The following is a 57,418-nucleotide window of genomic DNA, read 5'->3' as shown; positions in this document are numbered from 1 at the left end:
CGGCTTCGACATTCTTGGTTCCATTATAACACGGTACCGGGATTTCCCGGTTGGCAGTGTGCTGGTCGGCCTCAACGGGCTAGTAATTCTTGCAGCGGCTTATTTTGACGACAACTGGAACCTGGCGCTTGCTTCGATGGTCTCCATTTACGTCACCGGCAAGGTAGTCGACCTGATTCATATCAGCCACATCAAAGTCACCGTGTATATTATCACCAACCGGACAGACGAGCTGCTGCAGCAATTGCTGGGTCTTCAGCGCGGAGTTACAAAATTTAAGACAGAAGGCGCTTATTCTCATGTAGAACGGGACATGCTAATGACAGTGACCACAAGGTATGAGCTGGCAGAGCTGAAGCGGATCATCAAAACAAGCGACCCGCAGGCTTTTGTAAATATTGTTGAGACAGTCGGAGTCATGGGCTCTTTCCGCAAACGGTAAATCATAAGAAATGATTATCCGTTCAAATTATGTTATATTATTACTACGCAGGACCTTAACAATTTCATGAAGATTGTGATTTACCCTCTTTTTTCCAGGCACTTCGTTTTTCCGGTTGGACCCTGAATTCTAGTTCAGTTCGATTCGAAAAAGGAAAGGGTGATTGTTGTGGAAATGGAAACGGTAAAACTGTCAGCAATCGTCATGAGGTGGTATCCGGATATGATACCGTTCCTGAAGCAGGACGAACTCAATTCAGTAATCGTACTGCGTGACGGTCTGAGTATTCTGGAACCGGCAGATGCCATGGATATCATCCATTACAGCATTTGCGAGCATCAGAATTCTGCGTATCTTCATTGAGCAAGCTGCCCTAAAGTGCAAGTTGTGATAGTTGCCGCCCTGGTCGTTGGCCTTCGTGCCAGTCCGGGGCGGCATTTACTTTTATAATCAGCGGTTTAAAATCTGTACATCCCGTTTATAAACAACAAGAGCGGATTTATGACATCAAAAAATTACGGGTATTGTTACAAGTCTGTTCTTTTTGGGTGCATCCGTTACCTTATACTTTATAAGGAATGTACATAAAGGGAGCGAATAAGAAATGAATATCACCTGGGCTTTACTGATGATGGCCCTCGGAGGCGTTGGTGTCCAGAATCAAGGACATGAAGCTGATGTGGCAGCAGTACTGCAGAGCGCCATGAATCCCCCCATCGTCGCAGAACACACAACCAATCCGGACGCAGCAGCTTCACCGAATGGAGGCGGCACAAGCACCTCCCCTTCACCAAGCGCATCGCCGGAGGCAGCACTCCATAGTGATCCACAGCCGGATGCTCCCAAAGTAAAAGGGGTCTACGTCACTGCTTACAGTGCCGGGGGCGCACGGATGGAAACTCTGCTTGCCCTGCTGGACAAGACAGAGCTGAATTCCATGGTCATCGATATTAAGGATGATGCCGGATACATCACGTACAAGACGGATAATGCTGAGCTTCAGCAAATGGGACATCCCCAGCCGTTCATTGGTGATATCAACAAGCTGATGACCCGCCTGAAGGAGCATGATGTCTACCCGATTGCACGGATCGTGGTATTTAAAGATTCGGTGCTCGCCAAAAAGAACAAGGAATTATCCTTCGTCAACAAAGACGGCTCTGTCTGGGCCAACAAAGGCGGAGACAGCTTCGTCAATCCTTATAATGAAGCGGTGTGGAAGTATAATGTAGACATTGCCAAGGAGGCCGTTAAGCTCGGGTTCAAGGAGATCCAGTTTGACTATGTACGTTTCCCTGAAGGCTTCGAGAAGCGTGCGGACAGCCTGAAATACACGAAGAGCGACAGACCGCGTGTGGAAATTATCGCCGACTTTGTGAAATACGCCAAAGCTGAGCTGGCACCGCTCGGAGTCCGAATCTCCGTTGATATCTTCGGCTATGCCGCCTCGGTACCTGCCGCAGAGGGCATTGGCCAGGATTTCGTGAAGATCTCCAAGAATGTCGATGTTATCAGCCCTATGGTCTATCCGAGCCATTATTCCACCGGCTGGTTCGATGTGAAGGACCCGGACAAAGACCCTTATGCAACGATCAAGGGCTCGATGGTCGATACTCACAAGAAGCTTAACCCGCTAGGCACTTACAAGCCTGTGATCCGCCCTTGGATTCAGGATTTCACCGCCAGCTGGCTGGGCAGCGGACATTATGTCAAATACGGCAAGAAGCAGGTTGAAGATCAGATCCGTGCCTTGAAGGACGAGAATATCGAAGAATTCCTGCTTTGGAATGCCAATAACCGCTATACCGCCGATGTGAAGTACGAACAATAAGTTTTCTGCAATTATAACTGCACGATATTCAGAGCCCGGCAGCTGCCGGGCTTTTTACTGGGATTATAAGTATTCAAAATACAAATTACGGGGCATTGATATCATGAAACAGACTTCCACCATTAAGCAAAAGGCCGGGCAATTCCTGCATATATTGCTTCCGATCCTGATTACTCAGATTGCATTGTCGGCCATCACCTTCTTTGATACTAATATGTCCGGCAAATTCGGCACGAATGATCTCGCCGGGGTTGCCATCGGCACAAGTCTATGGATTCCCATCCAGACAGGCCTCAGCGGTATTCTTATGGGGATCACGCCCATTGTGTCGCATCTCATCGGCAGCAAACGGGGTAAGGATGTGGCTCACCAGGTGATGCAGGGCATGTGGCTCTCCCTGATTGTCTCGGTACTCGTGCTGGTTCTTGGCGGCTTCGCCCTCTCACCGATTCTGAATTTCATGAATCTGGAGCCTGCGGTACACGACATCGCCTTCCGCTTCCTGAGTGCCATCTCCTTCGGCATTATCCCGCTGTTCGGCTACACGGTTGTCCGCAGCTGTATTGATGCTCTGGGTCAGACCCGTATCTCCATGTTCATTACCCTGATGGCCCTGCCGGTCAATGTCGGGCTTAACTATCTGCTGATCTTCGGTAACTTTGGATTCCCCCGCCTTGGCGGAGTAGGAGCAGGTGTAGCCTCTGCCATTACATACTGGGTCATCTTCCTGATTGCCCTAATCTTCGTCTACCGGGCCGAGCCTTTCCGCAATCTTCAGATTTTCCGCAAATTTCACGCGATGGCCCTGGCAAGCTTCAAGGAATTGCTGAAAATCGGTGTGCCCATCGGCTTTTCTATCTTTTTCGAGACGGCCGTATTCTCTGCAGTAACCCTGCTGATGAGCCGCTTCGATACCATCACAATCGCTGCCCATCAAGCTGCCATTAACTTCGCCTCCACCCTTTATATGATTCCGCTGAGCATCTGTATGAGCCTGACGATTCTCGTCGGCTTCGAGAGCGGCTCCGGCCGGCTGAAGGATGCGCGCCAGTATGGCATTATGGGCATATGCACGGCTGCTGCGCTCTCCCTGCTCACAGCATTAGTGCTGCTATTCGCCGGGAATCATGTCGCCGGGTTGTACTCGGATGACCATGAGGTGATCTCGCTGATCCAGCATTTCCTGATCTATGCGATCTTCTTCCAGATCTCCGATGCCATTGCAACTCCGACCCAAGGCGTGCTGCGGGGCTATAAGGATGTCAACCCTGCATTCATTATTTGCTTCATCGCCTACTGGGTGATCGGCCTGCCGGTTGGTTACCTGCTCGCCACCTATACGGAGCTTGGGGCCTACGGCTACTGGATTGGACTCATTACCGGCCTTGGAATAGGTGCAATTCTGCTGTTGGCCCGGCTTGTCAGGGTGCAGAGAAGATTCGCTGTAAAGGGAGCATGATAACGAGCCAAGAACAAGCCCCTTTGTATTGGAGTAGGATCAACTTTGCGCACTTGAATGAACGCTGCGCGAACGGACCGATGTTCCAATCGCTCTTGTCCCCAGATTTTTTGGATTCCCCTTAGCGGTGAAAATCCGGGGACAAAGGCGACCGCATTCGCTTTTCCACATTCGTTCCGTCCTCTCCGCTGTTTAAGCGGGATACGAATTCATTCTTCAAAAACGCAAAGGGGCTGTCCAAGCCATTTTATGGCTTTGGACAGCCCCTTTTCAACTACCGGCTTTTTACAAGCAGATCCACCGCTTCCTTAATCACTTGTTCGGGAGAATTCCCTTTCGCAAGCTCTTCCTGGATACAGTGCTCCAGATTGTCTCCGATCACTGCACCAATAGAACGGTCTACGGCTGTTCGGATCGCGGTCAGCTGAGTTACGATTTCACGGCAATCCTTGCCTTCCTCCAGCATCCCCAGCACTCCCCTTACCTGACCTTCAATACGCTTCAACCGGTTGGTAATAGCTTTATCATACTCCACTGTCTCTTGGCCCCCTCTAGATGAATAAGTTCACGCCCGAATCCTCGGCAGCTCCAAGATAGCTGGCAACACCGCCGAAGTCTACACCTTCAATTAATTCCTCCTGCTTAATGCCCATGATGTCCATACTCATCGTGCAGGCCATCAGCTTCACACCGGCATTCATCGCCGCCTGCATAAGCTGTTCCAAGGAATCCACATTCTTGCGGCGCATCGTATACCGGATCATCTTGGCACCGAGCCCGCCCATATTCATTCTGGATAAAGGAAGCTTGCGTGTCCCCTTGGGCATCATTAGGCCAAACATAGTCTCAAGACCCGATTTCTTCACCCGCGGGGACTCTGCGCGCCGAAGAACATTCAGCCCCCAGAAGGTAAAGAACATAGTGACCTGCTTGCCCATCGATGCTGCGCCTATAGCAATAATGAACGAGGCAATGGATTTGTCCAGATCGCCGCTGAATACAACCATCGTAGTCCCTTCCTGGACCGCTGCCTGTGCTGCCTGAACCCCAGTACTGTCAGCCGGGTCCTGTCCTTTGCGCACCAGTGCCTTCACTTTGCCGCCGGAGACATCCACCGATTCCAGCGTGTTCCCCGTCTTGCTGCACCACTGTCTGATGTCAGCGGCAAAACCGAAATCCGTTGCAGCGATCTCTACCCGCTGGCCTTCCTCCATAGAACTGATAGTCTCATATACTTTGAGTATAGGGCCGGGGCACTGTAAACCGCAAGCATCCAGCAAGAGCGGCGGCTTACTGCTAAGCTGTTCCTGGATATGGACTAGACGGGCGGGAGCCGGGTTCTCCACTTTCAAAGCCGGTGCCCCTGTCTTCCCGCAATCTCCAGTATTATTCCCCGCGGCGATTGCTGCGTACGTCTTGTAGCCCCCGTCAACATTCCGCACCGGATAACCGTATTGGCTTAACATTCTGGCTGCAATGTAGCCTCGCAGCCCTACCTGGCAGGATACGGCGATCTCCTGATCCCGCGGAATCTCTGCAAGCCGGTCTCTCAGCTCAGACAACGGAATATTGATGGAACCGGGGATGAAGCCAGCTAAACGCTCTGCTTCGTCTCTCACATCAATGATAAGACCGCCGCCGCGAGTGAATTCATCGACTTCATGCCATTGCAGATTACGGACGAGTCCCTCCATCAGATTGGAGGCCACATAGCCCGCCATATTGACCGGATCTTTGGCCGAGGAATACGGCGGCGCATACGCCAGCTCCAGATCCGCCAGCTCATCAGCCTTAAGCTTGCTGCGGATAGCGGTGGCAATGACATCTATTCTTTTGTCGACACCGGCACTTCCGACCGCTTGTGCTCCATAAATATCTCCCGTCTGCGGATTAAAGAGCAGCTTGAGCGCTATCGGTGCAGCACCGGGGTAGTAACCGGCGTGGGAATTGGGGTGGATATGCACCGCTTCATAAGATACCCCCAGTGATTTTAGCGTCTTCTCGTTGTTCCCGGTGAGCGCAGCAGTCATATCGAAGATCTTGATAATCGCAGTACCTAATGCCCCAGTGTAAGAGGCTTCCCGCCCGTTGATATGATCGGCGGCCAGACGCCCCTGCCGGTTCGCTCCCCAGGCCAGGGAGACCATGGTATCGAACCCTTGAACGCGGTCCTTCACTTCAATGACATCCCCTACGGCATAGATGGCCGGATCACTGGTCTGCAATGAGGCATTGACCTTAACCGCTCCCCGGATGCCCAGCTCAAGTCCGCAGCTCCGTGCCAGGTCATTCTCAGGACTGACTCCGATGGCCATAATTACTATATCTGTCTTCAGCTGATCACCGGAAGAGAGGCGAAGCAGCCGGCCCTGCTCTTCAATAGCCTCCACTCCCTCGTTCAGCCGCAGCTCTACACCATGAAGGCGCATATGCGCTTCCAGCGGGCGGACCATTTCAAGATCAAGCGGGTTCAGAATCTGCTTACCCCTGTCGATTACGGTGACTGCAAGACCGCGCTCCCGCAGGTTCTCCGCCATTTCAAGTCCGATGAAGCCCGCACCGATCACTGTGGCATGTCTGAGCGAATTGGTATCCACATAATCCTTGATACGGTCCGTATCGGGAATATTTCTTAAGGTAAACAGGTTATCAGCCTCTGAAATGCCCGGAATCGGGGGAACTATCGGCTTCGCTCCCGGTGAGAGTATCACAATATCGTATGGAATCTGCCAGGTCTCTCCTGTTGTTACACTGCGGCAGTGAATCTGCTTACGTTCACGGTCAATCTCTGTCGCCTCGGTAAAGATTCTCACATCGATATTGAAGCGTGCCCGAATACCAGCCGGTGTCTGCAGAAACAGCTTGTCCCGGGAATCAATCGTCTCACCGATATAGTACGGCAGCCCGCAATTGGCAAAAGAGACATGCTCTCCCCGCTCTATCATAATGATCCGGTCTTCTTCATTTAATCTTCTTAAACGCGCGGCCGCCGATGCCCCTCCGGCAACTCCGCCAATAATGACTATAGTTCTACTCATTCTAATTCCCTCCTATTTGTATACCCCTATGGGTATCATAATATACGGGTGGGGGTATACTGTCAAGGCGAAAAAACGGAGCAGCTCCCTTCCGGTTAGGGAAGGATTGCTGCTCCGCTGAGGGTTCAAGATACTATAAATCCTGCTGCTCTTACTGAGATAACCGGGAAGCCAGTTCATACAGCTCGATATCGAAATCCTTCTTCGTGTTCACTACCTTATCAATATCCGTAAGCGTCAATTCTCCTTTAATAAGTCCGCAGGCCTTGTCCGATTCGCCTTCAATCAGCTTGCGGACGGCGAAATCGGCCAAACGGCTGGCCAGGTTACGGTCTGCCGGGGTTGGCGTACCACCGCGCTGAATATGTCCCAGAACGGTTACACGGGCATCCAGAGAAGCATGGCGGTCCTTGAGCGCCTGGGCAACATCTTCACCCTTGCCTACGCCTTCGGCTACGATGACAATACTATGACGTTTACCGCGGGCGAAGTTATCCTTCATCCGGTCAGCTACTTCATTAAGATCATAAGGCATTTCCGGCACCAGAATAGTCTCCGCTCCCGAAGCAAGGCCGGCATGCAGAGCGATGTCTCCGCAGTGGCGTCCCATAACTTCTACGATAGAGGAACGTTCATGGGAAGACATAGTGTCGCGCAATTTATTGATCGCATCTACTACAACGCCAACGGCTGTATCGAATCCGATGGTGTAGTCCGTGAATGAGATATCATTATCAATCGTTCCCGGCAACGCCATGGTGTTAATGCCCAGCTTACTGAGTTTGTTGGCACCGTGGTAGGAGCCGTCTCCGCCGATGACAACCAGACCGTCGATACCGAACTCATTGAGAATGTCCGCACCCTTCTGCTGTCCTTCCGGCTTCATGAAATCCAGGCAGCGTGCAGATTGCAGAACAGTACCTCCGCGCTGGATGATATCCCCTACACTCCGCAGATCCATCGGGAAAATGTCACGGTTCAGCAGACCCTGATATCCGCGCTGAATGCCAAATACCTCAATTCCAAAGTAGATTGCGCTGCGGACGACCGCACGCACAGCGGCATTCATGCCCTGAGAGTCTCCACCACTGGTTAATACTGCGATTTTTTTTACGTTTGACATCCTGTTAGTTCCTCCTTAAAATTGCGCCGGATCTCCTAATCGGACGAAGGCCCAGCAGCATCTAATGCATTAATACATACGTTTGCGTATCCAGCGGCTGTTGACAAAGAAGAAAAGCCGGGTCAGCGGACTTTTTCTCATCAGCCGTTTGGATACCAGGCGAACCTCCCGCTGTTCGCTGACTTTGGGATCGGACAAATAAAGTGCCAGAAGTCCTTCGATGACCATACGATGCATGGAGGTCTCGGGAAGATTCTGGACATCCCTGCGGGCCCACTCTACGATCGAAGCGATCCGATCCAGCATCATATCCGTATTCTCATAATAATTGCAGAAATTGAGATCACCGCCGGCCCGGTCTTCGTCCTGGTCAATCAGATAATCCAGCATAATGTGCAGCCCGCACACATGCGGAAAGTACGCAGCACGAATGGAAGCCGATGCAGCGGTGCACAGCTTGGGATCACAGGAAGCCAGAAAAAGCATAAACACACCCAGAGTTGAACCGGTTGCGGCTGCAAACTCATTCCACTGGAGATGAGGTGCACGATGCCCCTCCTTCTCCCACCACTCCTTCAGGGCAGCTTCCCTGAGATCAGGATGAATGTGCTTGTAGACCTGAAGATCGGTGTATAATACCGCCAACTGATAAATCTCTTCAGCGGCAGCACCGTATCCCGGAAGCTGGGAGGTCATCTCCTGGCATTTGCGGACCAGCCTGTTCAAATATCCGCCATCATTCTGTTCGGTACGCAGCGCATAATAGTTCACTGGCTCTGCGCCGGGGGTAACCGCATCAAGCATCGACTGGTGCAGCAGCCGAAAATCGTCAGGGTCAAGCGAAGTACTGCGATCACATAGGTTGTCCAAATAATCACTGATTGTCTGATAAGCAACAATTAGCGGAATCAGTATATGTCTCATCGACAAATTACCGGCGGCATAGATACCGCCGCCTTGGCAATGAAACTGCTTCGTTTCAATGCTGGCAAGCGCTTGCTTACGGAGCTCGGGATCGGGAATTCCTTCTGCATCCTGGCGCCAGAAATCGAGACATGATCGCACTTCCGGCAGCACGTACTTATAGACCCTGTTCATCATTCCAATAGGACCGCGCGGACTTAGGTAACGGCCTTGCTCAAATTCATTCAATGACAGTGCCTCCACATTGTTGTCTCCTTATCCAAATCATGATTATTATAATATGCAGAGCGGATTTGTACAAACAACAAAATCACTTTCGCAAACTTCTGAAAGATTCAGAAAATCGATGTTTTACGAAACCCCCGGCCTCTCCGCTTTATGCTATACTATACTTTTCTATATCCAGAAGGAGTGCACAATCATGAATGCGAGGCGGAGCGGCGGCCAATACAGTGACCAAAACTGGCTGCGATCCTTTATGTTTACGCTATACGGCACCAGTGTGCTGGTTGTTTCTTATTTCCCGTTATTTTATGCCCACTTAGGCTTCAGCAGTCCGCAAATGGGTCTGCTCTACTCCGTAGGCCCGCTAATCTCGATACTCTCCAATCTGTTCTGGAGCATGATGAGCGACCGGCTGGGTACCGTCCGTAAGATTATGGCCCTCCTGCTTGGAGGCCAGCTGATTACCGCCATTGTTCTGGCGAGAGCCACTGATTTCTCAAGTGTCATGCTTATTTTGTCCTTTTTCTATTTCTTCTATTACCCAGTTTTTCCACTGGCAGATACCATGGCCATCAAAATTGCCCAGCGTCACGGGCGGAACTTCATTGCCATCCGTGTATTCGGATCTCTGGGATATTCCTTCTTCGCTCTTACAATTGGCTATCTGCTTAGGGCGCTGGGACCCCAGTACAGTGTAGCGATTTGTATTGTGATTGTCGTAACCGCGCTGCTGATTACGATTGGGCTGAAGGATGTGAAGCGAACCGAAGCGGCTCCGCTCTCTGTAGACATGGAGTCTACGGACAAACCGCTGAAGGCCTCCGGACTACGGGAGATTTTGCTGCAAAAGGAAGTGCTGTGGTTCTTCGGCTCTGTCTTCCTGCTCGCCATCGGCTACCGGATGAACGAAGCCTTCCTGACCATCAGCCTCAAGGGCATGAATGCAGGAGATGAAGTCGTCGGCTGGGCGCTGCTGGCTTCTGCCCTCAGTGAGATCCCCATCTTCTTCCTGCTCAGCAGATATGGCGACAAGTTCAAGGAGCTGCCGCTGCTCGCTTTTGCCAGCCTGATGTTCACGCTGCGCTTTCTGTTCATGTCGCTTGCGCAGGAACCGGGTACCGTAGTTGCCATTCAGGCCATGCACAGCATTTCATTCGGTATTTATTATGTAACTGCGGTCCGCTACATCACTCGGATCATCCCTGATCACTTACGGGCCACCGGAATGGCGCTGTTCACTGTCGTATGGTCCAGCGGCGCAGGTCTGCTAAGCGGCACCTTCGGTGGGCTGATCTACCAGGATGCGGGCCGGATTGTCTTCTATCTGGTCGCTACCGGCTTCTCGATCCTGGCCTTCATCGGCTTCCTGTCCAAGCATCTGATGGACCTCGGGGGCGGCGCAGACCGTCGGCTAAAGAGCAAGACCCCGCTCTGAGTAATTAAGGGCGGGGAAGTTTATAGCGCCACCCGGCACGCTGCAGCATAAAAAAACACAGCCCCCGAAGGAACTGTGCTGCTCAAGCTGCCTAATGCTACTTATGCCAGTGCGTGCTAGATCAAATATATATATTGCGGCTGACAGAAGCTCTGCCTTGGCCGTATTTTATAGTTTAACTACGTTCGCTGCCTGTGGACCACGGTTACCGTCAGTAACATCGAATTCTACCGCTTGGCCTTCGTCCAAAGTCTTAAATCCGTCGCCTTGAATCGCTGAGAAGTGAACGAATACATCTTCGCCGCCTTCAACTTGAAGGAAACCATAACCTTTTTCTGCGTTAAACCATTTTACTGTACCTTTCAAATGAACAACCTCCTAAAAATACCGCCATATATGGCGTATGCTTACATTATACGCTTTCTAAACTTGTAAAGCAATCCATCATTTCCCTGATTTCGTGATTTAATTTGCTTTTCCCTTCTCCGGTGCGTTATCATTGACCCAAAAGCCAAAAATCGCCAGGGTGGTAATGATAATGATCAAAAAACATGAAATATACAAAACAGACAAGTGGAACATGATGACGGTGGAAGTTCAGGGACGTTATATTATCCTCCGTGAAATCTCCGACCAATGGGGAGAAGAAACGCATACCTTCATGAGCCGTCCGGCTATGATGCAGTGGGTGAACAACCGCTTCAACAAAGAGTCTTACAAGGATAATGAAGAAGAGTACAAGAATATCATCGCCGCCTTCAAACAGGTGTAGCCCAGCATGGAAAATGAGAGTCTTGTCATTTATGTAATTGTCGTCCTGTGTCTGGGTGCCGTACTGATTATGAGCAAGGACAAAATGCCCCCGCGCATGAAGCGCGGGATGGCATTAACCGCAGTCATTATGATTGCGTTGGCTTTTGTCTTCATTATTTATAGCCTGCTCACATAACTTCATCTGTAAGCACACTTATGAATTAATAAACATGAATTGGCAGGGCATACTAAGCAGACTTTGAGAATCAGGAGGCTGCCGTCATGTCCGTTACCGCCAAGTCACTCCCGCTCTTGCTTGCGCTCAGCCTGCTGCAAGGAAATCTGTCCTCAGCGCTCCCGCAGGCGGAGAGCAGCTCAGCCGCATCCCATCTACCGAGGAGGATTTCTATGGAACAATTACCTAAGAGAAGTGAAGTGCCCGCCGAGAACCGCTGGAAGCTTGAAGATATGTTTGCTTCAGAGGAGCAATGGGATGCCGAATATAAGGAAGTCAAGGAACTGATCACAAGCGCTGCCTCCTTCCAAGGGAAGCTGGATTCACCGGATGCCCTGAAGGAGTGCTTTGAGCTGGACGACAAGCTGTCGCTGCTGACTGAACGCCTCTATGTCTATGCGCATATGCGCCAGGACGAGGATACGGCGGCTCCGAAATATCAGGCTCTCTCCTCCAAGGCCAAGAAGCTTGGTGTTGAAGCGGGTGAAGCCCTTTCTTTTGTGACACCTGAGATTCTGGCCCTGCCTGACACGACGCTGGACCAGTTCATCGCCGACCCTTCGCTCTCCGACTACACCTTCACCTTGACTGAAATGAAGCGCGAGAAGGCTCATGTCCTCTCCAAGGCGGAAGAGGCCCTGCTGGCTCAGGTCAGCACTATTGCCCAGGCCCCCCAAACCGTATTCAGCATGCTGAATAATGCAGATCTGAAGTTCCCGAAGATTAAGAACGAAGAAGGCAAGGAAGTCGAACTGACGCACGGAAGCTATATTCAATTCCTCGAAAGCCCGGACCGCGAGGTACGCAAGAACGCCTTCAAAGCGGTCTATGAAACTTACGGCAAGCAAAAGAACACGATTGCCGCCACACTGAGCGCGAATGTGAATAAGAATGTATTTTACTCCCGTGTGCGCAAATATCCTTCTGTACTGGAAATGTCCCTGTACGGTGACAATATTCCGAAGGAAGTCTACACGAATCTGATCGACACTATTCATGAGAGCCTGCCGCTGATGCACCGTTATATGAAGCTGCGCCAGAAGCTGCTTGGAGTAGATGAGCTACATATGTATGACTTGTTCGCTCCGCTCGTGGACGAATATAAGCTGGATATTACGTTTGACGAGGCCAAGAAGATTACCAAGGAAGGCCTGAAGCCGCTTGGAGAGGACTACCTGAGTGTTCTGCAGGAAGGCTATGACAAGAGCTGGATCGATGTATACGAGAACGAGAATAAACGCTCCGGCGCATACAGCTGGGGGGCTTACGGCACCCATCCTTACGTGCTGCTGAACCATAATGACAATCTGAACAGCATGTTCACACTGGCACATGAGATGGGTCACGCCCTGCATTCCTACTATTCGGACACGGCGCTGAAATACCGGGACGCACAGTACACTATTTTCCTGGCGGAGGTTGCTTCTACTACCAATGAGGCGCTGCTGATGGATTACCTGCTGAACAAGTCCACGGACCCGAAGGAAAAAATGTACCTGCTGACCTATTATGCCGACCAGTTCCGCACGACGGTATTCCGGCAAACGATGTTCGCTGAATTCGAGAAGATCATTCACCAGCGTGCTGAAGAAGGCGAATCGCTTACACCGCAGGATCTCTCTGCGATCTACTACGATCTGAATGTCAAGTATTACGGCAAGGATATGGTAATTGATCAGGATATTGAGATGGAGTGGGCGCGGATTCCGCATTTCTATAACAGCTTCTACGTCTATAAATATGCTACCGGCTTCTCGGCGGCGACGAGCTTCGCCAAACAGATTCTGGAGGAAGGCACACCGGCGGTAGACCGTTACCTCGGCTTCCTGAAGAGCGGCGGCAGTGATTATTCCATCAACATTCTATCCAAAGCCGGAGTGGATATGTCCTCGCCTGAGCCGATCCGCGAAGCTATGAGCGTATTCGAGAGCGTGATCGAACAGATGGAGCAGTTGACCAAGTAACACAGAAGGCTTAGTATTACAGTAATCCCTTGCCCTTTGCGGGCAGGGGATTTGTATTGTCAGATCATCCTGAGGAGGAAGCTATATGAAATTTCAATGGTCACTTATATTAGGCTTATTTTTCGCTCTGCTGACTGCAGTTTTCGCAGTAATGAATGTGGATACGGTGCCCGTTAATTTCGGGTTCGACTTTGTCAGCATTCCGCTTATCCTCGTTATTCTTGGCTGTGCGCTGATCGGCGGGGTTGTAGTCGGTTCGTACGGAATTTTCCGCCAGTATAAGCTGCAGAAGCAGATCAAGAACCTGAACGCTGAGCTTGCCAAGCTCCGTGACGCGGGTAGTGTCAACATGGAACCTATCCCTGGTGAGAGTGACCTTTTTACTCCAGAAGGATCATCCCAGCTGTAACACATAGACGAATAGGAGGAATTATCCTTGCTTAACATACAGCCCAATGAAGAATATATTCTGAATCTGCTCAAAAAACTGCTCGATACCCCAAGCCCCAGCGGCTTCACCGCCCAGGTGATGTCTCTGGTGGCCGAAGAAGCGGCAGCGCTCAATATTCCGCTTACCTGGAATGAAAAAGGCGGTGCGATGCTCACCGTACCCGGACTTGACCCTTCGCGCACGATCGGCATCAGCGCCCATGTGGATACGCTCGGTGCCATGGTCCGCTCCATTAAGTCTAATGGCACCCTCCGCTTAACCTCTGTGGGCGGATTCAGCATGAACAGTATTGAGAATGAATATTGCATCATCCATACCCGCAGCGGCTTAACCTATACCGGTACGATCCTGACCAGTCATCCTTCTGTGCATGTGTATGCCGATGCCCGTGATTTCAAGCGTGCGGAAGAGAATATGGAGATCCGGATTGATGAGCTGGTCTCCACCAAGGATGATGTGCTGAAGCTGGGGATTTCGGTCGGTGACTTTATTTCGTTTGATGCAAGGGCCGTGCTTACCCCCAGCGGATATATCAAATCCCGCCATCTGGACGACAAAGCCAGCGTAGCCGCCTTATTCGGGCTGCTGGAGAGCATCCATCGCGAAGGCTGGAAGCCGCTGCATAACCTGTGCCTGCTCATCTCCAACTATGAAGAGGTAGGTCACGGCGCTGCCTGGATTCCAGGGGAGATCAATGAGATGATCGCTGTGGACATGGGCGCGATGGGCGATGACCTCAGCTGCAAAGAGACGGATGTCTCCATCTGTGCCAAGGACTCCTCCGGCCCGTACGACTATGCCATGACCAGCCGCATGATCGAGCTGGCGAACGGTCTCGCTATTCCATTCGCGGTCGATATCTATCCGCAATACGGCTCCGACGCCTCTGCTGCGCTGCGCGGCGGCAATAATATCCGGGCCGCACTGATTGGACCTGGCGTACACGCCTCGCACTCCATGGAGCGTACCCACAAGCAGGCTGTGCTGAATACGGCTAAGCTGCTGGCGGCTTATGTTGGGGCGAACTGATCGGGCGGCTCGCCACGGCGGGTCACTTTCTATAGCAACACGACCTGGATATTTAGTAAACAAGTACAAAAAGGCAGCACCAGCTCATTTCAATAGCTGGTGCTGCCTTTTTAGTTGACCATGGTGAGATAGTAATTAGACAAATATTACTTTACACGGCCAAAATGTTGCAACTATTGCAACCTGGCCCGCCCATAATTGGACATTTGCATGGATTCCTGCATAAATTGCAACAATTCCCCTACCCACCAGCTCCGGTGAGGATTTATCCTGCATTTTGTGCAACATTTGCGGATTAGAGCTGAGATAACGAGTGAGATGTTGCATTTTGGGCAGGATTTCCGCATAACCCTCTGACTTTGCGGATTAGGGCTGGGATGACGAGTGAGATGTTGCATCCCCCGGTTAAGGCCATACCTGCTCCAGCTTGTCCGCATAGTACTTAATCGCCTTGCGGTAATCCTGGATACCGGGATCAGAGGATGTGTCCGCAAGCAGGGTGAGCAGCAGCTCCATGGCTTCGGTATGCGCGCCGAGATTATGCAGCGTCATGGCCAGAAAAGCCTTAAATTCCGCACGCTGCGGGAATTCAAGCGCACCCTGCTCCAGCACCACACGGGATTCCGCATACTGCCCGAGCGTCCGGTAGGTGCTGCCCAGGCCCAGCATCGCGCCTGCCTTCTGCTCCGCATCTGGAAGCCCCAAGGCAAGACTCCGCTCGTAATAAGCTACCGCCTCACTCTCCAAGCCCAGCACATCATGCGTCCATGCCAGCTGATAATGCAGCTCAGCGTTACTGTCGCCCTCTGAGAGTAGCTGTAGCAGCATGTCCCTCGCTTCTTCAGCTTGGCCAGAGGAGCGCAGCTGCACGGCTTCTTCTATCGTATGAGTCACAGCCACTGTCCCCTCCTTCTACGCGGTGTTACTTACCGGCGATCTTCTCCGCCAGCTCATTGAGATACGTCCAGCGCTCCATCAGACGCTCCAGCTCTGCCTCGGCCTGCCGCTGCTTCTCCACCAGCTCCTGGAGTCTGCCGGAGTCGGCGAAGGCCGCTTCCATCTGGGCCGAGAGGTCTGTCAGTTGCTGCTCCGCCTGTTCAATGGCCTCGTCTATGCCCTCGTACTCACGCTGCTCCTTGAAGGTGAATTTCAGCTTCTCACGCGGCGCTGACCCAGCCTGTGTATTCCCGCTCTGCTCAGCAGCCGCAGAATTAGCCCCGCTGGCGCTGCGGCCGGAGCCGCCTTCTGCCTTGCCGGAGTTCCCGTTGCCGGATGGGACGTTCTTCGCCAGCCACTCTTCATATTCGCTATAGTCCCCGACATGCAGGCGGATGCCCCCATCCTCGAAGGCAATCAGCTTATCCACAGTACGGTCCAGGAAGTAGCGGTCATGCGATACGGTGAAGACTACACCGGGGAATTCATCGAGGTAATCCTCCAGTACAGCGAGTGTGCCGATATCCAGATCATTCGTCGGCTCATCCAGCAGCAGCACGTTCGGCGCCCCCATCAGGACACGCAGCAGGTAGAGACGTCTTTTCTCGCCGCCGGACAGCTTGGAGATTGGCGTCCACTGCATCGCGGGCGGGAACAGAAAGCGCTCCAGCATTTGCCCGGCGGTGATGACACTGCCGTCTGCGGTCTTGATGATCTCGGCTTCTTCCTTCACATACTCGATCGCCCGCAGGCTGAGATCCATGTCCTGATGCTCCTGGGTGAAATAGCCCAGCTTCACGGTTGTCCCGAGCTGTACCTCGCCACTGTCCGGTGTAAGCTTACCGGCAATCAGGTTAAGCAGCGTAGACTTGCCGCTGCCGTTCTTGCCGACGATCCCCACGCGGTCCTGCGGCACCGCAATGTAGGTGAGATCCTTGATTAAAGTCCGGCCGTCCAGCGCTTTGGTGAGCTCCTGAAGCTCAATGATTTTGCGGCCCAGTCTTGTGGAAGCTACAGAGATATCCATAGATGAGGCCGAAGCCCCTCCCGTGCTCTCCTTAAGCTTCTCGAAGCGGTCGATCCGCGCCTTCTGCTTCGTGGAGCGGGCCTTGGCCCCGCGCCGAATCCAGGCCAGCTCGGTGCGCAGCAGATTCTTGCGCTTCTGCTCGGCCGAAGCCTCACGTTCTTCACGGTCTGCCTTCAGCTCCAGGAACCGCGAATAGTTCGCTTCATACCGGTACAGATTCCCGCCGTCCAGCTCAAGCATTACACTGGCTACCCGTTCCAGGAAATATCGGTCATGCGTCACCATCAGCAGCGCCCCGCGCCGCTTCTGCAAATACTGCTCCAGCCAGGCTACGGAATCCGTATCAATATGGTTGGTAGGCTCATCCAGAATCAGCAGCTCGGATGGTGTAATCAGCGCTGCCGCCAGCGCGACACGCTTGCGCTGTCCGCCCGACAAGCTCTCCATCCGGGCATCGAACTGGGTAATCCCCAGCTTCGTAAGGACCGTCTTAGCCTCACTTTCCAGCTGCCAGGTGCCGGCCGCGTCGATGGCCTGTCCAATTCGGACAAGCCTGCCCTCCAGCCCTGAATCTCCCGGATTCTGCTCCAGAAGAGACATCACCTCCATGTATTCACGCATCGTCGCAAGCTCCGGGTCCTCTCCGGCAAATACCTGCTGCAAGACTGTATTTCCAGGCTCGTAAGGCGGATTCTGGGCCAGGAACTGCACCCGTACATCATTGCCGATGGCAATCTGCCCTTCATCTGCTGTATCGAGCCCGGCGATAATCTTCAAAAAGGTTGATTTTCCCGTGCCGTTTACGCCAATTACGCCTATCTTATCCCTGTCGTCCATGCCAAAGGAGGCATCACGAAACAGGGTTTTCTCCCCGTAGCTCTTGGAGAGATGTTCCACTGTCATAATATTCATCAGTTGTCCTCGCTTGCCTTATATTTTGAAACCGGAATTGGCTGTATTCACTTAAGATTCAGCTTCAGCAGGGAAGTCCCCCAGCGCCGAATCCAAGCTGCCCAGTGCCCCCGTGATAAAAAGCCTCGCTGCAAACTTCGCCCGCTTATCCGCATCTGCCTCGGCAAACTCAGGGTCGAACAGGATGTCCATCTTCAGACGGTCCAGAATCCCGATATACGACTGTGCCATCAGCTCCGGCTCGGTAGCCCCGCCTTCCAGCAGCACCTTCACCACAGCCTGCATATAGGCTTCCATGAACTGTGCCATATAAGCCACCAGCTCAGGGTTATTGTTAGGCGCACGGAAGAACAGCTTCGTATGCTGCTTGCGCTCATAGTAATAGAACAGATGATGCTCTGCAATAACGGAGAGCTTGTCTGTCAATGTGGAGCGGGTCCTCAGCTTGCCCTCAAGCTGCTCAAGGAAGCCTTCGCAATCGCGGCGGGTAACCGCCATGAAGAGTTCCTCTTTGCTTTTAAAATACAAATAGACCGTACCCTTGGCAATGCCTGCACGTTCGGCCACTTCCGACATCTTCGTCTCATAAAAGCCGCCTGAACCGAAAAGCTCATAGGCGGCATCCAGAATAGCTGCATGTTTGTCTACGGATGCACTGCTCAACGGTTCACCTCCCAACCCATAAAATCCAGCATGTTACCGGATAACGCAACGGCCGGCTTAACCCTCAGATCCGTCCTTATCCTATGTAACTGATATAACTGACCAGCAGCGCTACAGCACCGCCTATTATAGAACTTACAGCATTTACAGTATCATTGTCCATCCAGCGCCAGCCCCTGGCGTATAACGTAGGCTTCCCGCAGTGCTTGGAGGCTTCGACCTCGCGGCTGCAGACCGTGCAGCGGTTCATCCGTTGCACGGTAGCACCCAGAACCGAGTCGGCAAAAGCTCCCGCAAGCCCGCCCAGCAATCCGGCCAGCACCAGCAGCCAGAAGGCATGGGGCGTCATGCCTGAGGCCGCCCGCAGCAGCCAGGAGGCCGCGCCGATGAGCGCCCCTCCTGCCGCTGCGGCCAGCGTCCCGGGCAGGGATACGCCGCCAGAGGTGCCTGCCTGGAGCACCTTCCCGGTCAGCACCGACCGGGGAGGCTTCCGAGCCAGCGTGCCGATCTCTGTAGCCCATGTATCCGAGGTCACGGTAGCCATCACCCCGATGAACAGGAAGCCCCAGAGCTCCAGCGGATAGACCGCGTTCAGCAGAACGGCCAGCATCCCGAGTCCGCCGTTGGCGAAGACCTGTCCCGCGTCGCGGCGTCCGGTTTTATCATACGTGGACTCCAGCTCTGCCTTATTCTCATGATGAAGCTTCGAGAGCAGGGTTGAGGAGATGAAGAACACGAGCAGGATACCGAACCAGAACAGATTCCCCGCACCGAAATAGATCGTCCCCATGACCACTGCCGCCACCATTCCTGAGAAGCTAAGCGACTGCTTCCAGTAAGCGGCTCCGGCAACCAGCAGCGCACCGCAGGCCCCGATCAGCCATTGGAGTAGTTCAAGTCCTGAGAGCATCGCCTTAACCGATCAGGCAGGTGCCCATGAGGCGCGCGCCCCAGAACAGCTCGAACGAATCGCCCGCCACTACCGGACCTACCCCAGCGGGGGTTCCAGTGAAGATAATATCGTCTTTGCCCAGCCCGTAGCGGACGGCAATGAATTCAACGATTTTTTGCAGGGAAAAAATCATGTTCTTCACGTTCCCGCGCTGAACCTCAATTCCGTTCTTGCGGACAGTGAAGTCTGTGGCCTCCAGCTCCTCCTGCTCAGGCAATGCTATATAAGGGGTGAGCGGAGCCGCGTTCTTGAAGCCTTTGGCAGCAGTCCAAGGCAAGCCCTTGCGCTGCAGATCATTATGCACATCACGGAGTGTGAAGTCGAGGCCCAACGCCATGACATCCACCAGCTCCTGCACACTCATCCCCGGCACGTAATCACGCGCAATGCGCAGCACCAGCTCCCCCTCGTAATGAATCAGTCCGGCGTCCTTGGGCAGATAGATGATCGCTTTATCCAGGGCCACGGCAGCATGAGACGGCTTCAGGAAGATCAGCGGTTCGGTCGGCACCTGATTGCCCAGCTCCTCCGCATGTAATTGATAGTTACGTCCTACACAGTATACATTATTGATCGCACTGCTCATTGTTCCTTCAGCTCTCTTCCTCTATGAATTGGTGTGCTTACAGCAGCCTGATCAAGCCTTCAAAAATATATCGCCCCAAATATCCGGACGGTTCGTACAGATCATAATATCGGAATGTATCTCCGACAGGCGGCGCATTTCCTTGCCCTTGTTCAAGGTCCAGGCCATCACCTGCACCCCGCGTTCAATCAGGGATTTGGCCAAAACCGGGCTAAGCCGGTCGTAGCTGATGGATAAGAAGGAGCAGCCCAGCTCATCAAGCTTACCCGCCGGATCACCGGATCTGGAGTCATAGATAAGCCCTGTATGGAACCGCGCGTCCAGCTCCTTGATCCGCCGCAATACACCGGCATCGAACGAGGTCAGCACCACTTCCTCGCGCATTCCCCTGGCATTCACCAGATCAATCACCGCCTTCGCAAGACCGGGGTACATCTCGCCCACCGTCTTCAGTTCGATGTTTAACCGCAGCCGTCCTGACGCCAGAGCGAGCACCTCTTCCAGAGAAGGCACCCGCTCTCCGCGAAAAGCACGCCCTTTCCAGCTCCCCGCATCCAGCCGCCGCAGCGGCTCGTACTCCATATTTTTCACCTTGCCGTGTCCGTTGGTCGTACGGTCCAGGGAATAATCATGGATGACCACGGGAACCCCGTCCTTCGTCAGCTGCACATCGATCTCCATCCAGCGTACATAAGGCAGCGCAAGTGCCAGCCGCACGGCGGCCAATGTGTTCTCAGGAGCTTTACCGGAAAAACCACGGTGTGCTACACACATATTGTTCATCATTGATACGCACCTCCGGCTATTTCACCGCTTGGGTCACAGTACCGTCATTGCGGACCTTGATCAGACCTGAAGAAATTGACTGTATTCTGTGCAGCAGAAGCTGCCCGTCGGCTTCATTCATCGGCACCGGCTGCGCCAGCTCAGCATCCATCGGCTTCAGCTTAAGAGCGCATTGCCCCTGCTTGCTGCATTCCGCCTGGAAGACCGCCGTCTCCCAAGTAGCCGGAATGGAGCCGCGTGTGAAAATAAAGTTGCCTGTGCTGTAGGCAATCCATTTGCCTTTGTACGGCTCAATTCCCTGCAGCACATGCGGATGACCGCCCATCACCAGATCCGCTCCGGCATCAATGAAGCTATGTCCGAGCGCCTGCTGGGTCTTGTCATACTGCTCCATCCGCTCCCGCCCCCAATGGACGACGACAACGACAACATCGGCCTTTTGCTTGGCTGCGGCAATTGCCTTGAGCGCTTCTGCACTGTCGTACACCGAGGCAAGGCCAGGCTTGCCCGCTTCCGCCTTCCATTCAATCACAGGCATCACCCGTGTGACGCCCAGCAGGGCAATCTTAATTCCATTACGTTCAAAATACTGCGCAGCATAAGCCTCCTGGCTATTCCGCCCTGCCCCCACATGAGGGATTCCGCGCTCGCCCAGATGCTTCAGGGTGTCCAGCAGCCCTTCCTCCCCCTGATCCAGCGTGTGGTTGTTAGCCAGATTGACGGCATCCACACCGGCGGCCTTGAGCGCATCCAGTGCTTTCGGCGGGCCCTTGAACACAAACTGCTTGTTCTTGGCCCCAACCCCGCGTGTAGTAATCGGAGTTTCCAGATTGACTACCGTGAGGTCATCCTTCTTGAACATTCCATCCAGCGCGCTGTAGGAATAATCGTAGCCCTTCTGCTCCAGCAGCGCACCTGCTTTTCCGCTGAAGATGATATCTCCGGCAAAGCTCAGCTTCACCGTCCCGCCGGAGGTATTCTCCGGCAAGCCTGCGACCAGCCCGCTGCTGCTCCCCGTTGTGGCCTGCGGCGCATTCGTAGCTTCCGTCTGTTTCGCTGGTGAAGGGGTAGGAGCTGCCGTAGCGGTCGTAGCGGCTGCCGCCGTCTCCGTAGGCACGGGAGAAGCCTCCGGTGTTCCCTCCGGAGCAGGCTCCGCAGTGGCTGTAGCCTCCGTCCCAGGCGCTTCCTCTGTAGGAACGGCTTCTGTAGGGACTGCCGCCGTTGCAGCAGCTTCCGGTGAAGGTGAAGTAACGAGCGCCGCTGGCGGAGCAGCAGAGCCCTGCGGGTCCTTGCCGTCCATGAATGAATAAGCGAGCGCAGCGGTAATCAGCAGCAGCAACGCCACATTGACCCACGCCCATACCCTTCTGCGCCGTCGCCTGCTATGTTGTCTCTTGCCTTGTCTATTGCCTGATCTCGGCGGATACATGAGTGCAAGTAATCTCCTTTACCCTTAAAGTGTTTCTATTATAGCATATCTATCAGCTGGCGCTCCAAGCGGGGAGCGGCGGCGCCAGTTATAAAAAACGGTGGAGCGCCACTGCTCCGCTCCACCGTTTCTTTTATACTGTAGCTCCCGCCGGTTCCGGCAGCTTCTGGAGGCTGGCTGCGGCAGTCTCAGCCGTAAGCTTCGCCTGCTTGATGCAGTCCGGCATCCCGATGCCGTCATAACCTGCGCCAAAGGCATAGACGCCGGGCAGCTGCTGAGCCAGCTCACTGCGCAGGCCGGCAATGCGGCCAGGATGGCCGACCGGATACTGCGGCATGGACGACCTCAGCCGGGTGATCTCTGTGAACAGCGGTGCTGCGGTGATCCCCATAATCTCCTTCAGGTCCTTGCGCACCAGCTCCGCCAGCGCTTCATCCGGCAGCTCTACATTCTGTTCGTCCCCCGAACGTCCTACGTAACAGCGCAGCAGTACCTTATCGTTAGGGCTGGTATGCAGCCATTTGGTAGAGGTCCAGGTGCAGGCTGTAATATTCCGCCCTTCCTTACGCGGAACAAGGAAGCCCGATCCGTCATACTCGGTAACGATATCTTGCCGGGTGAACGCCAGAACCACATTGGCAACTGATACATAGTTCACTGCATCCAGCGCCGATACATCCACATGTGGACGCAGCAGCTCTGCGGCTGCAAAGTTCTGTACCGTAACATAGATATCGTCTGCTTGCAGCAGCTCACCGTTGTCCAGCTCGACTTCATAGCGGAGAGTGCCGGAAGAACCCGCACCTCCCAGAACCCGGATGGATTTTGCTCCAGTCCCCGTGAGCTGGCGGACATCCTGCAGTTCATGGATGAGCGCATGCACGAGACTTTGCAATCCTTGCCGGAAGGTGAGAAAGGCGCTTTTCTTCGTTCCGGTATGGGTCTCCACCGGCTTCCTGCCGGTCGTCATTCCACGGATCAGGCTGCCGTACTGCCGCTCGACCTCACCGAACTGCGGAAAGGTCGCCTGAAGGCTGATCTTGCGCATATCCCCTGCATAGATTCCTGCCAGGAGCGGCTCCGTCATATTCTCCAGCACCTCTGTACCAAGACGGCGCTCAATCAGATCGCCAAGCGACTCATCCTCGGAGCTACGGCGGGGCGGGATTACGAAATCCATCATCGCCCGCATTTTGCCGCCAAAGGAGACCAGTCCGCTCTTCAGGAAGGGCTTCAGCTCTGTCGGAATGCCCAGCACAAGACCCGCAGGCATAGGATGAAGCTTGCCCCGCTGCAGGATGTAGGTCTTCTTGGCGTTCGGATTCGTGCTTACCAGCTCATGGTCCAGCTCCAGCTCCCTGGCCAGATCGACCATCGCCGTCTTACGGGCCAGGAAGGAATCCGGGCCCTTCTCAATCACGAAGCCGTCACGGTGCAGTGTCTCGATTTTGCCGCCAAGGACCTTGTCCTTCTCGATTAAGGTAATCTCCGGCTGTGTTCCGGCCTCACGGTAGAACTTGCGGATATAATAAGCGGCGCTGAGCCCGCTAAGGCCTCCACCGATAATGACTACCTTGCGGGGAGATGCGGTCATGATAGATTCACCTTCAACTGGTTTGCCTTCGTACGCACCACATCGCTGAGCACCGACATATAAGCCGGATCACTGTTCAGCGAGTCAATCCGCAAGAGACGCAGATCCAGCTCAGAGGCAAGCTGCTGCGCTTCAATATCCAGATCGTACAGCACCTCCAGATGGTCGGAAACGAAGCCGATCGGGGCTGACAGCACGTATTTCACCTGGCTCTCGGCCAGCTCACGCAGTGTGTCGAGAATATCCGGTCCCAGCCAAGGCTCCGCCGTCCGGCCTGCACTTTGCCAAGTGAACTGCCAGGATTCAACCCCTGCCTGAGCGGCAATCGCCTGAGAGGTCTCCAGCAGCTGGTCACGGTACGGATCGCCCATCGCCAGAATGCGTTCAGGAAGACTATGTGCACTGAACAGCACGCGGACATCCTCCCGCACTGCACCTGTCTCTTCGAACTCATCGAGCTTGGCAGTCACTCTCCGGCTAAGCACATCGATCAGCTCGGGGTGCATATGGTAGTTCTCTACGAACTCCATATGAATGCCGCAGGCTTCGGCTTTTTCCTTGGCGCGCTTGATATAGGTTCCTACACTCATCACAGAGTAATGCGGGGCCAGCACGATGCCAATCGCCTGGGTAATTCCGTCCCGGACCATAGCCTCGACACCATCCTCGATGAACGGTCTGGCATGCTTGAGCCCCTGGTAGCAGACATACTGGATCTGCCCGCTGTTCAGCTTGGCCTGCAAGGCTTCCACCTGACGGTCGGTATTCTCTCTAAGCGGAAAAACCCCGCCGACAATCGCCTTATAGCGGCCCTTCAGCTCTTTGAGCTGCTCAGCAGAAGGAGCGTTCCCCCGCCGGATATGCGTATAATAAGCCTCTACATCCTCAAGACTCTCAGGCGTGCCGTACGACATCACGAGTACTCCAATTTTGTTGGCCACGGTTTCCATCCCCTTTTACGAATAATTAACGTCCTATACAGCAAAGAGAGCAGCAAAGGCTGCTGCCATCTTGATGCTATTTCTTCAACTATGCCAGCGGCGGTGCCGCCTGTTTCATTGCCGCTGCTGAATACTCATGCACATAATCCGTCAATTCCTTGAGTGTGTCCAGTGAAGCTTCAGGGAATAATCCATGTCCCAGGTTAAAAATATACCCCGGCTGCGTGATGCCTTCATCGATCAGTTCCTTGGCCCGGGCTTTAAGCATATCCATCGGCGCGGTCAGCAGGTATGGATCAAGATTGCCCTGAACCGCATAGCCTCCGCCTAGTCTGCGCCGTCCTTCGGTGATGCTTACCCGCCAGTCCAGTCCGATCACATCGGCCTGCAGCTTGGTCAAGCTGGGGAGCAGCTCCCCTGAGCTGACACCGGGGAAGTAGATCTTGGGAACCTCCAGATCGGACAACTCGGCAAAAATCCGGGTGATCGTCGGCAGCACATACTGCTCGAAATCACGCGGAGCCAGCGCCCCGACCCAGCTGTCGAACAGCTGGAACGCCTTCCCGCCGCTTGCCACATGAGCGCGCAGATAGGTGATAACCATATCGCCCAGCTTCTCCATCAGCTTCTCCCACACCTGAGGCTGGCTGAACATCAGCTCCTTGGTGCGGTGATAGGTCTTGGACGGTCTGCCTTCGATCAGATAACTGGCGATGGTGAACGGAGCCCCGGCAAAGGTGATCAGCGGAACGTCCAGCTCCTTGTCCAGTATGGCGATGGTCTCCAGAATATGGCCCAGATCGCCCTCCACATCAATTGGCTTCAGCCGTTCCACATCACTTGCGGAGCGGAGCGGATTATCGATAACCGGCCCGATGTTCTTTACAATGTCAAAATCCACACCGAGGGAGGCCACCGGATTCATGATGTCAGAATACAGAATGGCTGCGTCCACGCCCAGCTTGCGCACAGGCATCAGGGTCACCTCAGCCGCAAGCTCCGGTTGCTTGCAGATCTCCAGCAGCGAATATTTCTCCTTAATTGTACGGTAGTCGGGATCATACCGGCCAGCCTGCCGCATGTACCATACGGGGGTGTACTCCGTGTTCTGCTGTCTGCAGGCGCGGATAAAAGTGTCGTTGTAGGTCATGATAAGATCTCCATTAGATTTGATAGATTACTGTGAAAAACACATATCATTATTATGCCCCTTTTGTAAGCGGCTAACAACCGCCTCACCCGAAAGGGAATGACAATCCCATGACATTACTATGACATGTGTTGCATTGTCCGGCTGAAAAACTATGATATACTGATATAATGTCAATTTTTCGTGAACAATGTAACATTGAAATCCCTTGAAAGGAAGTGAAAGCACTTTGAAGAATTGGGAGACCTGGAAAGTCAACCTCATGGTGCTTTGGTTCGGCCAGTTTCTGGTAAATGCAGGTATGACTATGATTACCCCGTTTCTGTCGCTTTATCTCGCCAAAGATTTGGGAGTGACCGGCGACCATGCGATCGGCATGTGGGCCGGGCTTATTTTTGCCGCCAACTTCTTGACCTCGTTCATCTTCCAGCCGCTATGGGGCAAGCTTGCCGACAAATACGGACGCAAAATCATGCTCCTGCGCTCCAGCTTCGGCATGGCGATTGTTATCGTCCTGATGGGCTTCGCCCAGTCCCCGATGCAGCTGCTGCTGCTCCGGCTGCTGAACGGAACCATCTCCGGCTTCAACCCCGCGTCTATCGCGCTCGTCTCGGGAACAACGCCGAAACCGCGGATGGGCTTCGCGATGGGCCTGATGCAGTCCGGCGCGGTGGCCGGAACGATTCTCGGGCCGCTGATGGGCGGCTTGCTGGCGGACTGGATCGGGTTCCGTCCGATCTTTTATGTGGTCGGCGCGCTGCTATTCGTTGCGTCACTGCTGGCCTTATTCCTGGTCAAAGAGAAATTCGACCGGGTGGAAGCCGCGCAGGTCCCCCAGGTATCCGTGCTTCAAGGCTTCAAGGAGCTGGCGAAGGTGCCGCAGCTTCCGGCCCTGTTTGGCGTAACCTTCCTGCTGCAATTCGCCATGATCAGCCCGATGACGCTGCTGCCGCTCTATGTTGAGAAGCTCCACGGCTCCGCTGTGAATATTGCTTTCTGGGCGGGCATGGTCAGTGCCGTCACCGGTATCTCGAACATGCTCGCCTCACCGCTGCTCGGCAAGCTCAGCGACAAGGTGGGGGCGCACCGGATACTGACCTTTGCGCTGATCGGCGCTGCTCTGTTCCTGATTCCGCAGGCGTTCGTGACCAGCGTCTGGCAGCTGATTCTCGTCCGCTTCCTGATGGGCGTCTTCATGGGTGGCCTGCTGCCTAGCGTCAACGCCCTGATCCGCTCCTATACGCCTGACGGCAAGGAGAGCCGGGCGTTTGGCTTCAACAGCAGCACGCTTGCGCTCGGCAATATGCTCGGCGCGGTGATCGGCGGATTCCTGTCCGGTTATATCGGCATTGAAGGCCTGTTCATTGTCTCCGGCGCCTTCCTGCTGATCAATACGGTCTGGGTGCGGATCAAGCTGTACAAGAAGACTGAACCCCGGCTATTCCGTTAAGAGGCTGTTTCCCTATGAGTGGTATGGCTGGTGTGGCATAAACTATTTCACCATCGCCAGCGCCAGGCCGTCATAGGCAGGCAGCAGTGTGCTGGTCAGGCGGGGATCACCCGCAATCATCTCATTGAAGCGGCGCATAGCCTGGACTGCCGGTCCGTTCTTCTCCGCATTGAGTGTGCGGCCGCGCAGAAAAATATTGTCCCCGGCAATAATCGCCCCCGGCGAAGCAAGCCGGATCGCATATTCCAGATAATTCGGATAATTCTCCTTATCGGCATCGATGAAGAAGAAATCATACCTGTGTCCCTGTGCTTCAAGTAGCTTCAGGCTATCCAGCGCGGGGCCGATCCGGTATTCCACCCGGTCCCCGAAGCCCGCCTGCTGCAGATGGCTCTGTGCCAGCTCTGCATAGTCGGCCTTTAGCTCCAGAGAGGTCAGGCGGCCTTCCTGCGTCAATCCCCGGCACAGACAGATTCCGCTGTAGCCGCCAAGCGCCCCGATCTCCAGCAGGTTTGTGGAGCGGGAGAGGGTAACCAGCATCGTCAGCAATCTGCCGTAGCCCGGGGCAATGGACACCTCCGGCATGCCGCCCGTAGCGATGGCTGCTTTGACTTGGAGCAATAATTCATCTTCTGTATATAGCTGTTCACTGTATTCTTCCTGATTCTGCATATGTATTCTCCTCTTGAATGGGTGTGTGTACCTGCGGACAGGCATTGTGCAGAACTCTTCCTTACCCTATACTGTAAGCTGAACGTTCTACAGGTTCAGATGATAAACCAGTTACTCTTATTGTACTGGCTATACGTATTTATCCACAAGTTAAACGGAGTTGAGCGCACTTGGGCAAATTACAATTGATCGCCACCGCCCCTATGGGGCTGGAGGCTGTAGTAGCACGCGAATTAAACGAGCTGGGTTATGAGACCACGATCGAGAACGGACGGGTCCTGTTCAACGGGGATTACATCGACATCTGCCGTTGCAATCTGTGGCTGCGTACCTCGGACCGTGTACTGGTTAAGATGGGCCAGTTCCCGGCCAAAACCTTCGATGAGCTGTTCGAAGGAGTGAAGGCGATTAATTGGGAGGACTGGATTCCCGAGAACGGCGAATTCCCGGTAGAGGGCCGTTCGCATAAATCTCAGCTGACCAGCGTACCTGCCTGCCAAGGGATTGTTAAGAAGGCCATTGTCGAGAAGCTGAAGCTGTCGTACCACACCGAATGGTTCCCGGAAAACGGACCCCGGTATGTGGTAGAAGTGATCCTGCTGAATGATATCGCGCTGATCACCCTGGACACCACCGGCCCGGCCCTGCACAAACGCGGCTACCGCCGACAGGCTACGGAAGCGCCGCTGAAAGAGACTATGGCTGCGGCTCTGATCCAGCTCAGCCGCTGGAACGGCCATCGTCCGCTCTATGATCCATGCTGCGGATCAGGCACGATTCTGATCGAAGCCGCGATGATCGCCTGGAATATCGCGCCGGGCCTGCGCCGCTCCTTCCCGTCCGAGCACTGGCCGGAGATTCCCCGGCGCCTGTGGGAAGAAGCCCGCGAAGAAGCTTTCGATGCGGTGCGTGATGATTACCCGCTGCAGCTGACCGGAACGGATATCGATCCGGCAGCGATTGAGATCGCCGAAGCGGCTGCGAAGAGCGCCGGACTCTCCGGTGAGATCACATTCAAGCATATGGCGGCTGCGAAGGCCCGGCCGGAAGGCGAATATGGCTGCATCATTACCAACCCGCCTTACGGCGAGCGCATCAGCAATGACAAGGAAGTGGAGAAGCTGACCCGCCAGTTCGGCGAGATGATGCTCTATCTGCCCACCTGGTCCTTCTTCGCCATCAGCCCGTATAAGGAGTTCGAGCAATACTATGGACGCAAGTCGGACAAGCGACGCAAGCTCTATAACGGCCGGATTGAATGCCAATACTATCAATACCTGGGACCGCTGCCTCCGCGGAATTAGGGGGAGCACCAGCGTGGCTCAGTAGCGAGACCCGTGATTTAGCGGGAGCCCCAGCTTAGCTGGGTAGCTAGACTCGTGGAATTAGCTTTAAGGGATATGAAGTAACTCTTAACAAGCCTTATGTCTTTGCAGCTATTTCGCGCTGCGGACTTAAGGCTTCTTGTTGTTTGGGGGTTGGGTTAAGGCCAACCATTCCTCAAAATTGTTGCACAAAAGGCATGATCCCTCTTTGATGGCGGCCACATAAACTCCATTGTTGCACATTTTGCAGGATTTTGTGCCGAAATGAACCCGCAGCAGCTTGGAATGTTGCATTTCAGGCAGGATTTCCAGCACAGGGATCCATAGGAATTACGATTGTTGCAAATAGTGCAGGATTGCGGATATTGCTGTGGAAGTCCAGAGGGAATGCTATGAAAGAGACTGAGGATTACTGGGGAAGATGCCCAAGACATCTCCTCCCGTAGCAAGCAAGTGGATAAATGTATCTTAATTTCCTTATTTCTGGAAGATGGACGGAAGCAAGTGGATAAACAGCAGCTAATTTTGTTCGTTTTCGCTACTTGGGGTGAAGTCGCAGAATTTAAGTGCCATATTTCCAACTACTCCCGCCACCAGGCCCCATCGTCCCTCAGCAAATGGAGAAAATCCACCTATTCTCCGGTTACCCTAACACTTCGAGCAATAGAAACAATCCTCCGCCGACAACAGAAACAACCCCCGCCAACCTGTGCGGGAGCTGCACTACACTAACCTATTCTTTCACCAAGTACTATTCCTTCACCTGATTCTGAATCTATTCCTTCACCAGAATCTATTCCAGCACCTTGTTTATTTCTTCACTGCCGGCTGCTTGACGAAAGCTTCCGCTTTAGCCAGCACCTCGTCTTCTGTCGGACCGCTGATGTAGCGGCCGTTGATGTAGACGAACGGGCGTTTGCCGCAAGGTCCGCAGTAGGAGATGCAGCCTGTCTTGATCTCGGCATCAGGTGCCATCTTCAGCAGCTTGGGCACGATGCTCTTCATTTTGATATGATTGCACTCGTCACATAATCTTATATCGTTAGCCATGAAGCAACCCTTCTTTATGTCCGTAAAATACGGGCGGATCAACTAGTGATCGCCATGATTTCCTTTAGACGGATTAGTAATAACGAAACCTTCTTCGGGCAAGTAGAGATAATCAATCTTCACTCCGTCCAGCAGCGGCTGGCTCGGATCAAGAATGACATCGATATCCTTGTCAGTGGAGACTACTACATCGTTCTCCTTGGGCGTGTCCAGATCCAGTCCATAGTGGGCATGATCGCCGTGGGCATGTGTAATGGCTACACGCAGCTTAAGCTCGCTGTTGCCTTCAAGCTCCATGGTTTTTTTTATCACTTTAGCCGCATTGCGGGTAATTTTAACGTTCATTCGATTCCATCTCCCAGGCATCTATAGTTTAAATACTCAATAATTCATTTTAAGGAATACAGGCGGATAAAGCAACCATTAGCTGACATTCATCCGCAGTTGCACCAGTATTTTTCGCTAAAACGTCATCTTCCGCTGCTTAGCGCCGCATATTTGCGGTCCATCCGTGTCACGAACCAGCCCATCAGCAGCATCGTTACACCGATATCGTCAATCGGTACAAACGGCATGAAATCTGGCAGTACCCAGTACAGCAGTGCCGGAATAGTGAACAGCAGCTTATCTCCCATAGCGACCTCCGGTGAAATAATATATCTCCAGGAGCTGCGGAATATATGAGACCATTGTTTGAGCGACAACAGTTTTCTGAATTTCATAAGTAGTCCTCCCTGCTTCATTTGCTTAAGATTCCTTGAAATAGAAAAGGGCACAGCCGCTGAGTACCTAATGGAAGGATTGCGGCCGTACCCTTTGCTGTTATCTTACGCAAATTTGCAGAAATCGTTTCATTTTCAAATAAAATTTAATCGAATCCTCCCGAACTGTGCCAACGTTCACTCCGTCACCTTGACGTCATCCATCCGTGCAGTACTGGAATGCATCCGCAGGCCAATCTTCCCTCCGGCCGGCTGCGCCGCCGTATCGGTCCACTGGATCAGCTGGTTACCTCCGGCAGATGCTGTAATCGTACTGCCGCTGACCGTCACCTTCAGCTCAGTCCACTGGCCGGGCGTAACGGCAAAGCTGGCGCTGCTGACCATCGTGAGCGTTCCGGCTGTTTTTTTGAACAGCTCTGCCTTGTCGCCGGAATCGTTCAGCCGGAACAAGTAATAATTGGAAGCATTCGCATACCGGAACAGCAGTCCCGCGTTGGCGAAGGTATTCATCAGCTTAACTTTGGCCGAATACGTGTACTCCCTCCAGGAGGCGTCGCCCGTATAGGCAAGCGCTTCTCCTGTCCCGGAGTTCTGTGATAGAGCCTTCGTACCGTCATCCTCTATACTCCAGACCCCGCCGGAAGTCGTCCATCCGCTGGAATTGCCATCCTCAAAATCATCCTGAAACAGCGTAACCGGAGGTGTTATCGTACCCTGGAATTCAAAAGCTCCGATATCCGGCACGCCGTTATACAGCGTATTTCCGAAATAGTCCTGTCCTCCGTTATCGGCAACTACCACCCCTGTATTAAGCAGCGGAGAGGTCAGAGCCAGCTTATAGCCGTCTGCTGAATGGAGGCCGGTGGCTGTTCCGGGACTTACGAATCCGGGATTGCCGGTGATTTTATGGGGATCGTTCGGAACACTTGAATTCAGCCCGTAGAAGCTGTTGTGATCATACGTCATTCTCGGGCTGTTCGTGTACTGGCCGCTGGCCCCATTATAAAAGATATTGTTCGTGTAATAGGCCATTCCTGTGTTGCTCGCATGGGTCAGCGCCTTATTCTGCGTGCCCGAACGGTAGATGATGTTGTTGTAGACATAGAGATTACCGCCGCCGTTCACCAGATGGAACACCCCGTTCGCATCCTTGTCGTTCTGGCTGATATTGTAGCGAAAAATATTATTGTTCGTGTTGTTCATGACCAGCAGCGTGCCGCCTTCGTTGTTATAGCTGAAATTGTACTGGTAGATGCTGTCGTGCACCTCGATATCGAAGTCCCACGGCTGACCGTCTCCGCCCAGCATCCGGGTATCGGAGGCCTCGTTGTACTGGAAAATAGCACCCTTCGTATAATAAGCCCACTGCGCCGCAACAACAGTGATATCCTCCAGGTAATTGACGATGGATGTATTCACCTCGCAGGCTTCACCGATGGACTTCGTCTTATTGTATTCGATCAGCGGCGAGGCGCTGGCTCTGACCAGGATGCCGTCCCGGTGGATCTTCTCCACCACATTGCCGCGGATCACCACACCCCGGAAGGCGTCGAACTTATGCGTCCAGGCACTGTTGAAAAAAGCATCCGTCATCGTCTGAATCCCTGTATCCGCCACGTTGATCACGGTGTTATTCTCGATCAGAATATCTTCCCAGGTACTCTCCGGTGCGGTATTGGCACCTCGCGCATGGAAGTTGATGCCGCCTGTGCGGCGGTCTGTGCCGAAGATATCGTGGATGTCGAGATTCCGGATATAAATATGCCGGAAGTTCCCCGCACCTGCTCCATCCCCCACCACCAGCACGCCGTTCCTCCGCATATCCGTGGGCTGCTGTCCGCTTGTAATCTCCAGATTATTAATCTCCCAATACGAGACATTGCGCAGCCGGACACCGAAGCCTTCTCCGCCCACAGCGGTGTTGCCGAAATGAATCAGCGGCTTGGCTCCGCTCCCGTAGCGGTCAACTGTAATCGGATTCCCCTTAGAACCTGAGCCCTTAAGATCAAGATACTGGTCATTCCATACACTGCCCGCCTTAAGCAGAATCCGGTCTCCCGGGCTGAAGGTCACGCTGTTCACTTGGCCCAGCGTTTTCCAGGCTGCAGCTTCACTGGTGCCGGAATTGCTGTCGCTACCCTGGGCAGAATCGACGTAATATGTGTTGCCTGCCGCCTCTGCAACAGGACCCGATAAGCCGGATAGGAGACTGAATAGTAAAAATGCAATCATGCCCAGCAGGGTCAACCTGCGCGGCCTGCCTTGCCTTGAATTATGTTTCACATGGTTACTTGTCATTCTAATCACTCTCCCGCAATTAGTTATAACGCTGTGATCGCCTCACCCAGCCAGGCTCCCTGCCCGACCAGCCCGTGCTGAAGCGCGGTGATATCTACCTTCCGGCTCAAGCTGTCCGTTCCGGCGGCCATCGCCGCCGCCATTCCTGCCGCCTGCCCCATAGCGAAGCAGTTGGGCATCACACGCAGCGAGCCTTGCACCACACGGTCCGAGGAGGCTGCCCGCCCTGCCACCCATACATTCTCCAGGCCAACCGGCAGCATACAGCGGTAGGGAACACCGTGGGACTTACCGGGCGGCAGATGGTGAATATGCATCGCCCCGCTGCTGCGCGCCATATGGATATCAATGAAATAGCTGTTACGGGCAATATCATCCGGGAAGGAGGCCATATTCATGAAATCCTCCTGGGTCAGAACGTAGTCGCCGATAATGCGCCGCGTCTCGCGGATGCCGATCTGCTCACCGGTAGACACCAGATGGGCCTGTTCAAATCCGGGCACATACGCCCGGAAGAATTCCAGTTGGCGGCGAACCAGCTTACGCCCCTCTATGGCTCCCCGGGTCAGGTCCTCGGCTCTTACGCCGTCAATACCAAACACATGGCCGAAATTCACACCGACCAGATAGTCGGCAACCCAGGACAGCCCCGAGACGGAGTCCCGGCCCTGCGGCAGCTTCCCGTCCGCTTGCGCCCGCTGTACGGCTGCATGAATCTGATCCGTGTCACCGCTTTCATTCCGGTATTGCTCAAAACGCCTGCGGTCCACATTGGCCAGCAGGTAACACATGGTCGCGGCTTGAAGCTCGCCCGCTTCCCCGCCTTTGTGGAACGGCGCACCCGCCAAGGCGGCCAGATCGGCATCGCCGGTCGTATCAATGACCGTTCTGGCCCGGATGAGACTCCGGCCGGACTTGTTGACGATCACTACACCGTCAATTCTGCCTCCGTCCCCATCCATAACCGTCTGGCTGGCGATGGTATGGAGCAGCACCTCAGCTCCGCTCTCCGCAACAGCCTCGTCATACACGCGCTTCAGCACCTCCGGGTCGATAGGCACCCAATCCAGCTCGGCTCCGAAGCGTTCGCGGAATTCCGGCTCACATTCCGCCTTCATCCGCTCCAGCAGTTCAAGGCCGATGCCGCGCACCACAGCCTTCTCCCCGTCGCTGTAAGGGCAGAAGGCCGGAACCAGAGCAACGGTACCCATGCCGCCCAGGAAGCCGCGCTGCTCAATCAGCAGGGTCTGCGCTCCGCTCCGGGCCGCCGATATCGCCGCCGCCACCCCGGCAGGCCCGCCGCCCGCAACGAGCACATCCACCTCATGGGAGACGGCAATGTCCTCTGCAGGCAATGTAAATACAGTTCTATTCATCGTTCTTCCTCCTTGAAGCTATACTTAGACTCCTCACCATTATAGTGAGGGGGAGGCTTCTATAGCGTGCAGACTGATTGCCTGTTCCGGTGGACAGTTTTGACTTTCATGGCTTGGCGTCATCCGTGGATGGCTCTCTGCCGTCCTCTTCCGGCGGCACAGCCTTGAATTCACTGGGATTTCGGCCGCTGTATTTCTTGAAGACCTTGGAGAAATACGCCCGGTCGGAGAAGCCGAGCGTGTAGGCCACATTCTCCACGGTCTCATGCGGGCGTGCGAGCATCGTGATCGCCATGTTCATTTTGTACTGATTGACGTAGTCGGTGAAATTAACGCCGGACAGCTTCTTGAAATAACGGGAGAAGTAGCTGGCGTTCAGATGCAGATGCTCCGCCATATCGGTTGAGGTCACCATCTGGTCCACATGCTCCTCCAGGAACTGGTCGACGGCCTGAAGCCGGATGTCCTTCGCTTCTGCGGCAGCCGGAGCCAGCGTATGCTGCCTCCACAGATTCCTCAGCTCCCGCTTGGTCAAGCCCGCCGCCTCCCGGATATGAACCGTCTGCTCCAGCTGCGTGAAGAACTCCTCCTCGGCCAGCCCCCCGGCCTCAAAGGCCAGCTGCCGCACAAAATTGCCGCAGGCCTCCTTCACCAGCCGGGGCAGCAGCCGCTCCGCGGCTGCCTGCTGTGTCCACTGGTTCACCGCCAGATCAATCCAGGCGGCCTGCCCCTCCTCCAGCGACAGCGACAGCATCCCGCGTTCCTTCTCTCCGCGCCATTCAGCGGTCTGCCCGAAATCCGCCTGTTCATCAAGGGCAGCAATAGGCGTAACCGCCTTATAGAAGTTATACTCGCGGCTTTCCATGAGCGTCTTATACAGCGAGTCGAAGTTGCGCAAATGTACGGAAGCCCCGCAATAGAACCCCCGCAGGGTAATCTTCAGATACTGCTCCACCTTGTCCATTACCGCTTGCATGAAGGCAGTCAGCGTATTCTCCGCAATCCCGGGGTCCGCTACATTCCACACCAGATAGAGGTCGGCCTCCCTGCTCATGATGGGTGTAATGGAAGGCTCTCCGGCAGACAGCTCCAGCGCGATATTGTTCACGGCAAAATGAATCAGCGGAATGTCCTTGTACCGGTAACGTTCCGTTACCGAAACGGCATCCATGTGAAGAAAGCCATGGCGCAGATAAGGCTGCTTCCAGGAGATGCCCAGGCGTTCACCGAACTCCAGGGTATTCTCCTGGTCTGCCGCACCGGACAACAGCTGTTTCAGGAAGCTCTGCTTCAGCACTTCCTTATTGCGCTCAATCGCCTGGCGGAAGGAGTAGCGCTCCAGCAGCTCCTCCCGGCTTTTGAAGCGGCTCATCGCTTTGCCCAGACTGTCCTTAAGCTGCTCGGGCGATAGTTCATCCTTAATCAGATAATCATCCGCCTCCAATTGGATGGCCCGCTTCGAGTAATGGAAGTCCTCATAGCAGGTCAGGAAGATCAGCCGCACCTCCGGCTTGGTGATCCGGAAGGCAGCCGCAAGCTCCAGCCCGTCCATGCCCGGCAGACCGATGTCGATAATAACGAGATCGGGCAATACATCATGGAACTGCTCCAGCGCATCCTCACTGCTGTAAGCCGAAGCTACAAGCTGCAGGTCCAGCCCCAGAGACCCAAGCAGATATTCTACATACTCCAGCATCGGGACATCATCATCTATCAGCATCAGGGTCATCAAGGGGAACCGCCTCCTTCTCACTGGTTATAGGGATATATAGGGTAAACGTCATGCCTTCCTCTGTGCCTGCCTGCGCGCTCAACCGCGCACGGTATCCGTACAATACCTCCAGCCGGCGTGCCGTGTTCACCAGCCCGACCCCTTTTTCCGGCCACAGCGCCGTGTCTTCACTGCCTTGCAGACGCCGGTTCAGGCGCTGGAGCTTATCCTCCGGCATCCCCCGGCCATTATCGCTGATGCTGATCTTCAGCAGATCCTGTTCCATCTCTGCTTCGAGCCGGATCGCCGGATTCTGCGGACGGGCCGAGAAGCCGTGGCTGATGGCATTCTCGACAATGGGCTGCAGCAGCAGCCTCGGCAGCATCACCGCTCCAGCCTCCCCGTCCAGCACGCATTCAAAAGCAATATCCAAACGGTTGCGGATCTGCATCACCTGCACGTAGCTGCCAAGCACCTTGCACTCTTCCGCCAGCTCCAGCGGCTTGTCCACATGGACATACACGCGCAGCAGCTTCATCAGTGCATCAATCATGGCGCCGTGCGGCTCATCCCCGCTTAGCAGCAGATCCACCTTGATCGAATTGAGCGTATTGAGCAGGAAATGGGGCCGGATCTGCGCCGCCAGCGCCTGAAGCTCCAGCAGCCTTTTCTCCTCCTGCTCACTCTCGACCTGCTGCAGAAGCTGATTCATATCGTCCAGCATCTGATTAAAAGCGGCAGACAGCACCGCCACCTCATCCTTCCCCCGGACTGGTATCCGCACTGCGCGGTTGCCGCCGACATACTGCTTGACGCTGGTCCGCAGCAGGCTGATCGGCTTGTTCATATATCCGGCCCACAGCATCGACAGGATCAGAAATGCCAGGAAGAACAGACCGACCACCGATATCGAGACCAGAAATTCGCGGTTGATATGACTATCGATAGAATCGCGGGGCGTCTTGCTGGTGAGCAGCCAGCCTACCTTGGGGATGCGGACCTCACTAATCAGCAGCGAGCCTTCGTTGTCATTATCTGCTTCACCCGTGACCGCGATGCTTCTCCCCTTCTGGTCCGCCAGCGAGAGCCTGCTCTCCGGATTGCCCGTATCCAGCAGATTGCGGAAATAATGACTCGGAATGCCCACATACAGCGTCGCCAGCTTGTTCTGGTTCAGCGGGTCGGTAATGAAGCGTACCGCATAATAATAATCCGGTGCAGCGGGGGTGCCGCCGTCGGGGAACCATTGCAGCGATATTTTTTCCTGCTCATTCAGCCTGCCGCTCTCCTGCAGAAGACGCTCCGGCAATGCCGAGAAGACCGGGATCTCCTGGTTGCCGATCAGAATCCGGTTCTCCCGGTTGACCAGCATAATCTGCAGATCGGCATCCAGCGACTGCACGGACAGGATATTGGCCGTAGTCTTGAGTTTATTGTAGTGGGTATACACTCCGTAGTTCCCGAAGTTCCCGGTGTTTTTGAGATAACGCAGACTTTCCAGCACGGCCGGATCATACGCCTCAGAGAAATAAACCGAGACAAACGAGATGCTGTCTACGGTTTTCTCTATTTGACTTCCGATCACCTTCAGGGTCTCCTCATTGGAACGGGCGATCTTATCACTCACATTCTCTCTCACGGAGGTGTACGACCAGAAGGTAACGACAATAAAAGGCAGCAGGATCAGGATCAGGAACGTGAACTGCAGCCGGCGATGGAAAGAAAAACGGCTTACCCATTTCATAAGCATTCCACCTTGTACTGTAGTATAAAAGATTCATTCGTCCCTATTATAATCCATAATCTCTGCTGCCTTATGCTTCATTCGTTATTTCTGGTTGGCCTGAACTACCTTTTCCACCTCGGCTGTCATCTCACCCTTGATCTCCTCGAAGCTGCGGTTATCCAGGATGTAGCTGGCGAAGCCGTTCTCCACAATCGCTTTCAGCTCACTGCCGTAAGGCACGCTGAAGGTATCGGGCATTTTAAGGTTAGGATCGAACAGTGTTTTGGATAAGGAGGCGGTATCGATCAGGTCTGTATTTTCACCGAAAAATCCGTTAATCAGCTCTGCTCCGTCCACGCCCTTGAAGGCCGGAATTTCCTTGGTGAACTTATAGGCTTCCTTGGACATCCAGCGGATGAAGTCATAAGAGGCTTCCTTGTTCACTGATTTCGCACCCATGGCCAGCCCGCCGCCGGAGATATTCGTCATGCCCAGCTCCTTGCTGTCCACGGAGCGCGGCAGCGGTGCGTACATGCTCTGGAACTCATGCGGGAATTTCTCCAGATTCAGCGCCGCTCTGACTGCATAGCTTGGCACAGCCAGCATACTGGCATTTCCGGCAAAAAACTGCTGCAGCACATGATAGTTCGAGGCCAGTACATCGGCATACGGCTCAACACTCTTGTCTTCCTTCTCCATCACGCGGCGGAGATTGAAGAAGTACTCGAAGGACGGATCATCAAAAATCGGCTTCAGATCTGCACTCAGCTGCGGATGCGGCTTCTCGGTGTAAGCGATAACGTTCGGATATTCTCCCCACGTGTGGAAGTACGTTCCGAAGTGTTCGGGTGTCGTCAGCTTTTTGGCATAATCACGGAAATCATCCCAGGTCCAGCCCATCTCAGGCAGGGACAGCCCTGCGGCTTCCAGATGATCCTTATTGAAGACGGTCAGCCACTGCGTCGAGCTTGGCAGAATGCCGTATACCTTATCCTCCAGCTTCAGCAGCTTGGAATATTCATCCTCGGGTTTGATGCTCTCCTGTTCAAAAAAGGAGTTAAGCGGTTCCACAACACCGCGTGAGGCACGCTCTAGCAGTTCATCCTCATTCCCGGTCATGAACACATCGACCACTTCTCCGCCGGCTACAAGAATATCCAGCTTCTTCATGAAATCGGTGCTGTCGCTGTTCTGAACCAGGGATTCGTATTCAACCTCTACTTTATCCTGAGCTGCGTTATAGGCCTGCACGGCCTGGAAGATCGGCTCTTCCGGCTTATCCGCCTTGAACGTGTAGAATTTGATCTTCGCTTTGCCTGCGGGCTGGGCTGTGCTGCTGCCTCCGGCAGCCGGATCAGCCGAGGCCGGTGCGTCGGTTGCCGCTGATGAGTTGCCTCCATTCCCGCCGCACGCGGTGACGGAGAGCATGAGGAGCATACTGGCTAGCATTAACGGTAGTTTTTTCAAAGCAATTCCCCCTTGATTTGTGGTCTGCAGGCTCATTATACAATCTAAGCTCCGCGCACACCGTGTACAGCTATGCGGTGTACGCGTACACTTTTTTGACCTTTATCCTTTAACCCCGCCGATGGCAATTCCGTCGATGACCTGCTTTTGCAGCGCCAGGAAGAGCACCAGCAGCGGCAGGATCGCCGCCACGGAAGCCATCATCATGACGGAGATTTGCGTGCCGAATTCCTCCTTGAAGAACTGCATCCCGAGCGGAATGGTGTACAGCTTGGTCGAATTCAGCATGATCAGCGGCCCCTGGTAATCATTCCAGGTCCAGATGAACTTGATAATCCCTACGGTAGCCAGAATCGGCCGGCTCAGCGGCAGCGCTACACTCCAGAAGATCCGGAAGAACCCGGCACCGTCCAGCTCGGCAGCTTCCAGCATATCATTATGAATGCCGATCATGAACTGGCGCAGCAGGAAGGTGAAGTAGCTGGAGAACATCCCCATCAGGATGAGCGCTGCATGGGAGTCGTAGAGTCCCAGCTCCTTAATCATAATATAGCGCGGAACCAGTGTCGCCTGCTCCGGGATCATCATGAAGGCCAGCATCAGGGTAAAGACCACGGTTCTGCCCTTGAAATCAAGCTTGGCGAGCGCATACCCGGCCATAGCCGAGATTACAATGGTCGCCAGGGTGGAGATCAGGGCGATTTTGAGCGAGTTCATATAGAACAATCCAAACGCCACATCGCCCATCCACACCGCCTTGAAGTTGGCGACCAGATTCCAGTCGGTGGGAATCCACTGAATCGGGAAGGTCCAGACCTCCTTCTCCGTCTTGGAGGCGGCGGACAGCATCCACACCAGCGGCATCAGGAAGAATACCGAGAGCAGGGCGAACAGGGCCGTAAAGATCAGATTGCCGGTCTTTAATTTTCTCTTTGTCATTGCCTTTCGTTCCTTTCGCCGTGGACTAATAATGGACTTTGCGGTTCTGCGTCATCCAGGTAATCGAGGTGACCAGCATGATGATGAGGAACAGCACCCAGGACATCGCCGAGGCATAGCCCATTTTGAAGCGCTCGAAGCCTTCCTCATAAATCTGGTACACGATAACCGTACTCGAATAGTTGGGACCGCCGTTCGTCAGGAACTTGATCATGTCGAATATTTTGAAGGAGGAAATCGTGCTGGTAATCGCCAGGAAAAAAGTGGTCGGACCCAGCAGCGGCAGCGTAATCCGCCGGAACTGTCCGATCCCGCTGGCCCCGTCAATGGTAGCCGCCTCATACAGCTCCTCTGGAATATTCGTCATCCCTGCCAGGAAAATAATAATCTGATACCCCAGCAGCTGCCAGACATAGATGATCATAATGGCAATCAGCGAGAAGCTGGTATCGACCAGCCAGCGCGGCGGCTCAGATAACCCGATCTGCATCAGAATCTGGTTGATCGGCCCTTTGGACGGGTGATAGAGCGCCTGCCAGACGGCGGCAATCGCTACCGTGGAGCAGATATAGGGTACGAAAAAAGCCACTTTGAAAAAGGTCTTGGCATACAGCTTCTTATGGATCAGCGCCGAGAGCACTACTCCGAGCAGCATGGTAACGGGCACTGTGCCCACTGTAAACAGCACATTGTTCTTCAGGGCCAGCAGAAAGCGGTTATCCTTGAACAGCTCGACGAAGTTATCCAGGCCGACAAAGTTGATTGCCGACAAGCCTCCGACCAGATTCCATTCTGTCAGGCTGAGGAACAGGCTGAACAAGAGCGGGAACACCGCGATTACGAGCATTCCGATGACTTCTGGAGCAATGAACAGCCATCCGGCGAGCTGCTCCCGTCTTTTGCGCGTCCAGTAGGTTCCGGCAGATGGCTTAGCGGTCTTGCGGGTAACGGCAGATTGACTCATTCCATTCTCTCCCCTGCAGTTTCAGCTTGGTTGTCCGGCAGATAGCCGCCCTCTTCCCGCAGCCTAGTGCGAAGATGAGCGACATTAACGGCATGTACGTTGCCGCCGTTCTGAGCGGCAGCCAGAGCCGCAGCCAGCCCGGCGGCTTCGCCCATCGCCAGGCAGACCGGCATGACCCGGACACTGCCCAGCACTCTGCGGTCGCAGGAGATGGAACGCCCGGCGACCAGAACGTTGCGGAGTCCGCGCGGCGTAAGGCAGCGGTACGGAATGCCGTGCGATTCGCCCGGCCCGTAGAGCGTGATGGCCAGACTTGATCCATCCCCGCTCTGCTGCTCCTTCTGCGTGCCGTGTACATCAATGAAGTAGCTGTTACGGCAGATCTCATCGCTGAAGCTTCTGCGTGAGATGTAATCCTCCGCCGTCAGAACGTAATCACCGGTAATCCGCCGGGATTCCCGCGTTCCGATCAGCGTGCCTGTACTCATGACCACCGCGTTGCCGAAGGCCGCGGGGTGGACAGCGGCAAGCATGTCCCGGTAGGCGGCTGCCATCTTGCGTCCCTCTACCAGCGCCCCGGATACGGAGAAGGGATTGGTGTTATCGACTCCCCATAGATGCCCGGCGTTGAAGCCTACGGCACGCGGAGCTACCATGTTGTTGCACAGATGCGTATCCGGAATGCCCGGGTATTCTCCGGACCGGACCACCTCATGGATCGGACTGTGCGGGTTATCTGCATGCAGCTTTGGCCCGTTCAAATAAGCATACTCATCTACATTGCCGAGGATGAAGCAATGGGTGGCAGGCTGAAGCTCGCCGGTCTCCTCGTCCCCCATCTGGTACTCGGCTCCCGCCCAGGCAGCGACATCGCCATCCCCTGTGCAATCGACATAGACAGCTGCGCGGAAGGCTTGCAGTCCGCCTTTGTTCAAGAGGAGGAGGGTGGTGATGTTGCCTTGGTCGTCTCTGTCCACATCCGCAAGCGCGGTCAGGAACAGGATATGTGCACCCGACTCCGTTACGAGATCGTCATAGACCTGCTTCAGCTTCTCCGGTTCGATCGGCACCCAGTCCATGGCATCCTCCTGCACATGCGGCATTTGCGCCTTTAAGGTATTGAACACCTTGGCCGCGAGACCACGGTAGACCATCTTCTCTTTATCCGAGAACGGGCACCAGGCCGGTACCAGGCCGGAGGTTCCCATTCCGCCCAGGCTCCCGGTCGCCTCGACCAGCAGCGTCCGCGCCCCTTCTCTTGCCGCAGCGGCTGCGGCTGTGCAGCCTGCCGGTCCGCCTCCGACTACGATGACGTCGTAGGAGGAATTCAGCGGGATTTGTTTACTTCTCAGCGTATACGTATCTTGCCCCATCTCGCCCTCGCTTTCCCGGCAGACGCTCCTTTTGTCCCGGAAGCCGTCCGCCGCTCTTCTATACGCTAATTTTAGCAATAGACCTTGGCGAGTACGGTATAGCTTTCATACGCCTTGATGTGTATTATTTTGACCCCGAACACGCGCAAGCACTCTATGCTTGTCACAATACAGATGCCGGGAGACGTTATATAGGCATCAGTAGATAATGCACACAGAGGAGCGAATGAACATTGAACATCAACAAATCCAGGACGCTTGTAAAAATAATGGCCATAACCGCATTGTCAGCCACGCTGGGATTTACAATGATAGGCGGAGAATTAGCCCGGCCAGTTCATGCTGCATCAGCCAGTAATGCTGCAAATGTTAGCAGTGTTTTCAAAATTAGCGACAGTCCGACGTTGAAGGGTGTATTGCAGACAGGATTATCCAGCACACTTAATCAGGCAGTTACCAATGATGGCGTAACGCTGACCTTAACTGACCTTATCTATGACGGCAATGAACTGGTGATGGGCATCCGGCAGGAAGGCAGTACTGTGAAGACAGATAAAACATTCCTGGATCTCGACAAGCTGAACATTTCCGCAAACGGGAAAAAAATGTATTACAATACGTCCGTTAGCAGTATGCCAAGTGACCCGAACGCCGTCTTGATCGGACTGACAAAAGGAGCCATCAAGCAGCAGATTCCGGATTCATTCGAGCTGACGGTGAAGGCTTATGTCAACGAAGTCAAAGAGCCGTTCATCTTCACCGCCCCTGTTACCAAGATTGCCGGTCTCCTAAGCCTCACACCGGGCACTACCAAGAAGAGCGGTACATTCAGCTACACCGTCACCTCCTTCAAGATGACACCCTTAACGATGCAGCTTCAGTTAAGCTATAAAGGGGATTTCCCGGCTCCAGTCCAAAAACCGGGCAGGCTGTTGTATGACCTTGCAGATGAAAAAGGGAACGTGTTCTTAGGAGTTAACAATGGCGGATTTCCTGCGAAGCCAGGGAAGGAAGAACTGGGCTACCGCTCTTTCGTAACGGTCCCCCAATCCATAACGGTGAAACCCTATGTCTATAAATTGAATGCGAAAGGCCAGTTATTCAGAGACAACACGGGCAAGCTGGCGAAGCATTATTTCAAGGATTTGGAGATGAGGATCTATCAGCGTTGAGGTAAGCGAACGGTACACGAAAGAAACCTTCCCTCAAAAGCCGGAGGTACCCCTCCGCCGCTTATGAAGAAAGATTTCTTGGTATGCATTATTGTATTGGCACATTGGAGAGTATTGCCCCCAGGATGAGTCCTGTCTCCAGCGCCATATCCTCAAAATCAGCCGCAGGCAGCGGATTCTTGCCTGCACCCAGCTCGACCGTGAAGCCCGGCTTACGGAAGCGCTGGATGAACCAGTCCTTGTAGCCGGCGTCGCTGCCGGTCAGCTCCACCGCCCGGTAGCCGCTGGCCGCCGCAAGCTTAGCTGCCCACTGCTTACTCTCCGGCGGCTCATAGCCCCGGTAGTTCCAGTAGATCTCTGCCCCCTGGCTGTGCAGGGACACAGCGGCGTCGCCCGGAATCCGCTCGGCCAGCGCCGCCAGTGCCACAGCCTCCGGCTCACTAAGCGGCGCACTCCCGCTGTAATCACGCGGGGCCGGGCCGGGAACCTGCCGCCGGTCGCGCTCCTCTTCCCAGTGCGCGGGGAACTGGTCCCCGAGATCCACGCCGCGGATGTTGGCCTTCCAGTGCCGGAAGCTGCGCCTGCCGCAGTTCCACTTCATAAGCTCCTCATAGAAGGGATGGTCCTTCATCGCCCCTTCCTGCACCAGCTCGACACCGTCTGGATTTGCCATTGGTACGGCCCAGAGCGTCCAGTCCCGGTGCCAGTCCGCAGGCCGGTGGCCGTGCCAGTCCGTGCCTGAAGCGAACGCGGCTGCATATTCTTCGAGGAACCGCATCAAGCACGGCGCGGTCAGCCATTCGTTGGCATGCAGCGCGGCATTCACATGGAGCTGGCGCGGGCCGCTGCCGATCCGCAGCAGGCGGAGCGGCTTGCCCAGCACGCTGTGGCCTATAATTTCGCTGCTGACACAAGAATAACGCTCTGCAAGTCCGGCAGCATCCGCCTCCAGCTCTGCCGGCCCGTATTCCCCGCGCAGATAAACCTCTGCCTTGCGGGCTGCGGCCGGAAGCACCAGCACCTTGCCCGGCAGGCAGCTGCGCCCCGAGCTTACACCGGGATTCAGCATCTCCAGCTCCTCTACGCCCACACCGAACAAGGCCGCAATGCTGTATACATCGTCCCCCCTCTGCACGGCATAACGCTTGCGCGGTGCAGACGGCAGTTGCAGCACCTGCCCCGGATATAGATAAGGCTGGCTTCCAGCCCATGGATTCCCCTGTATGACATGCTCCGGTGTCAATCCGTGTCTTGCGGCTATACGGCTTACGGTATCTCCCCTGCGGGCAATATATTGCTGCATATGTCTCATCCTCCCGGCCCTCTGGTGCCGCCGTCCCTGTGCATCTTACGCGAAGATATGCGGGACACAGCCCTCAAGCCTAGTATATGAGCAGCAGCGACGGGTCATGAGGAATTGCGTCAAGCGGAAACGACTTTGCCGTTCTTAAAAATGACTGCGTAGCCGTTACTACTTAAGCTCGGAGCACGGCGGATATTTTTAGTTGGAATTTTTACATCTAATTTAGCACTTAAGATACAATTATAAGAAATAGTTGGAAAAACAACACTTACTCCGTCCAAGTTCAACGAAATCCATAGGATTCGGAGGATTAACCATTTCAGCAAAAGGAATTGCCTTTTTTCCAACTACACCCGCTCTATCTTCTCAGAAGCTTAAAATGGCAAGAGAGCAGCGATCCTCCTGTTACTGGAAGATCGCTGCTCTGTGCTGTCGGTCATATGCGGCTTGCTGTAAAGCGGTAGCCTCCGCCTTGGTCGCAGGATTGTCACCGCTGAGGGTTTGTCCCTATTCAATTCACCGCTCTAAATCTTACGTGCTACATAGAGGATACTTGCCATACGACAGGTGTCCGGCTGATCTGTTCGCCCAGCCAGTCCCGGGCAATCCGCTGGAAGATCTCTGCATCTCCGCTGCAGAAGAACTGGTGAATCGGACTCTCATCCCCGCGCGCCAGCTGGCCTTTATCATAGAGAATGGTGCTGATCTCCCGTGCCGTCTCATCCGCCGAACTGATCAGCTTGACGCCGGGTCCCATCACCTTGCTGATTGGCTCCATCAGGAACGGATAATGTGTGCAGCCCAGAATCAGCGTGTCGATCGGCTCGTATTTGATACCGTTCAGCGACTCTGCCACGGCGAGGTGACTCTCCTCCGAGCGGAACAAGCCCTGCTCCACATAGGGAACCAGTGCCGGACAGGCCTGGCTGACCACCTGTACAAAAGGGGACAGCTGCTTCAGCGCCGCCGTATAGGCACCGCTTGTAATCGTACCGACGGTACCGATCACACCGACCTGACCGCTCTTGGACGCGCTAATAGCAGCGCGGGCACCGGGGTGAATCACACCGATCACAGGAATGGCTACCTTGCTGGAGATATAATCAAGAGCTGCCGCAGTTGCCGTGTTGCAAGCAATGACGATCATTTTAGGATTGAATTGAATTAAATAGTCCACGATTTGTTCGGTGAACAGTTTCACTTCCTCAGTTGAACGGGGTCCGTACGGGGCTCTCGCCGTATCGCCGAAATAGATGATTTTCTCCCTCGGGAGCTGTCGCATCACTTCCTTGACAACGGTCAATCCTCCCACTCCTGAGTCTAATATAGCTATGGCTTGCTGCACGAACACACCGCATCCTTTAACTCGTTTTGTGTAGCTTATGTAAGGCTGGAATAATGTGTACCAGAAATTCAGCCCCAATTGCAGATAATACCCCATTTGCCGGTTCAGTTCAAGTAGGGAGCTAGCGGAGCCACAATACGGACCCATCCGAAGCCTGCCGTAACACGCAAAAGCCGCCTCCCGCCAGTGCAGCGGAAAACGGCTCCATACCTTTTACATCAAGCTTAGGACAGCTTCCCTGCCGTCTTGCCGTCCTCGATAGCTTCAGCTACAGCAGCATCTGTACCAGTCACAGCTTCGATTTCAGCCTCCACCACTGCCGCTTCCTCAGCAGCCTCATATGCAGCCACCTCATCGCGTACGGCTTCCACTGCATCGGTAACTTCCACAGCCTGCTCCGCAATGCCACTTATGGTAGCCACATCTGCTTCTTCCACCGCATCCTTGACGGATTTGCTCCATTCCTTGACTTCGCTTACCACTGTGACTACTGCTTCTTTGGCCTTACCGTAGATCTCTGTAGTCTTCTCGCCAGCCTGGCCGGCAATCACCTGAACCTTATCCACCGCTTCCGTTGTACCTTCGGCAATATCCTTGCGCAGCTCCTTACCCGGCTTAGGGGCGAACAGCAGCGCTGTCACCGATCCTACAATACTTCCGGCAAGTACGCCCCAGAGCAAGCCTTTGTTATCTTTTTTCATCATCAATCTCTCCTTTGGATTCTATTGTGCCTCTGCCCGGCCACCCGGGCGATCGCCTATTTCTGCTATATCATAAGCATAGAGAGGATGTCCTGTGACTGCTCAGCCCTTGATTTCGGAAGTTTTCTGCTTGGGATTCGGCGTGATTGCATACCGGCAGCATTGGCCGCCCTCCGCCATACACTCGCTGCGGGTCACCTTCGCCTCCAGCAGCTCCTCGAACAAATGCTGCTCACACTCACAAGCCTTGCGGTATTCCGCTGCCACCTGGCGGATCGGACAGTTATATTCCCGCAGCGTATATGAACCGTCTTCTTCCTTGCTCCACTCCGCCATGTAGCCCCCGGCATTCTGAATCGTTGACAGCTCGGCAACCCGCTCCTCCAGCTCACGGCTCTCCGTCACCTTACTGTACTGGGCAAGCATCCGCCGCTTGCGGCCTTCAAACAGCATATTGACCGCATCCACCCCGCTCCCGTGATCCAGCTCCCGCAGCAGCTCCAGCGCCAGATTGTGATAGCTTTTGGGAAAATGATCCTCCGCCCGCTCAGTAAGCGAATATACATGCATCGGACGTCCCATCGCCTGGCGCACGACCTTGGTCCTTACAAGCGACTCCTGCTCCAGCTGAAGCACATGGCGGCGGACACCCATCTCGGTAATGCCCAGCTCTTCCGCCAGAGCGCCAATGGTCAGCGGCCCCCTCTTCTTCAGCAGGGTCATAATCATCCGCCGGGTTGAACCGCTCTCCTGACTCTTCTTCGCCATAAAGGACCTCCTTTCTGTCTATATGCACACGGCTCCGGCTTCAGCTAGCCCGTGACCCCGCTGCCCAGCTCCTGATCCAGATACCTGCGCACCTCGCAGGCGAACTTCTCCAGAATATCCGGCAGCGTCAGAGTCATGGGGTGCAGCTTCTTACGTTCCCACACAAAATAATCTTGAACCAGCGGCTTGCGCAAGGCTACAAGTGAAGTCAGATCCTCGTAGATCCCGCTGTCTCCCAGCACCTTTTCCTCATGAATAATAGATATAATATCCTCGTAGCTTCCGGCATCACGCATAATGAACCCGTCAATCAGACAGCTGCCCACATCCGTCACGACTTCAACGGCCAGATGTAGACACCGTTCCTGCACCAGACCCAGCAGCGTACTGCCGTCCCAGGAAGAAGCTGCATGTGCTAGACCTCGCTTAAGATCAGGAATCTGTTCAAGTATAACTTCTATTTGCTTCCGGTTGACATAATACACAGCTGACCCTCCACCCTGCGGTATTTATTGACCTTCCCTAACATGAACTGCCGTTATTTCCCCCGCCTGCCCCGGCGCTTCAGCCAGAACACCATCACGACACATGCCGCCATAAAAACAATCAAATACGTCAAAGCTTCCATCGGATACTCAAGCTCGCGCATTCCGCTCACCGCTTTCCGTGATTAATGGGTTCCAGCCTTGCAAGTACTTGCAGTCTCAGATCTCGTAATCGACCGCTATTGACAGCTCCTTGACCTCGTTGATATAGGCAATGACTTCCTTGTGGGCCGGATGCACCTGATACGCCTGCAAATCCTCCATCGAGGCAACAACCGTGACCAGGGCGATATCGAACGAACGCTCCGAGTGAATCAGATCGGCCCCGACTTCAATGGACAGCAGCTGCGGAATTCTTCCTTCCATATTACGGAGGACTGCAACCGTCTCTGCGACCTTGTCCGGGGACCGGTCCTTTAATTTGAAGAAAACAATATGCTTGATCATCTATCCCGCTCCCAGCCTGATTAATGTGAAATGGATTACTCAAAATATATCATAAACCGCTGCATTACTGAAACAATCTTGGTTCATGACCAAAACAGGAGCTTTGCACTCTGGACGAATGCCGTAATGAAATGGTAAAGTCATAACAGTTAAACTAGATGATACGTCACTTCATTAAATCAGTACACCCGGAGGTATTATGGCTAAAAATCAGCAAGAAACACATAAAATTCAGGCCTGGTCTCTGATCAACCGCAAATATCTTGGACAAGGCGTACGGGTCAAAAGATTTCGCCGCCCCAAACGCAGCCAGATCCGCAACCGCGTTCTGCTGGCCATCCTGATGGCCAAGGACATGAAGCTCTCCCGGCTCGCAGAAGAGCTCTCCGTCTCCTCACGCAGCGTAAGCGCATGGGTCTATGAAGGACGCATTCCCTCCAGAACCAATCTGGACAAGGTCTGCCGCCATTTAGGCTATCCGCCCCATATCCTGTTCAATGAAGCTCTTCTGCGGCAAAGTCCGATTGTGTGCCAGCCGACCCCATCCCGTTTCATGAAAAGAACGCTCGCCCATTCACCGCAGCACAACGCGATTCTGACCGGACTCTGCATGGTTTATGATTTCTCTGTAACCGATGTCAGCATCTGGATCGGCGTCCATCCCGGTACCTTCCGCAAGTGGCTGCACCACTGCCATCTGCCTACCCTGGCTCTACAGGAGAAGGCCGAGAATTTCTTCCGCATTCCGCGGCATATCCTGTTCGCCGACTGCGAGCTGCATTAACTTCATTAATAGGAAGCCGCTGGATGCAGAGGGATCACGTACAGCATCAGGTTCACAGTAAGGTCCTTCTCGCCGCAGGGAGGGGCCATGTTGGCGTTTCTTAAGCAGAAGGCAGTTACCGTTTGAGCACAAGGATCGTTCTTAGTATGTATTGATGAGTCCCGCCCTGCGGGCTCTGTAGTGATTCGGTAAACGAACCTGTCTCCAGAATCTCTGTCCCGGCAAAATGCTCCCGCAAATCGGCATCGCTGAAGAAGTGGGCATATTTATTCTCTTTATATTCAAAAGTACCCGGCTCCAGCTCTCGTCCGCAGCCGTTATGGCGGTCTTCATCGGAGAAGCTGGTGAAGTAGAGCAGTCCTCCAGTTCTGACCTGACTGAGACTGGCCTCAATCAGCCTGCGGCGGTCCCCCGCGAGGAATAAATGCAGAACATCGTAGCAGTAAACGGCATCCACAGGCTGCCCCAGCTGCGGCTCCAGTGCCGAGCCTGCAATAAAGCTAGTTCCAGGGTCCCATGCTGCGCCAAGCTCAAGCGCTGGTTTACTTAATTCTATGCCGTATACTGTAAAATCAGCAGAGAATACCTTGGTATTCCGCCCATACCCGGCACCCGGAACGAGCACAGTGGATACTCCTGACTCCTGGAATTTTCGCTTCGCCCATGCTGCGGTCGTGCTTGGCTCACTCCCCCAGATCATCCCCTCCTGCGCAAATCTTTTACTCCAGTACCCGGTCATGCAGCTCCTTCTTTCTATGGTTCAGAATATGATCCTGCGCGGTCCTAAGATTAACTCCGCTTATTCCGCATGGCATTCAGCAGCTTCACTCCGGCTTCATCCTTGGTAGTGTAATAATCATACTTTGGAGACTCTTTGGCATAGAGTGCGATCTTCCCCTCAGCATCGTAATGGACACCCCAGCCGTATTTCTTGGGCAGCATGGAGGCCCGCAGGCACGGATGATTCTTCGAGAACAGCGCCGTCCAGATCTCCTCCCGGCGTGATTCATGCTCCGCTTCTGGAATTGCCTTGTGCCGCACATACACCTGGTATAGCAGTTCTTCATGGTTATAACGGTAAGGCGAGCCCGCCAGCAGATGATACTGGATGACATGAGCAGGCGGGAGCAGACGATCAGATACAGGGATGGTGCCGGTCTCCACTGGGCAATCTTCAGCAATCCGGATAAAAGTATCGGTATAGCTCATAGGTAAGCCTCCTTCAGTAGGACAATACTATTCTCCTATCATAATCCACTCTGCCCGATCCGGCAAAGTCTATGGACACAGCAAAACGGCTGTCTCCTGAAGCACAGAGAGATCAGCCGTCTTGCCGTTATAGCATCTATGAAGTTAACAGCCTACCAGCTGGACTTGGTAACGCCGGGAATTTGCCCCTTATGCGCCAGCTCCCGGAAGACGATCCGGGATATCTTGAATGTACTCAGATAGCCACGCGGTCTGCCCGACACGCTGCATCTGTTCTTTTGACGGGTGGCTGAGGAATCCCGGGGCAGCTTCTGCAGTGCCATCACATCGCCCGCCGCCTTCAGCTCTCTGCGCTTGTCAGCGTACTTCGCCACCAGCTCCTGCCGCTTCTGTTCCTTTACAACCTTTGATTTCTTGGCCACTATAGATCAGCTCCTTCGTTCTTATTCGTTCAACGCCTGGATTAGCGCTTCAAGATTCTGCCTCATCAGACTCAGGTAATCGAGATTCTGAGCAGCGTCTTCCTCTGTTAATCCTTCGATTGGATTCAGCACGGCGGTCTTGGCTCCTATTTCCTGGGCAATAGTATCGGCGACACTAGAGGAGACCAAGGTCTCGAAAAAGATCGTAGTCACCTTATTCGCCTTGGCGAACTCCACAATCTTGGCCATCTGTGCAGCAGACGGCTCCTGCTCCGGCGACAATCCGGCAATCGGCACCTGAGTCAAGCCATATTGCTGTGCCAGATAACCAAAGGCGGCATGCTGGGTAATAAAATCCTTACGCTTCGTGTTCTGAAGCCCGGCTCTGAAATCCTGATCCAGCTTCTCCAGCTTGGTTATATAAGCATCGCTGTTAGCATGGAAGGCGGCTGCATTTCCGGGAAAAGCTGCGGAGAGTGCTGCTTCAATGATGCGGACCTCCTTGATAGCCATCACCGGGTCCAGCCAGACATGCGGATCGAGACCGCCATGATCGTGGTCGTGGTCGTGATCGTGGTCATGGTCTGCTTCACCGGCAGCTGTATCATTATGGGAATGGTCGTGACCGCTTCCTTCAGCTGCGGATTCCTCATGCTGATGTTCATGATCGTGGTCTGCTTCAGCCGCAGCTTCCTCTTCATGGCTGTGTTCATGTTCATGTTCATGTTCGTGCTCTGTTCCTTCAATAATCTGGAGTCCTTTACTCGCCTCTATCGTAATCAGATCACTTCCGGCAGCACCGTCCACAATCTGCTGCGCCCAGCCCTCCATGCCTGCGCCATTATAGACAAGCACATCTGCATCCGAAATATCGGCCATATCCTTCGCAGTCGGTTCCCAGTCATGCGGCTCGACTCCGGGCGGGACCAGCACCTCCACATTGGCAAGGTCGCCGGTAATGCTTTTCGTGAATTCGTACATCGGGTAAAAGCTAACCTTAATATTCAATTTATCCGCTGCGGGTACAGATGAAGCTTCGGCCGCAGCCGATGGTGAAGCCCCCTGACTGCTGGTTGAAGCGGCTTTCGATGCAGTGTTGTTACCGCAGCCGGAGATCACCAGCATGGCGGTCAGGGACAAGGCGGCAAGCTGACGGATTCTGAATGTGGACTGTGCGGCCGAATTGGACTTTGCTATGGATTTGAATTTTATCATATGTTGTAAGACCCCTTTTCTTCATTAGTTTGTAGATGAATACTGGCTGCGGCTGCGCAGCCTGATCAGCTTCTGCACCGCAATGGCCAGCAGCAGAAATACCAGCAGAATGAGTGCAATCGTGCCTCCTGGAGGCGTATTGATATAGTAGGAAGCTGTAAGCCCGCTGAACACACCGGTCAGCCCCACGCTGACGGAGATTATGATAGCTGCCGTGAAGCCTGAGGCCATCCGCAGCGCGATGGAAGCGGGCAGCACAATCAGAGCGGATACGAGCAGCACTCCCACCACCGGCATGGCTGCGGCAACGGTCATGCCGGTTAGTACAGCGAACGAGAAGGACAAGCATCCGGTATGGACACCGCTGATAGCGGCGGTCTCTTCGTCGAAGGTCAGGCTGTACAGCGGGCGGCGCAGAATGATGAAGTAGAGTAGACCGGCTGCGGCCACCACGGCTATCAGCTTAAGCTGAGTATCACTTACAGCAACGATGGAGCCGAACAGATAAGAGCTGAAGCTCTTGGTCAAATTCTGCTTCAGGCTCATCAGCACGACGGCCAGCGCCAGGCCGGAGGTCATAATAATGGCTACCGGAAGCTCGCTGTATGTACGGTAAGAGCGGCGCAGCTGTTCAATGATCAATCCTCCTGCTACAGCTACAACGAAGCCGCTCAGAGCTGGATTCCATCCCAGCACGGAACCCAGTGCAACTCCGGCAAGGGAGACATGAGACAGCGTATCGGCCATCAGCACCTGCCTGCGCAGCATCAGGTAGACTCCCAGCAGTGGTCCGATCAGCCCGATCAGGCCTCCTGCCCAAAATGCGCGTTGCATGAATTCGTAACCAAGCATGTCCAACCCTCCTGCTCCTTGCGTTCCAGTGTAATCACGGTATCCAGATAGGAACTTGTCTCTTCCAGGCCGTGTGTAACCATAATGACAGTCCGGCCATGCCGGCTGACATAATGCCGCATCAGCTCATAGAATCCGGTGCGGCTGGCAGCATCCATCCCCGTTACCGGCTCATCCAGCACCAGCACCTGCGGCTGCTGGGCCAGCGCGCGGGCGATGCAGATCCGCTGCTTCTGCCCGCCGGACAGCTCGCCGATTCTCCGGTTACGGTACTCCCACATCTCCACCTGCCGCAGGCTGCTCTCTACGAGTGCCTCCTGCTCCTTAGTGAAGCGGCGGAACAACCCCAGCCTGGAATAACAGCCGGAACGGACCAGCTCAATCACCTTGCTCGGAAATCCGGCATTGAAGGAGGCTACCTGCTGCGGTACATAGCCGATTTCCAGCCTGCTCCCTCCGGTAATTTCCCGGTTCAGAGTAACCGTTCCGCTCCAAGGCTTCAGCAAGCCCAGCATCAGCTTCAGCAGCGTGGTCTTCGCTGCTCCGTTCGGTCCGGTAATCCCAATGAACTGTCCGGCCTCCAGATCCAGCGACAAGCGGTCAATGACCGGCTCATCCCCGTAACCAAACACCACATCCCTGATGGATGACAAAATCATCGTTCCTCCCCCTTTCTTTCTGCCCGCAGTGGCACTGCCACCACGCTCCCGTGCATGATTCTGTGCTCGATCCCGTGCTTGGTCCTACGGCTGCTGCCGTAGTTACTGCCGCGTCTTCTGTTTGACACTTGTTGGTTTGATCCAAGTATGTTCCACGGCACTAACTTAACTAAATTATTCTTATCTATTCGTAATACTTACGATTATGTTTCAACTTCATTGATATTATCGTAATCATTACGATTTGTAAACCCAAAACAACAAATTAATCGTAATCACACTGATTAACTTTACTCGATCCGAACCTGCGTGCGGCAAAACATCGAAATCCAAGCCATTCAGGCTGCATTCATTCGGCCTATGTGCACCTGCACCTAATCCCTAATCAGCACAAAGCCGGAATCCGCACAAAGGATTCCGGCTTTCCAGACTCTCATTTACAGAAGCCGCTATTCCTGTCCCGCAGCAAGCAGCTCCTCTACTTGCCAAGGAAGCGGGTTGTTGAATATCGTCCAGTCCTGCTTCATCTCCTCTGCGGTCAGCAGGCAGCGGTCCAAGCGGGCTTCGATATCCTCACGGTTCATCTGGACTCCGATGAAGACGATCTCATTCAGCCGGTCGCCCCACTGCTCGTCCCACTTCGCCAGCACATCCGGTTCCGCAGCCAGCACCTCCTGCTGCTGTTCCTCCGGTAGGGTAGCCAGCCAGTAACCGGCGGGACCGAACTGGATGGACGGCCCCGCCTGGCTGATGGTCGCTGCCAGATCACCGCTGGCTGCCAGCCAGACCAGTCCTTTTGCCCGGACGACCTCAGTGGGCCAGTTGCTGAAGAAGAAGCTCAGCCGCTGCGGGTGGAACGGTGCTCTCCGGCGGTAGACGAAGGAGGTAATGCCGTATTCCTCAGTCTCTGGTGTGTGCTCCTCCTTGGCAAGCTCAGCGATCCAGCCGGACGACTGGCTAGTCTGTTCGAAATCGAACCGCCGCGTATTCAGAATCTCGGATAGCTCCACTTGTGCATTTACCGTACGGATGATCTTCGCCCGCGGCTGAAGTCTGCGCAGAACCGCCTCCAGCCTGTTCAGCTCCTGCTCCTCCACCAGATCGCACTTGTTGAGCAGCAGCACATCACAGGTCTCGATCTGATCGATCAGCAGATCAACGATATCCCGGAAGTCGCCTTCGCCCGCCGTCATATTGCGGTCCAGCAGACTGTCGCCTGAGGCGAAATCATGCCAGAAGCGGTTGGCATCGACCACCGTCACCATCGTGTCCAGCCGGGCCAGCTCCGTCAGGTCGATATCCAGCTCCGGGTTCGGGTAAGTGAAGGTCTGGGCCACCGGGACCGGCTCGCTGATGCCGGAGGATTCGATCAGAATGTAATCGAAGCGCCCCTCCGAGGCGAGATGATTCACTTCGCGCAGCAGGTCATCGCGGAGGGTGCAGCAGATGCAGCCATTGGACATCTCCACCAGCTTCTCCTCTGTGCGGGAGAGGCTACTGCCGGATTTCACCAGATTCGCATCCACATTCACTTCACTCATATCATTGACGATAACGGCCACCTTCAGGCCCTCACGGTTATGCAGAATATGATTGAGCAGTGTCGTCTTGCCGGAACCAAGGTATCCGCTTAGCACCGTTACAGGAATTTTGTCCATAGTAGTCTCCTTGTACATTATATTTTCACAATAGCGCGGCTAAGCGTCTTAGCGGGTCTCCCGGTGCAGCGTGATGCGCTTCAGGCGCGGGCAATATTTTCTCATCTCCAGACGTTCCGGTGTCGTTCTCTTATTCTTCGTGGTGGTATAGTTGCGGTCGCCCGTCTCCGTACAGGCCAAGGTAACGATTACTCTCATTTCAATCAAGCTCCCTTCTGTTTAATCGTAATTATTACGATTTACACATTCTACATGCTCCGGCCCCCCGCTGTCAACAGCTGTCCCGGAACATTCGGGCTCTCTTAGATTAGTGGTCTTTCCTGAAGAAGCTTGACGTATAGATGGAATTACAAGTGAAAACGGCTTGGCCGCCTTCTTATGGGGACGGTACTATTGGAGCGGGAGAGTGAGCGATGAAGATACCTGTGATTATGCTGAGCGGATTTCTGGGGAGCGGAAAGACGACCCTGCTGCTGAGTCTGCTGAAGGAGAGCAAGCGGAGGGGCCTGAACCCGGGGATAATCATGAATGAGCTGGGCGCAAAGGATGTGGACGGCTATATCCTGCAGGAGAGTACCGGCACCCGTGTGGAAAAGCTGCTGGACGGCTGCATCTGCTGCAGCCGCAAGGAGGAGCTGCCGCGCAGCCTGACCGCCCTGCTGGCACGCCGCCCGGACATCATCTACATCGAGCTTACAGGAGTAGCCGATCCTGACGAGATCGTGAGGTCACTGCTTACACCGCCGCTGGCAGACCGGCTGCAGCTGCACCACGCCGTCACGCTGCTGGATGCGGAGAATGTCCTGGAGTACAGCAGCCGCTTCTCATCCGACAAGCAGCTCGTCCGCACGCTGCGCCAGCAGATCACCACCGCCGATCTCATCATCGTCAACAAAAGCGATTTGGTTGAACCGGAGACCCTGTGGAAGATCGAGAAAATGGTCTACAAGCAAAACTCGGAATCCGAAATTGTCTTCACCCACTACAGTCAGATTAATCTCGCGCCGCTGCTGACAGGCATCGCCGTGCGCGGACTGAAGGATTCTGCTCCCCGGCGCGGCCCCGGCAATGTCAGCGGTGCCGCCCTCCAGCGGATGAACACGGGCAGTAGCAGCGGCAGCAGTGCAACGGCAGTACATGAGCCGGTATCCGGGACGGACAGCTCTTTTTCCCAAGTGGCGGCAGTAACGTTAACCGTTCCCCCGGCATGGGCCGGAAGCCTCCGGCGGGAGGAGCTGGAGCAATTTTTGCAGCAATGGGGCTACAGTCTGCTCCGGGCCAAGGGTCATGTGCGGCTTGCAGGCGAGGATTCCGTGCAACTGGTGCAGCTCGCGGGTAACCGCATCTCCTGGGAGGCTTCAAGCTACCCGGGCCAGCCTT

The 57,418-nt window shown here is 54.3% G+C and carries 56 protein-coding genes (2 of these 56 only partly in view); 15 read left to right on the top strand and 41 right to left on the bottom strand.

What is annotated here, in order from left to right:
• From ACFSX3_RS02900 to ACFSX3_RS02885, 4 genes are all read left to right on the top strand, one after another.
• On the top strand, positions 1-442 hold the 3' portion of the coding sequence (locus ACFSX3_RS02900; RefSeq protein WP_379312581.1) for a YitT family protein. It extends 386 nt beyond the left edge of the window; only the last 442 of its 828 coding nucleotides appear in the window; the start codon falls outside the window, past its left edge; its stop codon occupies positions 440-442.
• 174 nt (positions 443-616) lie between these two features.
• Positions 617-805: a hypothetical protein gene (locus ACFSX3_RS02895; protein WP_171718441.1), complete on the top strand. Its 189-nt coding sequence runs from the start codon at positions 617-619 to the stop codon at positions 803-805.
• A gap of 241 nt (positions 806-1,046) precedes the next feature.
• Positions 1,047-2,273 carry a putative glycoside hydrolase gene (locus tag ACFSX3_RS02890; protein WP_209990971.1) on the top strand — a complete coding sequence of 409 codons (1,227 nt, stop codon included), beginning with the start codon at positions 1,047-1,049 and terminating at the stop codon, positions 2,271-2,273.
• 103 nt (positions 2,274-2,376) lie between these two features.
• Complete coding sequence (locus ACFSX3_RS02885; protein ID WP_209990973.1) at positions 2,377-3,732, top strand: MATE family efflux transporter; 1,356 nt, start codon at positions 2,377-2,379, stop codon at positions 3,730-3,732.
• A 274-nt stretch (positions 3,733-4,006) separates the two neighbouring features.
• Here ACFSX3_RS02885 and ACFSX3_RS02880 read toward each other — a convergent pair whose 3' ends face one another.
• The 4 genes from ACFSX3_RS02880 to ACFSX3_RS02865 all read right to left on the bottom strand — a co-directional run bounded on the left by ACFSX3_RS02880 (position 4,007) and on the right by ACFSX3_RS02865 (position 9,045).
• Entirely contained in the window at positions 4,007-4,267 is a 261-nt protein-coding gene (locus ACFSX3_RS02880; protein ID WP_209990974.1) for a metal-sensitive transcriptional regulator, read from the bottom strand.
• 16 nt (positions 4,268-4,283) lie between these two features.
• The gene (locus ACFSX3_RS02875) at positions 4,284-6,770 is read right to left on the bottom strand and encodes a CoA-disulfide reductase (protein WP_209990976.1); all 2,487 of its coding nucleotides are present in this window, start codon (positions 6,768-6,770) and stop codon (positions 4,284-4,286) included.
• Positions 6,771-6,921: 151 nt separating this feature from the next.
• Positions 6,922-7,893: a 6-phosphofructokinase gene (gene pfkA, locus ACFSX3_RS02870; protein WP_209990978.1), complete on the bottom strand. Its 972-nt coding sequence runs from the start codon at positions 7,891-7,893 to the stop codon at positions 6,922-6,924.
• A gap of 69 nt (positions 7,894-7,962) precedes the next feature.
• A complete protein-coding gene (locus ACFSX3_RS02865; RefSeq protein ID WP_209990980.1) occupies positions 7,963-9,045 on the bottom strand; it encodes a tetraprenyl-beta-curcumene synthase family protein in 1,083 nt (360 codons plus the stop codon).
• Between the two features lie 193 nt (positions 9,046-9,238).
• On the opposite strand from ACFSX3_RS02865, the gene ACFSX3_RS02860 reads away from it, so the two are divergent.
• Entirely contained in the window at positions 9,239-10,477 is a 1,239-nt protein-coding gene (locus ACFSX3_RS02860; RefSeq protein ID WP_209990982.1) for an MFS transporter, read from the top strand.
• Between the two features lie 168 nt (positions 10,478-10,645).
• Here the strand turns inward: ACFSX3_RS02860 and ACFSX3_RS02855 are convergent, their stop codons facing one another.
• Complete coding sequence (locus ACFSX3_RS02855; RefSeq protein ID WP_036725228.1) at positions 10,646-10,843, bottom strand: cold shock domain-containing protein; 198 nt, start codon at positions 10,841-10,843, stop codon at positions 10,646-10,648.
• 172 nt (positions 10,844-11,015) lie between these two features.
• Between ACFSX3_RS02855 and ACFSX3_RS02850 the strand changes: the two genes are divergently transcribed.
• The 5 genes from ACFSX3_RS02850 to ACFSX3_RS02830 all read left to right on the top strand — a co-directional run bounded on the left by ACFSX3_RS02850 (position 11,016) and on the right by ACFSX3_RS02830 (position 14,909).
• A complete protein-coding gene (locus ACFSX3_RS02850) occupies positions 11,016-11,249 on the top strand; it encodes a hypothetical protein (protein ID WP_036702226.1) in 234 nt (77 codons plus the stop codon).
• 6 nt (positions 11,250-11,255) lie between these two features.
• Entirely contained in the window at positions 11,256-11,426 is a 171-nt protein-coding gene (locus tag ACFSX3_RS02845) for a hypothetical protein (RefSeq protein ID WP_209990984.1), read from the top strand.
• A gap of 212 nt (positions 11,427-11,638) precedes the next feature.
• On the top strand, positions 11,639-13,429 hold the full coding sequence (gene pepF, locus ACFSX3_RS02840) for an oligoendopeptidase F (RefSeq protein ID WP_209991218.1): 1,791 nt from the start codon (positions 11,639-11,641) through the stop codon (positions 13,427-13,429).
• Between the two features lie 85 nt (positions 13,430-13,514).
• Positions 13,515-13,838 carry a LapA family protein gene (locus tag ACFSX3_RS02835; RefSeq protein ID WP_209990986.1) on the top strand — a complete coding sequence of 108 codons (324 nt, stop codon included), beginning with the start codon at positions 13,515-13,517 and terminating at the stop codon, positions 13,836-13,838.
• A 27-nt stretch (positions 13,839-13,865) separates the two neighbouring features.
• Complete coding sequence (locus ACFSX3_RS02830; RefSeq protein ID WP_209990988.1) at positions 13,866-14,909, top strand: M42 family metallopeptidase; 1,044 nt, start codon at positions 13,866-13,868, stop codon at positions 14,907-14,909.
• Between the two features lie 405 nt (positions 14,910-15,314).
• Here ACFSX3_RS02830 and ACFSX3_RS02825 read toward each other — a convergent pair whose 3' ends face one another.
• From ACFSX3_RS02825 to hemE, 10 genes are all read right to left on the bottom strand, one after another.
• Positions 15,315-15,803: a tetratricopeptide repeat protein gene (locus tag ACFSX3_RS02825; protein ID WP_209990990.1), complete on the bottom strand. Its 489-nt coding sequence runs from the start codon at positions 15,801-15,803 to the stop codon at positions 15,315-15,317.
• Between the two features lie 28 nt (positions 15,804-15,831).
• Positions 15,832-17,784: an ABC-F family ATP-binding cassette domain-containing protein gene (locus tag ACFSX3_RS02820; protein ID WP_209990991.1), complete on the bottom strand. Its 1,953-nt coding sequence runs from the start codon at positions 17,782-17,784 to the stop codon at positions 15,832-15,834.
• Positions 17,785-17,835: 51 nt separating this feature from the next.
• Entirely contained in the window at positions 17,836-18,447 is a 612-nt protein-coding gene (locus ACFSX3_RS02815; RefSeq protein ID WP_209990993.1) for a TetR/AcrR family transcriptional regulator, read from the bottom strand.
• Positions 18,448-18,523: 76 nt separating this feature from the next.
• Positions 18,524-19,357, bottom strand: a complete 834-nt coding sequence (locus tag ACFSX3_RS02810; protein ID WP_209990995.1) for a DUF92 domain-containing protein — start codon at positions 19,355-19,357, stop codon at positions 18,524-18,526.
• A gap of 4 nt (positions 19,358-19,361) precedes the next feature.
• Positions 19,362-19,985 carry a fumarylacetoacetate hydrolase family protein gene (locus tag ACFSX3_RS02805; RefSeq protein ID WP_209990996.1) on the bottom strand — a complete coding sequence of 208 codons (624 nt, stop codon included), beginning with the start codon at positions 19,983-19,985 and terminating at the stop codon, positions 19,362-19,364.
• A gap of 51 nt (positions 19,986-20,036) precedes the next feature.
• Positions 20,037-20,768: a glycerophosphodiester phosphodiesterase gene (locus ACFSX3_RS02800; RefSeq protein ID WP_209991221.1), complete on the bottom strand. Its 732-nt coding sequence runs from the start codon at positions 20,766-20,768 to the stop codon at positions 20,037-20,039.
• 19 nt (positions 20,769-20,787) lie between these two features.
• Positions 20,788-22,200 (bottom strand): CapA family protein, encoded by a 1,413-nt coding sequence (locus tag ACFSX3_RS02795; RefSeq protein WP_339223999.1) that lies wholly within the window; start codon positions 22,198-22,200, stop codon positions 20,788-20,790.
• A 133-nt stretch (positions 22,201-22,333) separates the two neighbouring features.
• Positions 22,334-23,794 carry a protoporphyrinogen oxidase gene (gene hemG / locus ACFSX3_RS02790; RefSeq protein ID WP_209991000.1) on the bottom strand — a complete coding sequence of 487 codons (1,461 nt, stop codon included), beginning with the start codon at positions 23,792-23,794 and terminating at the stop codon, positions 22,334-22,336.
• Complete coding sequence (hemH, locus tag ACFSX3_RS02785; protein ID WP_209991002.1) at positions 23,791-24,735, bottom strand: ferrochelatase; 945 nt, start codon at positions 24,733-24,735, stop codon at positions 23,791-23,793. Before hemH ends, hemG begins: the two co-directional genes overlap by 4 nt.
• 88 nt (positions 24,736-24,823) lie before the next feature.
• The gene (gene hemE / locus ACFSX3_RS02780; protein WP_209991004.1) at positions 24,824-25,885 is read right to left on the bottom strand and encodes a uroporphyrinogen decarboxylase; all 1,062 of its coding nucleotides are present in this window, start codon (positions 25,883-25,885) and stop codon (positions 24,824-24,826) included.
• A gap of 229 nt (positions 25,886-26,114) precedes the next feature.
• On the opposite strand from hemE, the gene ACFSX3_RS02775 reads away from it, so the two are divergent.
• The gene (locus ACFSX3_RS02775; protein WP_209991006.1) at positions 26,115-27,335 is read left to right on the top strand and encodes an MFS transporter; all 1,221 of its coding nucleotides are present in this window, start codon (positions 26,115-26,117) and stop codon (positions 27,333-27,335) included.
• Between the two features lie 42 nt (positions 27,336-27,377).
• Here ACFSX3_RS02775 and ACFSX3_RS02770 read toward each other — a convergent pair whose 3' ends face one another.
• The gene (locus ACFSX3_RS02770) at positions 27,378-28,007 is read right to left on the bottom strand and encodes an O-methyltransferase (protein WP_209991008.1); all 630 of its coding nucleotides are present in this window, start codon (positions 28,005-28,007) and stop codon (positions 27,378-27,380) included.
• A gap of 170 nt (positions 28,008-28,177) precedes the next feature.
• Between ACFSX3_RS02770 and ACFSX3_RS02765 the strand changes: the two genes are divergently transcribed.
• Complete coding sequence (locus tag ACFSX3_RS02765; RefSeq protein ID WP_209991010.1) at positions 28,178-29,311, top strand: THUMP domain-containing class I SAM-dependent RNA methyltransferase; 1,134 nt, start codon at positions 28,178-28,180, stop codon at positions 29,309-29,311.
• Positions 29,312-30,142: 831 nt separating this feature from the next.
• Here the strand turns inward: ACFSX3_RS02765 and ACFSX3_RS02760 are convergent.
• The 11 genes from ACFSX3_RS02760 to ACFSX3_RS02710 form a co-directional block, all read right to left on the bottom strand.
• Positions 30,143-30,382, bottom strand: coding sequence for a DUF1450 domain-containing protein (locus ACFSX3_RS02760; protein WP_042211965.1), 240 nt, complete (start codon positions 30,380-30,382; stop codon positions 30,143-30,145).
• A 42-nt stretch (positions 30,383-30,424) separates the two neighbouring features.
• Positions 30,425-30,727: a HesB/IscA family protein gene (locus ACFSX3_RS02755; RefSeq protein ID WP_173137830.1), complete on the bottom strand. Its 303-nt coding sequence runs from the start codon at positions 30,725-30,727 to the stop codon at positions 30,425-30,427.
• A gap of 125 nt (positions 30,728-30,852) precedes the next feature.
• Positions 30,853-31,104, bottom strand: coding sequence for a hypothetical protein (locus ACFSX3_RS02750; protein WP_209991012.1), 252 nt, complete (start codon positions 31,102-31,104; stop codon positions 30,853-30,855).
• A gap of 177 nt (positions 31,105-31,281) precedes the next feature.
• Positions 31,282-33,402, bottom strand: a complete 2,121-nt coding sequence (locus tag ACFSX3_RS02745; RefSeq protein WP_209991014.1) for a family 16 glycoside hydrolase — start codon at positions 33,400-33,402, stop codon at positions 31,282-31,284.
• Between the two features lie 23 nt (positions 33,403-33,425).
• Positions 33,426-34,778, bottom strand: coding sequence for an FAD-dependent oxidoreductase (locus ACFSX3_RS02740; protein ID WP_209991016.1), 1,353 nt, complete (start codon positions 34,776-34,778; stop codon positions 33,426-33,428).
• A gap of 106 nt (positions 34,779-34,884) precedes the next feature.
• On the bottom strand, positions 34,885-36,507 hold the full coding sequence (locus tag ACFSX3_RS02735) for a response regulator transcription factor (RefSeq protein ID WP_379258850.1): 1,623 nt from the start codon (positions 36,505-36,507) through the stop codon (positions 34,885-34,887).
• Entirely contained in the window at positions 36,485-38,233 is a 1,749-nt protein-coding gene (locus ACFSX3_RS02730) for a sensor histidine kinase (RefSeq protein WP_209991020.1), read from the bottom strand. The genes ACFSX3_RS02735 and ACFSX3_RS02730 overlap by 23 nt, the downstream gene beginning before the upstream one ends.
• An 84-nt stretch (positions 38,234-38,317) precedes the next feature.
• On the bottom strand, positions 38,318-39,682 hold the full coding sequence (locus tag ACFSX3_RS02725; protein WP_209991022.1) for an ABC transporter substrate-binding protein: 1,365 nt from the start codon (positions 39,680-39,682) through the stop codon (positions 38,318-38,320).
• Positions 39,683-39,784: 102 nt separating this feature from the next.
• Positions 39,785-40,621 carry a carbohydrate ABC transporter permease gene (locus ACFSX3_RS02720; RefSeq protein WP_209991025.1) on the bottom strand — a complete coding sequence of 279 codons (837 nt, stop codon included), beginning with the start codon at positions 40,619-40,621 and terminating at the stop codon, positions 39,785-39,787.
• Positions 40,622-40,646: 25 nt separating this feature from the next.
• Complete coding sequence (locus tag ACFSX3_RS02715; protein WP_173137846.1) at positions 40,647-41,585, bottom strand: carbohydrate ABC transporter permease; 939 nt, start codon at positions 41,583-41,585, stop codon at positions 40,647-40,649.
• Positions 41,582-42,958, bottom strand: coding sequence for an FAD-dependent oxidoreductase (locus ACFSX3_RS02710; RefSeq protein ID WP_209991223.1), 1,377 nt, complete (start codon positions 42,956-42,958; stop codon positions 41,582-41,584). Before ACFSX3_RS02710 ends, ACFSX3_RS02715 begins: the two co-directional genes overlap by 4 nt.
• A gap of 233 nt (positions 42,959-43,191) precedes the next feature.
• Between ACFSX3_RS02710 and ACFSX3_RS02705 the strand changes: the two genes are divergently transcribed.
• On the top strand, positions 43,192-44,130 hold the full coding sequence (locus ACFSX3_RS02705; protein WP_209991027.1) for a DUF4179 domain-containing protein: 939 nt from the start codon (positions 43,192-43,194) through the stop codon (positions 44,128-44,130).
• A gap of 88 nt (positions 44,131-44,218) precedes the next feature.
• Here ACFSX3_RS02705 and ACFSX3_RS02700 read toward each other — a convergent pair whose 3' ends face one another.
• The 6 genes from ACFSX3_RS02700 to ACFSX3_RS02675 form a co-directional block, all read right to left on the bottom strand.
• Positions 44,219-45,433 (bottom strand): M14 family zinc carboxypeptidase, encoded by a 1,215-nt coding sequence (locus ACFSX3_RS02700; protein WP_209991029.1) that lies wholly within the window; start codon positions 45,431-45,433, stop codon positions 44,219-44,221.
• 538 nt (positions 45,434-45,971) lie between these two features.
• Positions 45,972-46,778 (bottom strand): glutamate racemase, encoded by an 807-nt coding sequence (gene racE / locus ACFSX3_RS02695; protein WP_339223969.1) that lies wholly within the window; start codon positions 46,776-46,778, stop codon positions 45,972-45,974.
• A gap of 224 nt (positions 46,779-47,002) precedes the next feature.
• Positions 47,003-47,482, bottom strand: a complete 480-nt coding sequence (locus tag ACFSX3_RS02690; RefSeq protein WP_339223967.1) for a YtxH domain-containing protein — start codon at positions 47,480-47,482, stop codon at positions 47,003-47,005.
• A gap of 99 nt (positions 47,483-47,581) precedes the next feature.
• Positions 47,582-48,247, bottom strand: coding sequence for a helix-turn-helix transcriptional regulator (locus ACFSX3_RS02685; protein ID WP_209991033.1), 666 nt, complete (start codon positions 48,245-48,247; stop codon positions 47,582-47,584).
• 44 nt (positions 48,248-48,291) lie between these two features.
• Positions 48,292-48,732, bottom strand: a complete 441-nt coding sequence (locus tag ACFSX3_RS02680; protein ID WP_209991035.1) for a DUF86 domain-containing protein — start codon at positions 48,730-48,732, stop codon at positions 48,292-48,294.
• 219 nt (positions 48,733-48,951) lie between these two features.
• Positions 48,952-49,239 carry a Dabb family protein gene (locus ACFSX3_RS02675; RefSeq protein WP_209991037.1) on the bottom strand — a complete coding sequence of 96 codons (288 nt, stop codon included), beginning with the start codon at positions 49,237-49,239 and terminating at the stop codon, positions 48,952-48,954.
• A 199-nt stretch (positions 49,240-49,438) separates the two neighbouring features.
• Between ACFSX3_RS02675 and ACFSX3_RS02670 the strand changes: the two genes are divergently transcribed.
• Entirely contained in the window at positions 49,439-50,023 is a 585-nt protein-coding gene (locus tag ACFSX3_RS02670; protein WP_036702276.1) for a helix-turn-helix domain-containing protein, read from the top strand.
• A gap of 115 nt (positions 50,024-50,138) precedes the next feature.
• Here ACFSX3_RS02670 and ACFSX3_RS02665 read toward each other — a convergent pair whose 3' ends face one another.
• From ACFSX3_RS02665 to rpmG, 8 genes are all read right to left on the bottom strand, one after another.
• Positions 50,139-50,762, bottom strand: a complete 624-nt coding sequence (locus ACFSX3_RS02665; protein ID WP_209991039.1) for a class I SAM-dependent methyltransferase — start codon at positions 50,760-50,762, stop codon at positions 50,139-50,141.
• Positions 50,763-50,812: 50 nt separating this feature from the next.
• The gene (locus ACFSX3_RS02660; protein WP_209991041.1) at positions 50,813-51,232 is read right to left on the bottom strand and encodes a DUF6157 family protein; all 420 of its coding nucleotides are present in this window, start codon (positions 51,230-51,232) and stop codon (positions 50,813-50,815) included.
• Between the two features lie 152 nt (positions 51,233-51,384).
• On the bottom strand, positions 51,385-51,654 hold the full coding sequence (gene rpsN / locus ACFSX3_RS02655; RefSeq protein ID WP_076078385.1) for a 30S ribosomal protein S14: 270 nt from the start codon (positions 51,652-51,654) through the stop codon (positions 51,385-51,387).
• Positions 51,655-51,675: 21 nt separating this feature from the next.
• A complete protein-coding gene (locus ACFSX3_RS02650) occupies positions 51,676-52,869 on the bottom strand; it encodes a metal ABC transporter substrate-binding protein (RefSeq protein ID WP_209991043.1) in 1,194 nt (397 codons plus the stop codon).
• Between the two features lie 24 nt (positions 52,870-52,893).
• Positions 52,894-53,727, bottom strand: coding sequence for a metal ABC transporter permease (locus tag ACFSX3_RS02645; protein WP_209991045.1), 834 nt, complete (start codon positions 53,725-53,727; stop codon positions 52,894-52,896).
• Positions 53,673-54,380 (bottom strand): metal ABC transporter ATP-binding protein, encoded by a 708-nt coding sequence (locus tag ACFSX3_RS02640; RefSeq protein WP_209991047.1) that lies wholly within the window; start codon positions 54,378-54,380, stop codon positions 53,673-53,675. Before ACFSX3_RS02640 ends, ACFSX3_RS02645 begins: the two co-directional genes overlap by 55 nt.
• A gap of 449 nt (positions 54,381-54,829) precedes the next feature.
• The gene (locus tag ACFSX3_RS02635) at positions 54,830-56,038 is read right to left on the bottom strand and encodes a GTP-binding protein (RefSeq protein WP_209991049.1); all 1,209 of its coding nucleotides are present in this window, start codon (positions 56,036-56,038) and stop codon (positions 54,830-54,832) included.
• A gap of 48 nt (positions 56,039-56,086) precedes the next feature.
• Positions 56,087-56,236, bottom strand: a complete 150-nt coding sequence (gene rpmG, locus ACFSX3_RS02630; RefSeq protein WP_036702285.1) for a 50S ribosomal protein L33 — start codon at positions 56,234-56,236, stop codon at positions 56,087-56,089.
• 215 nt (positions 56,237-56,451) lie between these two features.
• Here rpmG and ACFSX3_RS02625 point away from each other — a divergent pair, with 215 nt between their 5' ends.
• Positions 56,452-57,418, top strand: partial view of a CobW family GTP-binding protein gene (locus ACFSX3_RS02625; protein ID WP_209991051.1) — the 5' portion only. 71 nt of this gene lie beyond the right edge of the window; only the first 967 of its 1,038 coding nucleotides appear in the window; it begins with the start codon at positions 56,452-56,454; its stop codon lies off the right edge, out of view.

It is taken from the genome of Paenibacillus rhizoplanae, assembly GCF_042684125.1.
GTDB classification, from domain to species: domain Bacteria; phylum Bacillota; class Bacilli; order Paenibacillales; family Paenibacillaceae; genus Paenibacillus_AQ; species Paenibacillus_AQ rhizoplanae.
This window is presented reverse-complemented; position numbering and strand designations above follow the sequence as displayed.

What these genes read in the sequence shown, in the direction of transcription:
- ACFSX3_RS02895 (WP_171718441.1), top strand. Translation starts at nt 617, where the DNA reads ATGGAAACGGTAAAACTGTCAGCAATCGTCATGAGGTGGTATCCGGAT.
- ACFSX3_RS02890 (WP_209990971.1), top strand. Translation starts at nt 1,047, where the DNA reads ATGAATATCACCTGGGCTTTACTGATGATGGCCCTCGGAGGCGTTGGT.
- ACFSX3_RS02885 (WP_209990973.1), top strand. Translation starts at nt 2,377, where the DNA reads ATGAAACAGACTTCCACCATTAAGCAAAAGGCCGGGCAATTCCTGCAT.
- ACFSX3_RS02875 (WP_209990976.1), bottom strand. Translation starts at nt 6,770, where the DNA reads ATGAGTAGAACTATAGTCATTATTGGCGGAGTTGCCGGAGGGGCATCG.
- pfkA (WP_209990978.1), bottom strand. Translation starts at nt 7,893, where the DNA reads ATGTCAAACGTAAAAAAAATCGCAGTATTAACCAGTGGTGGAGACTCT.
- ACFSX3_RS02860 (WP_209990982.1), top strand. Translation starts at nt 9,239, where the DNA reads ATGAATGCGAGGCGGAGCGGCGGCCAATACAGTGACCAAAACTGGCTG.
- ACFSX3_RS02850 (WP_036702226.1), top strand. Translation starts at nt 11,016, where the DNA reads ATGATCAAAAAACATGAAATATACAAAACAGACAAGTGGAACATGATG.
- ACFSX3_RS02845 (WP_209990984.1), top strand. Translation starts at nt 11,256, where the DNA reads ATGGAAAATGAGAGTCTTGTCATTTATGTAATTGTCGTCCTGTGTCTG.
- pepF (WP_209991218.1), top strand. Translation starts at nt 11,639, where the DNA reads ATGGAACAATTACCTAAGAGAAGTGAAGTGCCCGCCGAGAACCGCTGG.
- ACFSX3_RS02835 (WP_209990986.1), top strand. Translation starts at nt 13,515, where the DNA reads ATGAAATTTCAATGGTCACTTATATTAGGCTTATTTTTCGCTCTGCTG.
- ACFSX3_RS02820 (WP_209990991.1), bottom strand. Translation starts at nt 17,784, where the DNA reads ATGAATATTATGACAGTGGAACATCTCTCCAAGAGCTACGGGGAGAAA.
- ACFSX3_RS02810 (WP_209990995.1), bottom strand. Translation starts at nt 19,357, where the DNA reads ATGCTCTCAGGACTTGAACTACTCCAATGGCTGATCGGGGCCTGCGGT.
- ACFSX3_RS02805 (WP_209990996.1), bottom strand. Translation starts at nt 19,985, where the DNA reads ATGAGCAGTGCGATCAATAATGTATACTGTGTAGGACGTAACTATCAA.
- ACFSX3_RS02800 (WP_209991221.1), bottom strand. Translation starts at nt 20,768, where the DNA reads ATGAACAATATGTGTGTAGCACACCGTGGTTTTTCCGGTAAAGCTCCT.
- ACFSX3_RS02795 (WP_339223999.1), bottom strand. Translation starts at nt 22,200, where the DNA reads ATGTATCCGCCGAGATCAGGCAATAGACAAGGCAAGAGACAACATAGC.
- hemG (WP_209991000.1), bottom strand. Translation starts at nt 23,794, where the DNA reads ATGACCGCATCTCCCCGCAAGGTAGTCATTATCGGTGGAGGCCTTAGC.
- hemE (WP_209991004.1), bottom strand. Translation starts at nt 25,885, where the DNA reads ATGACCTACAACGACACTTTTATCCGCGCCTGCAGACAGCAGAACACG.
- ACFSX3_RS02770 (WP_209991008.1), bottom strand. Translation starts at nt 28,007, where the DNA reads ATGCAGAATCAGGAAGAATACAGTGAACAGCTATATACAGAAGATGAA.
- ACFSX3_RS02760 (WP_042211965.1), bottom strand. Translation starts at nt 30,382, where the DNA reads ATGGCTAACGATATAAGATTATGTGACGAGTGCAATCATATCAAAATG.
- ACFSX3_RS02755 (WP_173137830.1), bottom strand. Translation starts at nt 30,727, where the DNA reads ATGAACGTTAAAATTACCCGCAATGCGGCTAAAGTGATAAAAAAAACC.
- ACFSX3_RS02750 (WP_209991012.1), bottom strand. Translation starts at nt 31,104, where the DNA reads ATGAAATTCAGAAAACTGTTGTCGCTCAAACAATGGTCTCATATATTC.
- ACFSX3_RS02745 (WP_209991014.1), bottom strand. Translation starts at nt 33,402, where the DNA reads ATGACAAGTAACCATGTGAAACATAATTCAAGGCAAGGCAGGCCGCGC.
- ACFSX3_RS02740 (WP_209991016.1), bottom strand. Translation starts at nt 34,778, where the DNA reads ATGAATAGAACTGTATTTACATTGCCTGCAGAGGACATTGCCGTCTCC.
- ACFSX3_RS02735 (WP_379258850.1), bottom strand. Translation starts at nt 36,507, where the DNA reads ATGACCCTGATGCTGATAGATGATGATGTCCCGATGCTGGAGTATGTA.
- ACFSX3_RS02730 (WP_209991020.1), bottom strand. Translation starts at nt 38,233, where the DNA reads ATGAAATGGGTAAGCCGTTTTTCTTTCCATCGCCGGCTGCAGTTCACG.
- ACFSX3_RS02720 (WP_209991025.1), bottom strand. Translation starts at nt 40,621, where the DNA reads ATGACAAAGAGAAAATTAAAGACCGGCAATCTGATCTTTACGGCCCTG.
- ACFSX3_RS02715 (WP_173137846.1), bottom strand. Translation starts at nt 41,585, where the DNA reads ATGAGTCAATCTGCCGTTACCCGCAAGACCGCTAAGCCATCTGCCGGA.
- ACFSX3_RS02710 (WP_209991223.1), bottom strand. Translation starts at nt 42,958, where the DNA reads ATGGGGCAAGATACGTATACGCTGAGAAGTAAACAAATCCCGCTGAAT.
- ACFSX3_RS02700 (WP_209991029.1), bottom strand. Translation starts at nt 45,433, where the DNA reads ATGCAGCAATATATTGCCCGCAGGGGAGATACCGTAAGCCGTATAGCC.
- ACFSX3_RS02690 (WP_339223967.1), bottom strand. Translation starts at nt 47,482, where the DNA reads ATGATGAAAAAAGATAACAAAGGCTTGCTCTGGGGCGTACTTGCCGGA.
- ACFSX3_RS02685 (WP_209991033.1), bottom strand. Translation starts at nt 48,247, where the DNA reads ATGGCGAAGAAGAGTCAGGAGAGCGGTTCAACCCGGCGGATGATTATG.
- ACFSX3_RS02675 (WP_209991037.1), bottom strand. Translation starts at nt 49,239, where the DNA reads ATGATCAAGCATATTGTTTTCTTCAAATTAAAGGACCGGTCCCCGGAC.
- ACFSX3_RS02670 (WP_036702276.1), top strand. Translation starts at nt 49,439, where the DNA reads ATGGCTAAAAATCAGCAAGAAACACATAAAATTCAGGCCTGGTCTCTG.
- ACFSX3_RS02665 (WP_209991039.1), bottom strand. Translation starts at nt 50,762, where the DNA reads ATGACCGGGTACTGGAGTAAAAGATTTGCGCAGGAGGGGATGATCTGG.
- ACFSX3_RS02660 (WP_209991041.1), bottom strand. Translation starts at nt 51,232, where the DNA reads ATGAGCTATACCGATACTTTTATCCGGATTGCTGAAGATTGCCCAGTG.
- ACFSX3_RS02650 (WP_209991043.1), bottom strand. Translation starts at nt 52,869, where the DNA reads ATGATAAAATTCAAATCCATAGCAAAGTCCAATTCGGCCGCACAGTCC.
- ACFSX3_RS02640 (WP_209991047.1), bottom strand. Translation starts at nt 54,380, where the DNA reads ATGATTTTGTCATCCATCAGGGATGTGGTGTTTGGTTACGGGGATGAG.
- ACFSX3_RS02635 (WP_209991049.1), bottom strand. Translation starts at nt 56,038, where the DNA reads ATGGACAAAATTCCTGTAACGGTGCTAAGCGGATACCTTGGTTCCGGC.
- rpmG (WP_036702285.1), bottom strand. Translation starts at nt 56,236, where the DNA reads ATGAGAGTAATCGTTACCTTGGCCTGTACGGAGACGGGCGACCGCAAC.